Raw genomic sequence first — 57671 nt, 5'->3', positions numbered from 1 at the left:
CGGTCAGCACGCCGTAGTTCGCGTCGCCGAGGATGAAGCTCTGCGGGGTCTTCTGCTCCCAGGTGGAGCCCTGGGTGGAGCCGTCGGTGCCGAGGAACGCGACGGTGTCCATGGTGATCTTCATGCCCTCGGTGAGGTCCGCGCCGTCGCCCTCGTCGATCACGCGCGACGTGGGCACCGAGACCTCGAGCGGGGTCTTGAAGGTCACCTTCGGCTCCGCACCGGCCTTGCCCTCGACCTTCACGGTCTCGAGCGCGGCGACGTCCTCCTTCGTCGGCTCCGGAGCCTCGGTGGCCGGGGACGACGACGCGGAGGCGGACGGCGTGGCGCCGTCACCGGAGGAGTCGTCGGCGCAGGCGGTCAGGGTCAGGGCCGCGGCCAGCGCCAGCGCGGCAGCGGCGGCGGACGTGCGGAGCTTCACGGGGAGTCCTTCGGTCGGCGGGGACGAACCGGGCCACTGTAACGGCACGACCTGACCGCGCCGTCCAGGGTCCGCCGGGACCACCGCCGGGCGGACCGGCCGGCCCTCGCCGGGCGACAATGGGTGCCATGCCGTCCCGCCGACCCTCCCGCAAGCGCCCCTGGGGCGCCGAGACCCCGCCGCTCGACCTCGACCGTGCCCTCGGCGGCGTGCGGCGGGAGAGCGCGGCGGACGGCGAGTGGACGGTGCGGCGGCTGCGCGGCGGGGACAAGGCGTACCGGTGCCCCGCGTGCCGGCAGGAGATCCCGGCGGGCACCCCGCACGTCGTCGCGTGGCAGCGCGACGCGGTCGGGGGAGAGGCCGCGGGCCTCGAGGACCGCCGGCACTGGCACTCCTCCTGCTGGGAGCGGCGCGCCCGGCTGCGCTGAACGCCCCGCAGGACCGGCCTGGAACGCCCGGCCGAACTACGCTGGAGGCGATGAACGACGACGCCACCGGCCACCAGATCCGCTCCCTCACGATGCTCCCCGCCCGCCGTGAGGACGTCGAGCTGCACACCGCGGACGGGCTCACGCTCGTCGGCGAGCTCGCCCTCCCGGCCGACCGGGACCCGGTCGCGACCCTCCTCACGTTCCACCCCCTGCCCACGCACGGCGGTTACATGGACTCGCACGTGTACCGCAAGGCGGCCTGGCGGCTCCCCGCGCTCGCGGACCTCGCCGTCCTGCGCTTCAACACGCGCGGCACGTCCTCGCCGCGCGGCACGTCCGACGGCGCGTTCGACGGCGGCGAGGCGGAGCGCTACGACGTCGCCGCCGCGATCGAGCTCGCGGAGTTCCGCGAGCTGCCGCGGCCGTGGCTCGTCGGGTGGTCGTTCGGCACGGAGCTGGTGCTCAAGCACGGCACCGACCCGGCCGTCGAGGGCGCGATCCTGCTGTCGCCGCCCCTGCACCGCGCCACGGACGCCGACCTCGACCGCTGGGCCTCCTTCGGCCGCCCGCTGGTCGTGCTGGTGCCCGAGCACGACGACTACCTGCGTCCCGACGAGGCCCGCCGGCGGTTCGCGCGCGTCCCGCAGGCCGAGGTGATCGGCGTCGACGGCGCGAAGCACCTGTGGGTCGGGGAGCCGGCGGTGCGCCGGGTCCTCGACGAGATCGTCGGGCACGTGCTGCCCGGCCACGCCCCGCTGCCCACGCACTACGACGGCGAGGCGCAGCAGGCAGAGACGGTGCCGCGATGACACGGCACACCACCCGCAGCGGCCGGCTCGGCCCGCCGAGGTGAACCGCTGACGACATCCCTGACGACATCCCTGACGACATCCCTGACGACACTGCTGACGACGAGGAGTCGACGATGACCACCCCCTCCGCGCTCCTGGCGACCTACCCGCTCCACGACGGGGCGGGCACGCCGGTCCTGCTGCTGCACGGCTTCCCGCTGGACCACCGCATGTGGGCGGCCGCGGCGCAGGCCCTGCCCGAGGGGGTGCGCGCCCTCGGCGTGGACCTGCCCGGTCAGGGGCACTCCGACCTCGGCGGCATCCCGCCGCGGCTCGAGGACGTCGCCGACGCCGTGCACCGCACCATGCGGGAGCAGGGCGAGGGCAACGCGGTCGTGGTCGGTCTGTCGATGGGCGGCTACGTGGCGCTCGCCCTGGCGGAGCGCCATCCGGGGTTCGTCGTCGGGCTCGGGCTCGTCGACACCAAGTCGACCGCCGACCTCGACGCCGCGCGCGCCAACCGGCTGCGGATCGCCGACGCCGTCACCGCGGGGCAGACGCTCGACCCGGTGCTCAGCATGCCCGGCGCGCTGCTCGGGCCGACGAGCGTGGAGCGGCGGCGGAACCTCTTCCCGCTGCTGGAGTCCTGGATCCGTGCGCAGTCGCCGTCGGGCGTCGCCTGGGCGCAGCGCGCGATGGCGGCCCGTCCGGACCGCACCGACGTGCTGCGCACGTTCGACGGCCCCGTCTCCGTGGTGGTCGGGGCGGAGGACCAGGTGACCCCGCTCGTCGAGGCCGAGCACATGGTGCACGCCGCGCGGGACGGCGCGCTCACCGTCGTCCCGGCCGCCGGCCACATGAGCGCGGTCGAGGACCCGGCGACCGTCGCCGCCGCGATCGCGCTGCTGCACCGGCGCGTGGCCGAGCGCACCAACCCGCCCCGCTGGCCCTGGCAGTACCGCCCGGCCCCGACCAGCTGACGCGCCGGGCGGACGAGACGCCGCGGGCCCGCCACCGAACGGTGGCGGGCCCGCGGCGTCGGGGCGGGGTCGCTCAGGCCTTGGACGGGGCCGGAGACTCCTCCTCGACGTCGGCCTCGGCCTCGGTCGTCGCCTCGGTCTCGGTCTTCGCGGCGGTGTCGTCGCCGTCGGCGGTGTCCTGGGGCGCCGCGTCGTCCGGCTGCGCGTCGAGGGCCTCGGCGCCCTGCTCGTCCGCCTGCTCGTCCGCCTGCTCGTCGGCCTCCGGCTCGACGTCGGCGGTCTCGTCGACCGTCTTCGCCTGCGGGGCCGGGGGTGCCGGGACGGCCTTCTGCACGAGGGCGACGGGCTGGCCCGCGCCGGCCGGGGTCTCGGACTTCTCCGTGCCGAGCAGGCCGCGGAGCTCCTCGAGGTAGGAGTTGATCGAGTCGTGCCGGCGGGTGAGGTCCTCGAGCTGGCGGGTGGCCGTGGAGCGGTGGTTCTCCGCCTCGACGCGCGCGTCGTTGACCATCTGCTCGGTGAACTCCCGCGCCTCGGCGACGATCCCGTCCGCGGTGCGGCGGGCGTCCGCGACCAGGGACTTCACGTACGCGTCAGACTCCGCGCGGACCTTCTCCGCCTGCTGCAGGGCCAGGGCGACGCGCTGCTCGGCCTCCGCCGCGTGCTCCTCGGCGGCGCGGACGAGCAGGTCCGTCTCCTGGCGTGCGGTCTCGTGCCGCGCGGCGGCCTCGTGCTCCACCTGCTCGCGGCGCTGCGCGATCTCGAGCTCGGCGTCGGCCAGCGCGGCACGGGCCTGCTCGCGCAGCTGCTCGAGCTCGGTCGTCACGGCGTCGGACGCCTCGGCGGCCTGGTGCTTGGCCTCGGCGACGATGCGGGCGGCCTCGCGGCGGGTGCGCTCCAGGAGATCGCTCGACTCGCGGTCGGCCTCCTCGCGCTGCGCCGCGGCCTCGGCGGCGGCCTGGGCCCGCTGCTGCGCGGTGTCCCGCTCGGCGGCGACCCGCAGCTCGGTGGTCTCGCGCTCCGCGGTGGAACGCTGGACGCCGATCTCGCGCTCGAGGGTGGCGCGCCGCTCGCTCTCCTCCGCGGACAGGGTGCTGGTGATGAGGGCGGCCTCGCGCTCGGCGGAGCCCACGAGCTCCTCGGCGCGGCGCTGGGCGGCGAGCAGGGTGCCCTCCGCCTCGGCGGCCGTGGTGGACCGGATCTCCTCCGCCTCGCGGCGGGCGCTGCCCAGCAGCTCGGAGGCCTCGGACTCCGCGCGGGCGCGCACCTGGCCCGCGGACAGCTTGGCGCGCGCCATGATGTCGGCGGCCTGCTGGTTCGCCTGCGTGAGGACCTCGGTGGACTGCTCCTCCGCGGACCGCAGGAGCCGCTCGACGCGCGAGCCGAGCCCGGCGTACGAGGGCTTCTCGTTCTCCCGCAGCTGGCGCTGCGCGAGCGCGAGCTCCGAGGAGATCTGCATGGCGCGCGCGTCGGTGCTCTCGACGTTCCGGCGGGCCTCCTCGAGCGCCTGCTCGAGTCGGGCGATGTGACCGTCCACCTGCGGGCGGTCGTAACCGCGCATGGTGATCGGGAAGAGCGTGCGCTCGTCGGACACGTGCAGACCTCCGTACATGGTGGGTGCCCCGGCGTCGCCAGGATAGTGGCGGGGGCAGGGCGCCGATACTCGGGACATTCTGGCCCTCGCGGGACGAGTCGGACATCCTCCCACGCCGGGTCGGTGCGGCGCCACGGCGTCGCCACGGCAGTGTTCCACGGGTCGTGACGACGCGCAGGAGCCCGGGCGCGTCGGTCGTACGCGAGTCGTGAAGGGTTGGTGAACCGCACCCTGCCAGGGCGGTCACGTGGACGGAGCCCGCCGCGCCGTCCCTATGCTGGACTGTCCACGTCGAAGGGAAAGCTCGGTGCTGCAACGCATTCTGGGCGGTGTCCTGGTCCTGGTCGGACTGGCAGCCGCCGCGCTCGGTGTCGCCTCGGCCACGGTCTGGCGCGACACCGACACGGTGGTCGCCACGGCCAAGCCGACCGGTGACGGCACGCTCGTCGTCACCGACCCCGGTGTCCTCGGGCTCGTCGGTGGCGACGTCACCGTGAGCGCGTCCGTCCCCGAGGGTCAGAAGGTCACCCTCGCCGTCGGTCGCGACGTCGACGTCAAGGGGTGGGTCGGCAACGACCCGTACTCGCGCGTGACGGGTCTGAGCGACTGGGAGAACCTCTCCGTCGCGGCGGGCGAGCCGGCCGACGCCGACGCCGAGACCAACGAGGCGCCGGAGTCCGGCCCCGACCCGGCAGGGTCGGACATGTGGGTGGCCGAGGCCTCCGACGAGAACAGCGTCACGCTGCGCTGGAGCGACCGCCCCGGCAGCTGGACGCTCCTCGCCGCCGGCGTCGGCAAGGGCGCGCAGGCGCCGACCCTCGAGCTCAGCTGGCCGCGCACCGTGAGCACGCCCTACCTGTGGCCCGGCGTCGGGGTGGGCGCCGTGCTGGTGCTCGCCGGGGCCCTGCTGCTCGTGCTGGGGGGACGGCGTACCCGCGCCCGCCAGGCCGACCTCGCCGAGCAGGGCGCGGGCGACGAGACCGCCACCGACCTCCACGACGGGCCGTCGGCAGGTGGCCTCGGGGCGCCGTTCGCCCCGGTGCGCCCGTCGACCGAGGCCGCCGGCCCCTGGTCGCCGGCGACACCCGCCGGGCCGTCGGTGGACGACGTCCCGCCCGTCGAGCCCGCGCCGGACGGCGAGAGCGAGGACGACTCCCAGGAGGACGGCACCGCCCGCGACTCGGCCTCCGGCACGGCCGAGGTGCCGCTCGCCGGCCGGCTCCTGCGCCGGTCGCGACGCCGCCAGCGCGAGGAGACCGCCGACGCGGCTGTCGACGCACCGGCGTCGTCGGCCGACCCGGCGCCCGAGGCGACGCCGGTCCGCGTCGACGCGGCGGCGCCCGCGCCGTTCGGCAGCCTGCCCGCCCCGGCGGTGCCGGTGCCGGCGGAGGCGTCCGTGCACGAGCCCGTGCCGGCCGAGCCGACGACCGCCACCGGCGCCCTGCGCATGACGCGGCGGGAGCTGCGTGCCCAGGAGGAGGCCCGGCGGGCCGCGGAGCAGGGCGGGATGACCCGCATGCTGCGCGCCATCACGGGCTCGATCCCCACGGTGCGCCCGGCGCAGCCCGACCAGGCGTCCGAGCAGGGCGCACCCCGACCCGATACCTCCACGCCCGCGGGGCGCGCCGCCGCCTGGCGCGCCACCTGGGGCTTCGGCGACGCCACCCGCACCGGGCAGGCCGCCGACCCGACGACCGACGACGACGGGGAGAACCGATGAACCGCCGTACCACCCGCGGCCTGGCCGTGGCGAGCGCCCTCGTCGTGTCGACGACGCTGCTCGCCGGCTGCGCCGACGAGCTGCCCCAGCCCCAGCCCGGCGAGGCCGTCGGCGGGCCCGTGCTGACCGAGGAGCAGGACACCCAGGTGTTCACCGCGGTCGCGGACACGGTCGCGAAGGCCGACAAGGCCCTCAAGGGCAAGGATCTCAAGGCGCGCGTGACCGGCCCGGCGTACGAGGTGCGCACCAGCCAGCTCGCGGTCGCGAAGAAGCGGGACAACGCGGAGTTCGTCACGGACATCCCGAGCGAGTCCCAGCAGATGATCATCCCCACCACCGAGGGGTGGCCGCGCACGAGCTTCTCCATCACGGCCAGCACCGAGGACCTCGAGACGCCGCGCCTCGTCGCGTTCGAGCAGGGGTCCGCGCGCGCCGACTACAAGATGTGGTCGTGGGTGCAGCTCATCCCGGGGCAGAGCATGCCGTACTTCGCCGACTCGGCCGTGGGCTCGGCCGCCGTCGCGGGGGACGACGACTCCCTGGCGGCGTCCCCGGTCGACGCCCTCGCGCAGTACGCGGACCTCGTCACCCTCGGGGCCAAGAAGTCGTCCTTCGCGAAGGGCTTCGAGCTGCCCGACGGCGACCTGGTCGCGGCCGTCGCGGCCGACGCGGCGGCGTGGAAGGAGGTCGACGGCTTCGAGGAGTCCGGGACCGAGTACACGCAGAAGTACAAGGCGCGCAAGGACGAGGTCCGTGCCGTCCGCACGGCCGACGGCGGGGCGCTCGTCATGGGCGTCCTCGACGGCACGACCACGGTCAAGGCCGAGGACGAGGCCAAGGTGCCCGCCCTCTCCGAGACGCAGAAGGCGCTGCTCGGCGACGCCGCGCAGACCAACGTGCTGAAGACCGAGTACACGGACATGGTCGCGCTGTACGTCCCGGCCAAGGGCTCGGACGAGAAGATCCGGCCGCTCGGGTACTCGCACGTGGCGACGGCGGCCTCGAACTGACGCTCCGCTCGTAGGATGGCGCCCATGACCAACCCCACGCCCGACCCGACCTTCAGCACGCGTGGCGCCGTCGACCTGTCGGCGCTCAACCGCCCGCAGTCGCCGCCCCCGGGGGAGCCCGGTGGGGCGCCGTCGGCGGGCGGCTACGTGCTGGACGTCACGGACGCGAACTTCCAGCAGGTGGTGCAGGACTCGACCACGTACCCCGTGGTCATGCTGCTGTGGATCCCCACCGACAAGGCCAACGCCGACCTCGGCGAGCTGCTGGGTCGGCTCGCGGAGGAGTACGCCGGCAGGTTCCTGCTCGGCCGTCTCGACGCGCAGGCGTACCCCCAGGTGGCCGCGGCCTTCCAGGTGCAGGGCGTGCCGACCGTCGTCGCGGTGCTGCAGGGCCAGCCGCTCCCGCTGTTCCAGGGCGCGGCGCCCGAGGAGCAGGTGCGCGGCGTGCTGGACCAGGTGCTGGCCGCGGCCGAGCAGAACGGCGTCACGGGACGCGCCCCGGCCCAGGGCGCCGAGGGCGAGGAGCCCGCCGAGGCCGCCGACCAGGAGCCGGTCGAGGAGCCGCTGCCGCCGCTGCACCAGGAGGCGTACGACGCGATCGAGCGCGACGACCTCGACACCGCCGTCGCCGCGTACGAGAAGGCGATCAAGCAGGACCCGAAGGACGCCCTCGCGGTGGCCGGGCTCGCGCAGGTGCGCCTGCTGCAGCGCACGCGCGGTGTCGACCTCCAGACGGCCCGGACCGCGGCGGCCGACGCCCCGGCCGACCTCGACGCGCAGCTGGGCGTGGCCGACATGGACATGCTCGGCGGCAAGGTGGAGGACGCCTTCGCCCGGCTGCTCGAGCTGCTCCCCGGTGCCGACGCGGACGCCAAGGAGAAGCTGCGCGTGCGGCTGGTCGAGTACTTCGAGATCGTCGGCCCCACCGACCCCCGCGTGGTCAAGGCCCGTCAGCGCCTGGCGATCAGCCTCTACTGACGGCTCTGCATGACCGGCGGCTCTACCGATCGGCGGGTCGCAGCACCAGCGCGCCGAGCGGCGGCACCCGCAGCGTGACGGAGTGCCGCCGCCCCTTCCACGGCACGTCCTGGGCGTGCACGCGGCCGAGGTTGCCGACGCCGGAGCCGCCGTAGACCTCGGCGTCCGTGTTGAGGACCTCGTCCCAGGCGCCGCCGTCGGGCAGTGCGAGCCGGTAGCCCTCGTGCGGGACGCCCGCGAAGTTCACGACCACGACGACGGGGGCGCCGTCGGCGGACCGGCGCACCCACGAGAGCGTGTCGTGGTCGGCGTCGTCGGCGTCGAGCCACTCGAAGCCGGCGGCGTCGAAGTCCCGCTCCCAGAGGGCGGGCGTGGCGCGGTAGACCGCGTTGAGGTCGCGCACCAGGCGCTGCACGCCGGCGTGGCCCGGGGTCTCGAGCAGCCACCAGTCGAGGCCGGAGCCCTCGTCCCACTCGGCGTCCTGCGCGAACTCCTGCCCCATGAACAGCAGCTGCTTGCCCGGGTGGGTCCACTGGTAGGCGAGGAAGGCGCGCACCCCGGCGAGCTGCTTCCACCGGTCGCCCGGCATGCGGCGCAGCAGCGAGCCCTTGCCGTGCACCACCTCGTCGTGGCTGATCGGCAGCACGTACTGCTCCGAGAACGCGTAGACCAGCGAGAACGTCAGCTCGTGGTGGTGGTAGCGCCGGTACATCGGGTCGTGCGCGACGTACCGCAGGCCGTCGTTCATCCAGCCCATGTTCCACTTCAGCCCGAAACCGAGCCCGCCCGCGTCCGTGGGCCGGGTGACGCCGGGGAAGGCCGTGGACTCCTCGGCGATCATCATGACGCCGGGGGAGCGGCGGTAGGCGGTGGCGTTGGCCTCCTGCAGGAACGCGATGGCCTCGAGGTTCTCCCGCCCGCCGCGGACGTTCGGCTCCCACTCGCCGGGCTTGCGCGAGTAGTCGAGGTAGAGCATCGACGCCACGGCGTCCACGCGCAGGCCGTCGGCGTGGAACTCCTCGAACCAGTACGTCGCGTTGGCGACGAGGAAGTTGCGCACCTCGCGGCGGCCGAAGTCGAAGACGAGCGTGCCCCAGTCGGGCTGCTCCCCGCGGCGGGGGTCCGGGTGCTCGTACAGCGGGCCGCCGTCGAACCGCGCGAGGGCGAACTCGTCGCGGGGGAAGTGGCCGGGCACCCAGTCGAGGATGATGCCGACGCCGGCCCGGTGCAGGCGGTCCACGAGGTAGCGGAAGTCGTCGGGGTGCCCGAACCGCGCCGTCGGCGCGTAGTAGCCGGTCACCTGGTAGCCCCACGACCCGCCGAAGGGGTGCTCCGCCACGGGCAGCAGCTCGACGTGGGTGAAGCCCTGCTCGACGACGTACGAGGTCAGCTCCTCCGCGAGCTCCCGGTAGCCGAGACCCGGCCGCCACGAGCCCAGGTGCACCTCGTAGACGCTCACCGGGCCGGAGTGCGGGTCGGTCGCCGCGCGGCGTGCCATCCACTCGCCGTCCGACCACTCGTACGCCGAGTCGACGACGACCGACGCCGTGGCGGGCGGCACCTGGGTGCCCTTGGCGAGCGGGTCGGCCTTGGCCCGCCACACGCGGTCGGCGCCCAGCACCTCGAACTTGTACCGGGTGCCCTCGCCCACGCCGGGCACGAACAGCTCCCAGACCCCGCTCGCGCCGAGAGAGCGCATCGGGTGCACCGTGGTCCAGCGGTTGTGGTCGCCCACCAGCCGCACGCCCCGGGCGTTCGGCGCCCAGACGGCGAACGCCGTCCCGTCGACGTCGCCCAGCGCGCTCGGGAACCGGCGGGGGTTGGCGCCGAGCGCCCGCCACAGCTCCTCGTGCCGGCCCTCGGCGATCAGGTGCAGGTCCACCTCGCCCAGCGTGGGCAGGAAGCGGTACGGGTCGTCGACGGTCTGCACGTCGTCGTCGTACCGCGTGCGGACCCGGTAGTCCGGCGCGTGGCGCCCGCCGCCGGCGTCCACGCCCGCCGGTACCACCGACTCCCACACCCCCGCGGCCACGTGCCCGGCCGGGTGCTCGCCGTCCGTGGTCACGACGGTCACCTCGTCGGCCAGCGGCCGCAGCACGCGCACGACCGCCCAGGCCCGGTCGGCCGGCGTCCCCGGGTCGTCCAGCAGGTGCGGACCGAGCACGGTGTGCGGGTCGTGCAGGGTGCCCTGCGCGAGGGCGGTCAGCACCTCGGGGTCGACGGGCGGTGGCGACGGCGTCATGCGCCCACGATTCCACGGACGTATGTCGGGCGCGTTCCGACGCGCGGCCCGGCACGGGCGGCGGCCCGGCGAGGCATACCATCCTGCTCGGGAAGGAGAGCGGATGGCTCGGATCACGATCGCGGACATCGCCCGACGGGCCGGTGTGTCCACGGGCGCGGTGTCCTACGCCCTCAACGACCGCCCGGGCGTCTCCGACGAGACCAGGGCACGGATCCTCGGGGTCGCGGCGGAGCTCGGGTGGGTGCCGAGCCAGGCGGCCCGGGCGCTGTCCGGCGCCCGGGTGGAGACGATCGGCCTGGTGCTCGCCCGCGCTCCGGAGACCCTGGGCTTCGAGTCGTTCTACATGCAGTTCATCGCGGGCATCGAGCAGGTGCTCACGGAGCGCTCGTACGGGCTGCTGCTGCAGGTCGTGCCGGACATGGAGGCCGAGACCCAGGCGCACCGGCGCTGGCACGCCGCCCGCCGCGTCGACGGCGTGATCGTGGTCGACCCCCGCAAGGACGACCCCCGGATCGCGGCGCTGTCGGAGCGCGACGCCCTGCCCGCCGTCGTCGTGGGCGACCCCGAGTTCGCGGGGAACCTGCCCGCCGTGTACACCGACGACGCCACGGCCCTCCGCGAGTGCGTGCGCTATCTCGCCGGGCTGGGGCACCGCAGGATCGGCCGCGTGTCCGGCACGGAGGGCTTCGGGCACACGACCATCCGTGACGTGGCGTTCGAGGACGAGGCGAGGCGCGCGGACGTGGACGCCCGGGTGGCGCGGGCGGACTTCACGCCGGACTCCGGCGCGGCCGCCACCCGCTCCCTGCTGGAGGCGGACGACCCCGTGACGGCCGTGATCTACGACAACGACGTCATGGCGTTCGCCGGCCTCGGGGTCGCGCACGGGCTCGGGGCCCGTGTGCCCGAGGACGTCTCGCTGGTGGCCTGGGACGACTCGCCGCTGTGCCAGGCGGCCTACCCCCAGCTCACCGCGCTCAGCCACGACGTGACGAGCTACGGGGCGCACGTGGCCCGGCGGCTGTTCGAGCGGATGGCCGGGGCCGAGGCGCGGGCGTACCGCGACTCGACCCCGACCCTCACGGTGCGGGGAAGCACCGGCCCGCCGGCCTAGGCCGGCGCGAGGTGCAGCACGAGCGCCTGGACGGGCCACAGCGTCGGCAGCTGCAGCCCGACCTCGGCGAGCACCCGGCCGGGGAGGGTGACCGGCCCGTCGCCGAGCCAGCCCGGCGTGACCCAGCCCCAGCGCGACTCCCCGACCTCGTCCCGCAGCCGCACCGTGTACCGCCGCTCCGGGTCGAGACCGTCGATCCGCAGCCGCTCCGCGAGCGCCTCCTCGGGCGACGCGACGGTCGCGACGGTGACGACGGCCTCCGACCGGTCCTGGGCGACCACGGTGCGGACCCGGAGGGCGGGGTCGGCGGTGTCGGGGTGCCGCACGGTGCCCGTGTGGAGAAGGCCGCGGAGCTCCTTGTAGAGCGCCGCGAACGCGGTGATCCGCGCGGTCTCCTCCGGGGTGCAGCCGAGGATGTCCCACTCGAACCCGGCCGAGCCCTGCAGCGACGTGGCGATCCGGTACGACAGGTCGGTGGCCCGTCCGGAGGAGTGCGCGGGCGAGGGCCCGACGTGCGCGCCGACCAGCTCGGGGGGCAGCACCAGCTCGGTCCAGCGCTGGACGTCCTGCCGCTCCACCGGGTCGTTGGAGTCGGAGGCCCAGACCCGGTCGGTGCGGGCGAGGATGCCGAGGTCGGAGCGCGCCCCGCCGGAGGAGCAGGACTCGATCTCCAGGGCGGGGTGGTCCTGCCGGAGCCGGTCCAGGAGCCGGTACGCGGCGAGCGTCTGGGCGTGCGTGCCGGGCGCGCCGTCGTGGACCGGCTCGACCAGGTCCCGGTTGTGGTCCCACTTGACGAAGTCGACGCCGAGATCTGTCACGAGCGCGGAGATCTGCCCCCGGACGTGCTCCCACGCGTCGGGGTTCGCCAGGTCGAGCACGTACTGGGTACGGAACGACAGGCCGTCGGGGGACGGCACGGAGGCGGGGTTGGCCAGGATCCACTCGGGATGGCGGCGCGCGAGGTCCGAGTCGAGGTTGACCATCTCCGGCTCGAACCACAGGCCGAGCTGCATCCCCAGGCCGTGCACCAGCTCGGCGAGCGGCTCGAGGCCGTCGGGCCACACGCCGCGGTCGACCACCCAGTCGCCGAGACCCTTGGTGTCGTCCCGGCGCGCCGGGAACCAGCCGTCGTCGAGGACGAAGCGCTCGACCCCCACCTCCGCCGCCCGCCGGGCGAGCGCGAAGAGGCGCTCGGGGTCGTGGTCGAAGTACACCGCCTCCCAGGTGTTGAGCACGAGCGGCCGGGGCGAGCGCGGGTGCCGGGGGCGGGCGCGCAGCCAGGTGTGGAACCGTGCCGCGACGCCGTCGAGGCCCTCGTCCGACCAGGCGAAGTACGCCGTCGGCGCGCGGTACGACTCGCCGGACGCCAGGACGAGCTCGCCGGGCCGGAGGAGCTCTCCCGCGCCGAGCAGCGAGACGTGCTCGGTGACCCGGTCGACGCGGTGGCGCACGTCGGCGCTCCAGCCCAGGTGGGTGGCCCACACCCGGCCCGTCCCGGCGCGGGGCGCGCCCTCGGAGGCGATCGTCACCCACGGGGCGTCGTGGCCGCCGCGACCCCGGCGGGACTCGCGCACCGTGGTCCCGCGCGGCATCGGGGTCGTGAGCGGAGACTTCTCGCGCGTCCACCGCCCGCCGAACGTGGTGAGGTGGTCGGCCGTCTTCGGCACGGTCAGGGTCGCCTCGAGCCAGGCGACCTCGAGCCGGTCGGCGCCGTCGTTGACGAGCTCGTGGTCGAGCGTGACCAGTCCCCCCGGGCCGACCTCCACGCGGGTGCGCAGGGTGAGGTTGCCGGCCGCGTCGGTGGCCGTGACGACGGCGGTCGTCTCGTCCGGGCGGTCCACGGAGGACTCCCACCGCGGGTACACGGGGAGGCCGGCACGCGTGACGAGCAGGCCGGGGCGGCCGGACCAGCCGTCGGACTCCTGCGGCAGGAGCGGCAGACGCCAGGCGGCGTCGAGGGTGCCGGGCGGCGTCTGGCGGCTGGTGGCCCGGAGGAGGGCCTCGGCGGCGGCGTCGTCGAGCGGACCGAGGTCCGCGCCCCAGTGCACGACGGCGGGCAGGCCGCGCGCGGGCAGATGGAGGACGAGGGCGGTCCCGTCGCGGTGCAGGACGTGGTGGGCGGTGGTCACAGGGCTCCGATCGTGGCGGGCTGGTCGGGTTCGAGGTCGGTCGAGGGTCGGGGTCGGGCGCGGCCCAGGGGCAGGCCCGCGTCGGGTGCGCCGCGCAGCACGGTGAGGGCGCCGCCGACGGCGGCGACGGTGGCGACCTGCCCGGAGAGCGCGACCCGAGGCGGGCTGAGGGTGCGGCTGAGGGCGTGCTCGGACAGCGCCGCGCCGACGACGCGGCGGTACAGGGGGCCGGCCGTCGCGAACGCCGGGCCGGCGAGCAGCACGGTGTCCACGTCGAAGAGGTTGACGAGGACGGTGGCCGCCTGGCCGACCCGGCGGGCGGACCGGGTGAGCAGGTCGGTGGCGTCCGCGTCGCCGTCGCGCGCGGCACGGGCCACGCGCTCGAAGTCGGCGAGCGCGTCCTCGGCGGGTCCCCGCACGCCCCAGCGCTCGGCGACACCGCCGTGGGCCAGGGCCTGGGTGACGACGGCCGCCGGGCCCGCCTCCGCCTGCGTGCACCCCCGGTTGCCGCAGACGCAGGCGGACCGCGCGTCCGGGAGCGGGACGTGGCCGATCTCGACCGCGTTCGAGGCGCGCCCCCGGTAGGCGACGCCGTCCACGACGACGGCCCCGCCGATCCCCGAGGCCATGTAGACGAGCCCGAACGTCTCGGTGTCGAGGTCTCGCGTCCACAGTTCGCCCACGGCCGCCGCGGTCGCGTCGTTCTCCAGCAGGACGGGCAGCCCCAGCCCGGCGGCCAGCCGCGCCGTCAGCGGGAACCTCTCCCAGGCCGGCGTGGGCTGTGCGGTGAGCAGCATGCCCCGCTCCCGGTCCTGCGGACCGTGGGTCACGAGGCCGACGCCGAGCACACGGTCGCGCGGGACGCCGGCGCTGGTGAGCAGGTCGCCCACGTGGTCGACGAGCGCCCCCACGGTCCGGTCGGGCGAGCGCCGCCCGGAGCCCCGCAGCCCGGCGCTCGCGACCGTCGCGCCGGCGAAGTCGACGACCACCGCCGTCGTGGTGGTGAGGTCGACCTGGATGCCGACGGCGTACCCGGCGTCCGCCGTGACGCTCAGCAGGCGGCGCGGCTGGCCCCTGCCGCGATGCTGGACACCGGTCTCGTGCACCAGCCCGAGGTCCAGGAGCCCCCGGACCACGTGCGTGACGGTCGGGGAGGTGAGCCCGGAGAGCCGGGCCAGCTCCACGCGGCTGATCGACCCGCGGGTCCGCACGAGATCGAGCAGACGGCGCGACGAGACGACCTGCGCGACGCCGTCCAGCAGCATGTATCGCCTCCTTGCGTGAGTGACCTACGGCACTTGACCGCTTAAGTTAACCATGGCAAGAATACCCACGAGCGCCGACGACGGCGCCGCTGGAGCCGGCTCTGGTGCCGGCACGAGAAAGGACCGCAGATGTTCCTCAGGACAGGAATCCGTCGGCGTGGCGCGGTGCTCGCCGGCGTCGCGGCCCTCGGTCTCGCCCTCGCGGCGTGCTCCGGGGGCGGCTCGGACGGCAGCTCGGGCGGCTCGGGAGGTGGCGCGAGCAGCACGCTCGTCGCGTACACCGGCCAGGCCGGCGACTACCAGATCAACTTCAACCCGTTCTCGCCCTCGAAGATCGGTGGCCTCGGGACCATCTACGAGCCCCTCTTCTTCTACAACAAGGCGGAGGTACGGGACCCGGTGCCCCTGCTGGGCACCGAGCAGGCATGGAACGACGACGGCACGGAGCTGTCCGTCACGCTGCGCGAGGGTGTCACCTGGAGCGACGGCGAGCCGTTCACCGCCAAGGACGTGGAGTTCACCTTCACCCTCCTCAAGGACAACCCGTCGATCAACAGCGGCGGCTTCGACGGGACGGCGAAGGCCGTCGACGACACGCACGTGACGTTCACGTTCGAGCAGCCGGCGTTCGTCAAGGGGCCGGACGTGATGAACACGCCGATCGTGCCCCAGCACCTGTGGAAGGACATCAACCCCGTCGAGGACGTCATCGAGGAGCCCGTGGGCACCGGCGCCTACCTGCTCGACGACTTCAAGCCGCAGGCCTTCACCTACAAGGCGAACCCCGACTACTGGGGCGGCGAGCCCGAGCTGAAGAACATCCGCTTCCTGGCGCTGTCGGGCAACCAGGCGGGCGCCGACGCGATCGCGGCCGGCACGGTCGACTGGCAGACGGGACCCATCCCCGACATCCAGAACACGAACAAGAACTTCCCCAGCTACGACGCGTTCACGCAGTGGCAGAACCAGATGGTGCTGTCCACCTGCTCGAGCACCGAGATGGGTTGCGAAGGACCGCAGACGGATCCCGCCGTCCGCAAGGCGCTGTACTACGCGATGGACCGCACCCAGCTCAACAAGCTGGCCTTCATGGAGACCGCGAACGAGATGTCCCCGGTCTTCACGCTGACCCCCAGCCAGGACGCGTTCGTCTCGGACGCGGTCACCGAGAAGACCGCCCCGATGTCCGCGGAGCCCGACAAGGCGGCACAGCTGCTCGAGGACGCGGGCTGGGCGAAGGGCTCCGACGGCATCTACGCGAAGGACGGCGAGAAGCTCACGCTGACGGTCGAGGTCGTGACCGGGTGGACGGACTACATCACCGCCCTGGACACGATGGCCTCCCAGGCGAAGGCGGTCGGGATCGACCTGCAGACGGCGCAGTCGTCGTGGAACGAGTGGACGGAGAAGAAGGGGTCGGGCAAGTTCGAGCTCGCCATCGACTCCCTCTGGCAGGGGCCGGCGCCCGACCCGTTCTACCTCTACAACTACTTCTTCGACTCCGGCTCGGGGGCGAAGGTCGGAAAGTCCGCGGGGAACAACTACTCGCGGTACTCGAACCCCGAGGTCGACAAGGCGCTCGACGAGCTGGCGAAGCTCCCGCTCGACGACGCGGCCGCACGGCAGCCGTACTTCGACACGATCCAGGCGCAGATCCTTGAGGACATGCCGTACGTGCCGATCCTCACCGGCGGCACCACCAGCGTGTGGAACACCGCGAAGTTCACCGGTTGGCCCTCCGAGGACGACCTGTACGCCTTCCCGGCCGTGTGGTCCGCGATGGACGCCGCCGAGATCTTCAAGAAGATCCAGCCGGCCGGCTGACATGACCCGAGACGTCGTCCCCGAGGAAAGCACCCTGCCGTGAACTACTTCCTGCGCAAGATGGGCTTCTACGTCGTGGCGCTGTGGGCCGCGCTGACGTTGAACTTCGCGATCCCCCGGCTCCTCCCGGGCAATCCGGTCGACATCCTGCTCGCCAAGCTGCAGCAGCGTGGCGGGACGGTCACGCCCGAGACCCGCGAGGCATACGCGCTCCTCCTCGGGGGCGACGACTCCCAACCGTTGTGGAACCAGTACGTCGACTACCTGAACAACCTCGTCCACGGCGACCTGGGCGTGTCGGTCAGCTACTACCCGGCGCAGGTCACGGACGTCATCGCGCAGTCGCTGCCGTGGACGGTGGTCCTGGTGGGCATCGCCACCGTGATGGCCGCGGTCCTGGGCGTGACGCTCGGGGCGTTCGTCGGGTGGAAGCCCGGCACCTGGCTGGACTCGCTGATCCCGGCGACCACCCTCCTGGCCGCGGTGCCGTACTTCTGGCTGGCGCTGATCCTGGCGTACTTCCTGGCCCGCGTGCTCGGCTGGTTCCCGCTGCAGGGCGGCTACGACGTCGTCCTGGACCCCGGCTGGAACGCCGAGTTCATCCTCTCCGCCATCCACTACGGCGCCCTGCCGGCGCTGACCATCGTGCTCGCCTCCGTGGGCGGCTGGTTGCTCGGGATGCGCAACATGATGGTCTCCACCCTGTCCGAGGACTACGTGCTCACGGCCGAGGCCAAGGGTCTGTCGCCCCGCAAGGTGCTGCGCTCGTACGCGTCGCGCAACGCGGTGCTGCCGTCGGTCGCCGGCTTCGCGATCTCGCTCGGCTTCGTGGTCTCCGGGTCGGTGATCACCGAGCAGGTGTTCTCCTACCCGGGCATCGGCGGCCGGCTGCTGGGGGCGGTGACCAACAACGACTACGCGCTCATGCAGGGGCTGTTCCTCGTCATCACGCTCGCCGTGCTCGGCGCGAACCTCGTGGTCGACCTGCTGTACGGCCTGATCGACCCGCGCACCCGAGCCCGGTCCTGAGAGGAGGCACCGTCATGACGAACCTGAGTCCTGCGAACGAACCGTCCCTCGTGGACGAGGCCGAGGCCGAGGAGGTGGCGCGCGACCGCGCCGGCGGCGCGCCGCGCTCCGGCTGGCGCATGCTCCTGCCCACGATGACGCCCTGGCTGGCCGTCGGCCTGGTGCTGGTCGGCGTCATCACGCTCTTCGGCATCTTCGGCCCGTACCTGGTGGGCGACCCGCGGCAGATCCGCGACATCGGGCTGACGCCGCCGTCAGCCGACTTCCTGCTCGGCACCACGCAGACCGGCCAGGACGTGCTCGCCCAGCTGGCGTACGCGACCCGCGGCTCGCTGCAGATCGGCCTGCTGGTCGGCGTGCTGGCCACCGCCCTGTCCGCGTTCTTCGGCATCTACGGGGCCTACCGCGGCGGCTTCGCCGACGAGGCGTTCTCGCTGCTGTCGAACGTCTTCCTGGTCATCCCCGGGCTGCCGCTCGTGATCGTCATCTCCGGCTTCGTGCCGCGCGAGAGCCGCGGGCTGTGGACCATCGCGATCGTGCTGGCGGTGACGAGCTGGGCCGCGTCGGCGCGGGTGCTGAGAGCCCAGACCCTGTCCGTGCGCCACCGTGACTACGTGGCGGCGTCGAAGGTCTCGGGCGAGAAGCCGTGGCGCGTCATCGTCGTCGAGATCCTGCCGAACCTCCTTCCGGTGATCGCGTCGCAGTTCGTCTTCGCGGTGATCGCGGCGATCCTCGGCGAGGCCGGGCTGTCGTTCATCGGCCTGGGGGCGTCGAACTCCTCGACGCTCGGCACGATGCTCTTCTACGCGCAGAACGGCTTCGCCCTCTCGCTCGGGGCGTGGTGGTGGTTCGTGCCGCCGGGCCTGATGATCGCCCTGTTCGGCATGGGCCTGTCGCTCATCAACTTCTCGATCGACGAGATCATCAACCCCAAGCTCAAGAACCTGCGCCAGCACCGCAGGCGGGCCCGCAAGGCCGCCCGCCTCGAGCGCGAGCTGGCCCGCGCGCACCGCCGGTCGCGCCCGCAGGAGCCGGACGCGGTCCGCGAGTCGGACGGCGCGAAGGAGGTGTCCGCGCGATGACGACGACCCTGGTGAAGGACGAAGGGACCGCCGCCCGCGGCGGCCGGACGGAGCCGGTCCTCACGGTCTCGGACCTCACGGTGGTCTACGAGGTGGAGCAGCCGGTCACGGCGGTGAAGGACGCGAGCCTCACGCTGCACCGCGGGGAGATCCTCGGCCTCGCCGGCGAGTCCGGCTGCGGCAAGACGACGCTCGCCTACGCGGTCAACCGGCTGCACCGGCCCCCGGCGCGGATCGCGTCCGGGAGCATCACCTTCCACGACCGCGACGGCACGGACGTCGACGTGCTCGCCCTGGAGGACTCCGCGCTGCGCGCGTTCCGCTGGGACAAGCTGTCGATGGTGTTCCAGGGCGCGATGAACGCCCTCAACCCGGTGACGACCGTTCGGGCACAGCTGCGGGACACGCTGCTGGCCCACCGGCCGGGCACGCCGCGGGCCGAGGTGCGCCGCCGGTCGGAGGAGGTGCTGACCCGCGTCGGCGTGGACCCGCGGCGCCTCGGGTCGTACGCGCACGAGCTGTCCGGCGGGATGCGCCAGCGCGTCATGATCGCGATGGCGATGCTGCTGGAGCCCCAGATCATGATCATGGACGAGCCGACGACGGCGCTCGACGTCGTCGTGCAGCGCGACATCCTGCGCGAGATCGTGCGGCTGCGCGACGAGCTCGACTTCGCGGTCGTGTTCATCACCCACGACCTGCCCCTGCTGCTCGAGATCAGCGACCGGATCGCGGTCATGCTGGAGGGCGAGATCGTCGAGCTCGACACCGCGCAGCGCCTGTACCGCGAGGCGCGCCACCCGTACACCCGCAAGCTCCTCGGCTCGTTCCCGAGCCTGTCGGGGGAGCGGGGCGGCTTCATCCGCAGCGGCGTCGACGACTTCGCCGACGCCGGCACCCCCGTGCAGCACGGTCAGGAGGACCGAGCATGACCCGTGTCCACGTGTCCGACCTGGTCAAGGACTACGCGATCCGCTCGGGGCTGCGCCGGTCGCGGTTGCGCGCCGTCGACCACGTGAGCCTCGACCTGGTTCCCGGGCGCACGGTCGCCCTGGTGGGGGAGTCGGGCTCCGGCAAGTCCACGATCGCGAAGATCCTCACGCGCATGGAGAAGCCGACGTCGGGGACGGTCGACGTCCGCCTCGACGACGACACGCCGGTCCAGGGGTCGCTGTACCGGCGCCAGGTGCAGATGGTCTTCCAGGACCCGTTCGCCTCGCTCAACCCGTTCCACTCGATCGAGCACCACGTCGCCCGCCCGCTGCGGATCCACCAGCGCACGCGCACGGCGCAGGAGACGCACGAGCGCGTGGTCGAGATGCTCGAGCGGGTCAACCTCACGCCCGCCGAGGACATCGCCTCGCGCCGGCCCCACGAGCTGTCCGGGGGCCAGCGCCAGCGTGTCGCCATCGCCCGGGCGCTCGCCCCGGGCGCCCAGGTGCTCATCGCCGACGAGCCCGTGTCGATGCTCGACGTGTCGATCCGGCTCGGCGTCCTCAACCTGCTCGGGCGCCTGCAGCGCGAGGACCGCCTGGCCGTCCTCTACATCACGCACGACCTGGCCACCGCCCGGCACTTCTCCGACGAGATCGTCGTGCTGTACCGGGGCCGGGTCGTCGAACGTGGACCGGCGGACGCGGTGATCCTCGACCCGCACCACGACTACACCAAGCTGCTCGCGATGGCGGCGCCGGACCCCGAGCGGGTCGACCGCGTGACCCTCACCCAGGAGGGCACGGACCGCGGCGCGATCGACAACAGCGTGTGCTTCGACCACTTCGCTGGTGAGTGGCAGGAGGCCGGTGTGCCCGCGGCGCAGGCGCGCGGCGGCGCGGCCGCGCGGGGCACGTCGTGACGGCTGCGCCCCCCGGGGCCCAGACGCGCTGGCCCACGGACGGCCTGGCCTACGGCGGCGACTACAACCCCGAGCAGTGGCCGCGGGAGGTGTGGGACGAGGACGTGCGCCTCATGCGCGTGGCCGGGGTCAACCTCGTGACCCTCGGGGTCTTCGCCTGGGGGACCGTCGAGGTCGCCGACGACGTCCGGGACTGGTCGTGGCTCGACGACGCGATCGAGCTGCTGCACGCCCACGGGATCGCCGTGGACCTGGCCACCCCCACGGCGGCGCCGCCGAGCTGGCTGCTCGCCGCGCGCCCCGACATCGCGCCCGTGCTCGTCGACGGGTACCGGGAGCCGGCCGGCGGGCGCAACGCCTGGTGCCCCGAGTCGACCGTGTACCGCCGGTACGCGCTGCGGCACGTCGACGCCCTCGCCCGCCGCTACGGAGACCACCCGGCCGTGCGCCTGTGGCACGTGGGGAACGAGCTCGGCGGCGGCAACGCCCGCTGCTACTGCGACGGCTCCGCGGCAGGGTTCCGGTGGTGGCTGCGCGACAGGCACGGCAGCCTCGACGCCGTGAACGCGGCCTGGGGCACGGCGCAGTGGGGGCACCGCTACGGGACGTGGGACGAGATCATGCCGCCGCGCGGCCGCCACGGCGCCCCGAACCCCGGGCTCTTCCTCGACTACGAGCGGTACTCCTCGGACGCGCTGCTGGCGCACTACCTGGCGGAGAAGGAGGTCCTCGAGCGGCACTCGTCGGCGCCCGTCACGACCAACCTCATGGTCGGTGCCGGCGCGCAGGTCGTCGACTACGCGTCGTGGGCCCCGCACACGGCCGTCGTCTCCAACGACCACTACACGCTCGTCGGCGACCTTCCGGCCGGAGACCGCGAGCACGACCTCGCCTTCGCCGCCGACCGGATGCGCGGGATGTCCCCGGGGCGACCGTGGCTCCTGATGGAGAGCTCCACCGGTGGCCCGAGCTGGCAGCGCCGCAACCGTGCCAAGGACCCCGGGGAGATCGTGCGCCACTCCCTCGGTCACGTGGCCAGGGGGTCGGACGGCGCGATGTTCTTCCAGTGGAGGGCCTCGCGGGCCGGCGCCGAGCAGTTCCACTCGGCGATGCTCCCGCACAGCGGCACCCGGTCGCGGGTGTGGCAGGAGGTCGTGGAGCTGGGTGGCCACCTGCGCTCGCTCGCGGAGGTCGCCGGGACGGTCGTCGAACCCGCCCGCGCCGCGATGGTGGTCGACGACCCCGCCGGGTGGGCGCTCCAGCACGGCCTGATGCCGCATCGCGAGCTGTCCTACGGCCGGGAGCTCCGGGCGTGGCACCGGGCCCTGTGGGACCGGCAGGTGGTGTGCGACGTCGTTCCGCCCGGCGCTCCGCTCGACGGCTACGACCTCGTCGTCGTGCCGACCCTCCTGGTCGTCGACGACGACGCAGCGGCACGGCTCGCCTCCGTCCCCGCGCGTGGCGGCACCCTGCTGGTGACCTATCTGTCCGGCGTCTGCGACGACGACGGACAGGTCCGCACCGGCGGGTTCCCCGGCGCGTTCGCCGACGTGCTCGGCGCCTGGAGCGACGAGCTCTACCCGCTCCAGGAGGGACAGGCCGTCCGCCTGGACGACGGCGGCGAGGCGACCGAGTGGACCGAGCGCGTCCACCTCGACGGGGCGGAGGCCGTGGTCCGGTACTCCTCGAGCTCGCTCGCGGGCGGGCCGGCCGTGACCCGGCGCGAGATCGGCGCCGGCGCCGCCTGGTATGTCTCGGCGGCCCTCGGCGCCGACGGCGTGGGCCGCGTCGTCGACCGGCTCGTCGCAGACACCGGGGTGCCGCGCGTCCTCGACGCGGCGCCCGGGCTCGAGGCGGTGCGCCGCCGGGGCGACGACCGCTCCTACCTCTTTCTCCTCAACCACACGGGCGACGAGCAGAAGGTCGCCGCCGCCGGGCACGACCTGCTGACCGGGGCGGAGGTCGGGCCGCTGACCACCGTGCCCGCCGGCGGCGTGCGCGTCCTGCGCGAGCCGCGCCGTCCGGCGTCCGACTGAGCCACCTGCGACCCTGACCGGGTCGGCACCCAGCGAACTCCCTGCGAACCACGAAGGACTCCGCCATGACGCACCTCCCCACGACCTTCCGCGCCCTGCACCAGGGGTGGAGCCTGACCGCCGCCGAGCTCGCGGCCGACGCGCCCGACGGCGTGGCATCGGTGCTCGCGGGCGGGATCCCGGCAGCCGTGCCCGGCGAGGCGCACCTCGACCTGCACCGCGAAGGACTGATCGACGAGCCGTTCGACGGCGACAACGAGGCGGCGCAGCAGTGGATCGGCGACACCTCGTGGCGGTTCGCGACGACGTTCGAGTGGCAGCCGGGAGACGCGGCGCGGCACGACCTCGTCGCGCTCGGCCTCGACACCGTGGCGTCGGTGGAGCTGAACGGGGTCGAGCTCGGGCGGACCGAGAACATGTTCCGCTCCTTCCGGTGGGACGCCCGTGGCGCGCTGCGCGAGGGCGACAACTCCTTGGCCGTCACGTTCGCCGCGCCCGTGCCCGAGGCGCTGGCCCGCGCCGAGCGCGACGGGGTGCTGCCGTCGACCAACCATCACGAGTACAACCAGCTGCGGAAGATGGCCTGCTCGTTCGGATGGGACTGGGGCATCGACGTCGCCGGCGCGGGCATCTGGAAGCCGATCGGCCTCGACTCCTGGTCGGGCGTGCGCGTCGTGTCGGTCCGTCCGCTCGTCGACGTCGTGGCAGCGTCGGACGGCAGCCAGGAGGGCGTCCTGACGACGCACGTCGAGATCGAGCGCGACGGCGGGGCGGCCGCCGGCGACGTGCCCGTGCGTGTGCTGCTCACCGACCCCGAGGGCCGGTCGACGGAGGCGGACGGCGTCGTGCCGGCGGGGGAGACCACCGCCGTGGTGACCGTCCGCGTGCCGGACGTGCGTCTCTGGTGGCCGCTGGGTCACGGCGACCAGCCCCTGTACGGCGTGGAGGTGTCCGCGTCGAACGGGACCGACGTCGCGGAGTGGGCCGGGCGGGTCGGGTTCCGTACCGTCGAGCTGGACACGACGCCCGACGACTCCGGCGCGCCGTTCCTGCTCAAGGTCAACGGCGAGACGGTGCTCGTCCGCGGGGCGAACTGGATCCCCGACCACGCGTTCCTCACGAAGGTCGACCGCGGCCGGTACGCGCGCCGGGTGGACGACGCCCTCGAGGCGAACGTCAACCTGCTGCGGGTGTGGGGCGGCGGCATCTACGAGTCGGACGACCTGTACGACCTCGCCGACGAGCACGGCCTGCTCATGTGGCAGGACTTCCCGTTCGCCTGCGCGGCGTACAGCGAGGACGAGCCGATGCGCGCCGAGGTGGAGGCCGAGGCCCGCGAGAACGTCACGCGGCTCAGCCCGCACCCGTCGCTCGTGATCTGGAACGGCAACAACGAGAACACCTGGGGCTCGGTCGACTGGGGCTGGGCCGGCCGGCTGGGCGGCCGCGCGTGGGGCGACCTGTACTACCGCGAGCTGCTGCCGGGCGTGCTCGCGGAGCTGGACCCCACGCGCCCGTACTCGCCGGCGAGCCCGTACTCGTTCGGCGACTACCGGCACCCGAACGACGAGCGTTACGGCACCATGCACATCTGGGACGTGTGGAACCGGGAGGACTACTCGGTCTACGCCCGCTACCGGCCCCGGTTCCTGTCGGAGTTCGGCTTCCAGGGGCCGCCCGCCTGGTCGACGCTCACGCGCGTGGTCCACGACGAGCCGCTCGACCCGTTCGGCCACCAGATGCTCGTGCACCAGAAGGCGCACCTGGGCAACGCCAAGCTCGAGCGCGGCTGGCAGGGGCACCTGCCCGACCCGGCGACGATCGAGGACTGGCACTGGACGACGCAGCTCAACCAGGCGCACGCCGTGCGCTTCGGGATCGAGCACGTGCGGTCCCTCACACCGCACAACACCGGCGCGATCATGTGGCAGCTCAACGACAACTGGCCGGTGGTGTCGTGGGCTGCGGTCGACCACGACGAGCACCGCAAGCCGCTGTGGCACGCCCTGCGCGCCGCGTACGCGCCCCGGCTGGCCACCTTCCGGCCGCGCGCGTCCGAGGCGGCGCGGGCCGCCGCGTGGGAGGGGCTGGAGCCGGCGCCCGACACCGTCGCGCTCGTCGTCGTCAACGACACCGGCGAGCGACTGGCCGGGACCTGGACCGTCACGCGCGAGGCGCTGGACGGGTCGGTCCTGGCCAAGGCGACCGTCGAGGTCGACGCGCCCGCCCGCGGCGCGGCGACGGTGACCGTGCCCGCCGAGGTCGTCACGTTCGACGACGCGGCGGCCGAGGTGCTCGTGGCGACGGCCGACGACCCTGAGTCCGGCGTGGCGACGGCCCTGCGGCACGGGGCCGAGGTCGTGGACCAGCGGCTCGACCCGAACCCGCTGCGGATCGAGTCGTCGCCTGCCCCCGGGGGCTGCGAGCTGCGGCTGACCGCGACGTCGCTCGCCCGTGACATCTTCTGCCCGGTCGACGTGGTGGACCCGGCGGCACGCGTCGACGTCGGGCTCGTCACGCTGCGTGCGGGCCAGAGCGTGACGCTCCGGATCACCTCGCCCGGGGGCGACCCGGAGGAGTTCGCCGCCGCCGTGCGCACGGCGAACGACCTGCTGGGTGGGGTCAGCGCGGCCGGGTGAGCACGCGGTCGACGGCCGACAGGGGGATGTGCACCCAGGTCGGCCGTTGCCGCGTCTCGTACACCACCTCGTAGAGCGCCTTGTCCAGCACGAGGGCGGCGAGGACGGCGTCGGCGGTGGGCGGGTCGAGCTCCGGCGGGCGGCGGGTGGTCAGGCCGCTCACGGCCGCAGACGTGTCCGCCGACTGGCGGTAGCGGGCGAGGAAGGCGTGCACGGCCTCCGCCTCCCACCACGGGTCGGGCGCGCCGCCGACCGCGGCGGCATAGGCGAACGAGCGGACCATGCCCGCGACGTCGCGGAGCGGGAGGTCGGGGGCGGTGCGCTCGGCGGCGGGTCGCTGCGGCTCGCCCTCGAAGTCGAGGAGCTTCCACCCGGTCTCGCCGTGCAGGGCCTGGCCGAGGTGCAGGTCGCCGTGCACGGTCTGCAGGCGCAGCCGCGGCAGGCGGGCCTGCAGGTCGTCGAGGAGCGCGTCGATCGCGGGGGCCCGGACCGCCAGGCCCGGCGCCTCGGAGACGGCGAGCGCCGCCCGGTCGCGCAGGCCCCCGACGAACGTCGCCGGGTCGAGCAGCGGACCGGGCGGCATCGCCTGGCGCAGCACCGCGTGCAGCTCCGCCACGACGCGGCCCAGGTCGGCGGCGAGGTGCGCGAACGACTCGCCGCGGCCGGCGTGCTCGCAGGCCAGCTCGAACCCGTCGCGGGCGCGCGGCACCAGCTCGCCGACCACGGCGAGGGCGGTGGTCGTGCCGGGGGCGGTGGCCACCTGGAGGGCGCCGAGGAAGCGCGGCACGCCGTCCCAGCCGGCGCGGGTCAGGGCGCGGGGCACGACGACGTCGGGGTGCGGCCCGGGGGCCACGGTGCGCAGGATCTTGAGCATCCCGCCGGTGCCGTCGGGCGAGGGCACGCCCGGCAGCACGACGCTCGTGTTCGACTGCTCGCCGGCGACCACGCGCCCGCCCGCGACGAGCGCGTCGGCCGCCACGCCGTCGCCCACGCCGGCCGCCCGCAGCAGGGCGAGCCAGCAGGCGGGGTGCGCGCCGCCGTCGTGCACGGCGACGTCGCCCGCGGCGGTGCGGACGTCGGCGACGAAACCCGGGCCGCGCGCGGCCGGGTCGGTGAGCACGAGCGGCACCTGCGCGACCACCTCGCCGCCCGGCACGCCCGGGCCGCGCAGGCGCACGAGGAGGACGACGACGTCCGCCCCGTCGGGCTCGTCGAGGTCACCCGGGGTGTCGTCGTCGAACGTCACCGCGAGCCACGGCTCGACCCGCACGCCGGCGGCGCTCGCGCCGCCCGCGGGGAACCACCGTCGGCCGGGCAGCCAGGCCGCGAGGAGCTCCCCGACGCTCGGGTCGGGCACTCCCGCGGCCGGCCGCACGGCGGTCATGCCGGCTCGTCCCCGACGGTCTGCGGTGCGGGCGGGGTGAGGAGCAGCCAGTAGAAGTCGCGCGACCCCCACGTCATCGACACGGTGCCGTCCGGGCCGACGTCGGGGAAGCGGGCCCCGCCGAACAGGTCGGTGAGCGTCCAGCCGGCGCGCCCCGGCACCCGCACGAGGGACGACCGCGCCGTCGCGGACAGGTTCGCCGCCACGAGCAGCGTCTCGTCCGCCGAGGTCCGGGTGAACGCGATCACGGCGTCGTCGTCGGCCTCGAGAGGCGCGAACGCCCCGGTGCCGAACGCGGGGTGCAGCCGCCGCACCGCGAGCATGCCGTGCACCCAGTGCAGCAGCGAGGACGGCTGCGCGAGCTGCGCCTCGACGTTGACGTGCTGGTAGTGGTGCACCAGCGACTGCACGAGCGGCAGGTACAGCTTGCCCGGGTCGGCGGTGGAGAAGCCGGAGTTGCGGTCGGGCGTCCACTGCATGGGGGTGCGCACGGCGTCCCGGTCGGGCAGCCAGATGTTGTCGCCCATGCCGATCTCGTCGCCGTAGTACAGGCACGGGCTGCCCGGCAGGCTGAGCAGGAGCGCGTGCGCCAGCTCCACCTCCTTGCGCGAGTTGTCGAGCAGCGGCGCCAGGCGGCGTCGGATGCCGATGTTGGCGCGCATGCGCGGGTCCGGCGCGAACCACCCGTACATCGCCGCCCGCTCCTCGGTCGAGACCATCTCGAGGGTGAGCTCATCGTGGTTGCGCAGGAACGTGGACCACTGCCCGCCCGGCGCGGGGATGTCCGGCGTGTCGGCGAGGATGTCGAGCAGGGGCCGCGCGCGCTGGTCCCGCATGGCGTAGTACACCCGCGGCATGACGGGGAAGTGGAAGCACATGTGGCACTCGGGCTCGTCCGCCGTGCCGAAGTAGTCCACCACGTCCTGCGGCCACTGGTTCGCCTCGGCCAGCATGATGCGGCCGGGGAACTCGTCGTCGATCATGCGGCGCACCCGGCGCAGGAACGCGTGCGTCTCCGGCAGGTTCTCGCAGTTGGTGCCCTCGGCCTCGAACAGGTACGGCACCGCGTCGAGGCGGAAGCCGTCCACCCCGACCCCCAGCCAGAACCGCGCCACGTCGAGCATCGCGTCGACCACGCGGGGGTTCTCGAAGTTGAGGTCCGGCTGGTGGTGGAAGAACCGGTGCCAGAAGTACTGCCGCCGCACCGGGTCGAACGTCCAGTTCGACGTCTCCGTGTCGACGAAGATGATGCGCGCGTCCTCGTAGCGCGTGTCGTCGTCGGACCACACGTAGAAGTCGCCGTACGGGCCCTCCGGGTCCGACCGCGACGCCTGGAACCACGGGTGCTGGTCGCTGGTGTGGTTCATCACGAGGTCCACCACCACGCGGATGCCGCGCGCGTGCGCCGCCTCGATGAGCTCCGTGAAGTCCGAGATCGTGCCGTACTGGCTCGCGATCGACGTGTAGTCGGCGACGTCGTACCCGCCGTCGCGCAGCGGCGACGGGTAGAACGGCGGCAGCCACAGGCAGTCCACGCCCAACCACTGCAGGTAGTCGAGCCGCTCCGTGACGCCGCGCAGGTCGCCGGTCCCCGCCCCGCCCGTGTCCGAGAAGGCCCGGACGATGACCTCGTAGAACACGGCCGTGCGGTACCACTCCGGGTCCTCGGACAGGCCCGGCTTGTCCAGGGGCGGCGGCGCGGGCTGCGGCCGGGTGGGCAGCGCCTGCACCGGCACCTGGCGCGTGACCGGGCGCGGCACCTGGGGCGTCATCGGGGCCTGCTCATGTCGGCCCCGTCATGCCAGCCCGATCGTCAGGACGTGGGCCACCTGCTCGCGCGGGTCGAGGCGGACGTACGGGTGGGCGCCCCACGGGAAGGTGGCGCCGGACAGCTCGTCGTGGGCGACGAAGAACGGCTGGTCCTCGACGCCGTCCGGCCGCGTGAGCCCCAGCGCCTCCAGGTCGAGGAACAGCGTGGACTCCTGCGTCGTCCACGGGTCGAGGTTGAGCACGACCAGCACGACGTCGTCCTGCGTGGCGCCCGGTCGGCCCGCGGCGGGCAGGTGCTCGGCCCGCACGCGCCGCGAGAACGCGACGACCTGGTCGTTTGTCGTCGGGTGCACCGTGAGGTCGCGCAGCTGCCGCAGCGCCGGGTGGGCGCGCCGGACCTCGTTCAGCCGCCGCAGCAGCGTCGAGACGCCGACGACGTCGGCCTGCGACCAGTCCCGCGGCTTGAACTCGTACTTCTCGTTGTCGATCTGCTCCTCGACGCCCGGGCGGGGCACGTTCTCCACCAGCTCGTACCCGGAGTAGACGCCCCACGTGGGGCTGCCGAGCGCCGCCAGCACGGCGCGCACCGCGAAGCCGGCCACGCCCCCGTGCTGCAGGTACGGGGGCAGGATGTCGTGCGTCGTGGGCCAGAACGACGGGCGCAGCACGGAGCCCTGCGGCCCCGAGACCTCCTGGAGGTACTCCTCGACCTCCTCCTTGGTGTTGCGCCAGGTGAAGTACGTGTACGACTGGTGGAAGCCGATCCGCGCCAGGGTCTGCATCATCGCGGGCCGCGTGAACGCCTCCGACAGGAAGATCACCTCGGGGTGCGCCGCGTGCACCTGCGCGAGCAGCCACTCCCAGAAGTCCAGCGGCTTGGTGTGCGGGTTGTCGACGCGGAACGCGGTCACCCCGCGGTCGATCCACAGCAGCACGATCCGCAGGATCTCCTCCGACAGCCCCTGGGGATCGCGGTCGAAGTTCAGCGGATAGATGTCCTGGTACTTCTTCGGCGGGTTCTCGGCGTACGCGATGGTGCCGTCCGCGCGCACCGAGAACCACTCGGGGTGCTCCGTGACCCACGGGTGGTCGGGGGAGCACTGCAGCGCGAGGTCCAGCGCCACCTCCAGGCCCTCGGCGCGGGCGGCCGCCACGAACGCCCGGAAGTCCCGCTCCGTGCCCAGGTCGGGGTGGATCGCGTCGTGCCCGCCGTCGGGGGAGCCGATCGCGTACGGGCTGCCGGGGTCGCCCGGTTGCGGGTCCAGGGTGTTGTTGCGGCCCTTGCGGAACGTCGTGCCGATCGGGTGCACGGGCGTGAGGTAGACGACGTCGAAGCCCATCTCCGCGATCGCGGGCAGCCGCTTCGCCGCCGTGGCGAACGTGCCCGACCGCCAGGTCCCGTCCTTGCGGCGCTTCGCGCCCTCCGAGCGGGGGAACATCTCGTACCAGCTCGCCGCCAGCGCCAGGGGACGGCTCACGCGCAGCGGGTACGCGGCGCTCGCGGTCACCAGGTCGCGCAGCGGCGCGCGGCGCAGGGCGTCCTTGACCGCGGCCGTCATCGCCATCGCGAGGCGGGCCTCGGGCGGGCGCGTGGCGTCGGCCAGCTCGCGGGCCGCGGCCTCCAGGACGGCGGCGTCCGCGGCGGAGCGGGTCGCCTGCAGCCCCGGCGCGACGATCCGTTCGAACAGCAGCCGCCCCTCCGCGAGCACGAGGTCGACGTCCTGACCGGCGTCGAACTTGATCACCGCGTCGTGGGACCAGGTGCCGTACGGGTCCGACCACGCCTCGACGCGGAACGACCAGTCGCCCGTGGGGTCCGACGGAGCGTCGGGCTGGAGGAACCCGCGGAACCGGTCCAGCCCGGGCGCGACGTCGGACATCGGCGCGGTGGAGTGCACCGTGCCGTCCGGCGCGAGCAGGACGGCGGTCGCCCCGACGGCGTCGTGCCCCTCCCGGAACACCGTCGCCTCGACGGGCACCACCTCGCCGACCGCCGCCTTCGCCGGCCAGCGCCCTCCCTCGACGACGGGGGAGAGCTGCAGGACGGGGATCCGTCCGATGGGCGCGTGCGGCGTGGGCTGCGGAGACGTCACGGCCTCCACGCTAGCCAGACGGTCAGCCCGGCGCGCGCCCAGGTCGCGGCGAGGGCTCGAGGTCGATGTCCCGGACCTCGATCTCGGACGCTTTACCTCGACCTGGCGACACGCAGGGCGTGCTCGACCCTCGCGACGAGGCGGCGGACGTCCCGCAGGTCGGCGAACGTGACCCGCAGGATCGTCCACCCCGCCTCGACGAGGGCGTCGTGCCGGCGCTTCTCCGCCAGGAGCACCTGCTGCGGGTCGCCCGCCCTTCCGTCGTACTTGACCGCGCCGTCGACCTCGAGCGCGACCTTGAGGTCGGGCCAGGCGAGATCGACCCAGAACGTGCCGGCCCAGGTGTCGACCGGGGTCGCGTGGACGGGACGCGGCAGCCCCGCGGCGAGCAGGTGCCAGCGGACGAGCGACTCCAGGGGCGACTCCGACGCGCCGTCCGCCGCGGCGAGCACGCGCCGCGCACGTCGTACGCCGCGCGCGCCGCGGGACCGGTCGAGCCGTCCCGTGAGCTCGTCCGGGTCGACGCCCAGCGCGAGAGCGGAGTCGGCCACGACGATGGACGACGGCTCCGCGAGCGTGCGCGCGCAGTCGACGACCGTGCGGCCCAGCGACGTCACGGGGACGCCGTCGAGGTCGCCGCGATCGTGCTCGGGCACGGGGGAGACGTGGCGCCGGAGGACGTCGTCGGCCGGCCCGGGCGCGGGGCGGGTCAGCTGGGTCACGTGCACCTGGGGCCCGAGCTGCCAGGTCCAGCACCCCCACGCGACCGCGGCACTCGCGTGGCTGAACCAGAACGTCGTGGTCAGACGCTCGGCCACGGCCGTCATATGGGCCAGCACCTGCGCTCGACGGCGGACGGCGGTGGTGAACGACGGGTCGACGGACGGCAGGTAGACGCCGCGCCGGAGCCGCACCAGGTCGTCGTCCCGGGTCCGTTCCCGCAGCTCGGCCCTCCGCTCGGGGTCGTACCGTACGGCGGCCGGCAACAGGGGGCGGTCGGGGGTCGGTGCGCCTGGCCGGCGCGTCGCGGTCCTGGACATGGGTCGATCGTGGGGGCCGCGGCCGCCGCGCGGGGCCGTGGGTGCAGATCTGTGGACGACGGTGCCGCGAGGTCGCGGCGAGGGCTCGAGGTCGATGTCCCGGACCTCGACCTCGAGCGCTCCGCTTCGATCTCGGCGTCAGGCGTCCGCGGCGAGTGCCCGGCCGGTGGTGCGGCCGGTGTGCAGGCAGCCGCCGAGGAAGGTGCCCTCCAGCGCGCGGTGGCCGTGCACCCCGCCGCCGCCGAACCCGGCGGCCTCGCCCACGGCCCACAGGCCGTCCAGGACGGAGCCGTCGGCGCGCAGCACCCGTCCGGACGGGTCGCACCACAGGCCGCCGAGGGTCTTGCGGGTCAGCACCGACAGCCGGACGGCGAGCAGCGGGCCGTCCTTCGGCGTCGTGAGGGGCCGGGGCCTGGCGACCCGGATCAGCTTGTCGACGCGGTAGTCCCGGGCGGCCCGCGTCGCGACCACCTGCGGGTCCTTGCCGAGGCCGGACGCCACCTGCGCGTCGCGCGCGGCGACGACGGCGGCGAGCGCCCCCGGGTCCACGTGTCCCTTCGAGCCAGGCGTGGCGTCCACCAGCGCGTTCATCTTCGCGGCGAGCTCGTCGGTGGTGTCGGCCCAGAGGAACTCGGGCGACTCGTTCGCGAACCGTTCCACCGGCCCCACGGCGCGCGGCAGCACCCGCTGCGCGAGGAGCTTGACGTCCTTGCCGGTGAGGTCGGGGTTCTGCTCTGAGCCCGAGAGGGCGAACTCGGACTCCATGATCGCCTTGTTGAGCACGAACCAGGAGTGGTCGTCGCCCCGGCGGGTCACGTGCTGCAGCGCGCCGAGCGCGTCGAAGCCCGGGAACAGCGGGGCGGGCAGGCGGCCGCCGTCGGCGTCGAGCCACAGCGACGACGGCCCGGGCAGGATGCGGATGCCGTGGTTCGTCCAGACGGGCGAGTGGTTGGCGATGCCCTCCGGGTAGTGCCACATCCGGTCCTCGTGCACGAGCGCGGCGCCGGCGTCCGCCGCGATCCCGAGCATGAGGCCGTCGGTCGAGTCGGGGACGCCGGAGAGCATGCGCTCGGGCAGGGTGCCGGCCTCGGGGTCCCAGTGCGCGCGCGCCAGGTCGTGGTTGGCGCCGATGCCGCCGGTCGCGACGACGACGGCGCCCGCAGAGATCTCCTCGGTGCCCACCACGTCCCGGTTCGACGGCGCGCCCCGGCCGCCGAACGGCAGCCCGGCGAGCGGCTGGTCGGCCAGCACGTCGGCCCGGACCCCGGTCACGCGGCCGTCCGTGGTGACCAGCCCGGTGACGCGGCGGCGGAACCGCAGGTCGAGCAGGCCGGCGTCGCGGGCGGCCAGCGCGGCGGCGACGAACGGCGCGACGATGCCGGGGCCCGTGCCCCACGTGACGTGGAAGCGGGGCACGGAGTTGCCGTGCTCCACCCTCCCGTCGTCGTTCCCCACCGTGTACCCGCCGCGCTCGGCCCACTGCACGAGCGGGAACCACCGCACGCCCTTGCCGCGCAGCCAGGACCGCAGGTCGCCGGCAGCGAACTCCACGAAGCGGCGGGCCCACGCGTACCCGTGCCGGTCGGGGCCCTCGCCGCGGTCGGCGCCGGGCGCGAACTGCGCGGAGCCGAGCCAGTCGGACCACGCCAGGTCGGCCGAGTCGTGCACGCCCATCGCGCGCTGCTCCGGGGAGCCGACGAGGAACAGCCCGCCGAACGACCACCACGCCTGGCCGCCGAACGACGCCTCCGGCTCCTGGTCGAGCAGCACCACCCGGCGGCCCGCGGCGGTCAGCTCCGTGGCCGTGACGAGTCCCGACAGGCCTCCACCGATGACGACGACGTCAGCATCCATGCGCGCAGTCTGGCAGAGGAGCGGCTCGGGGAGAACGGTCCGCGGACAGCGGCTTCACCGCCCGAGGAAGACCTGCACGCTCAGCGACTCGAGCACGGCGTCCTCGGCCTCGTCGTCGGGGGCCTCGGGACGGTCCCACGCCGAGCTCCAGACCCGCTCCCACGCCCCGCCGCCGGGCGTGGCGGGAAGGGTGACGTCGACGTCGTCGAGCCCGCCGTTGAGCACGAGCAGCACGGCCGCGTCGCCGTCGTCCGGCCCGGGCCGCAGCATCTGCACGACGCGGCGCCCCGCGACAGCCCAGGCGTCGCGGTCCATGGGAGCGCCGTCGACGGCGAACCACAGCAGGTCGGTCTCGTCCTCGCCGGGGCGGGGCGAGCCGAGGAAGAACGAGTCGGCCCGCAGCGCGGGGTGCTCGGCGCGCAGCGCCAGGAGGAAGCGCGTGGTGTCCAGGAGGTCGCGGGCGGCGTCCTCGAGGTCCCAGCCGACCCACGAGATCGGGTTGTCCTGGGCGTACGCGTTGTTGTTGCCGCGCTGGGTGCGGCCGAGCTCGTCGCCGGCGGTGAGCATGGGCGTGCCCGCGGACAGCAGCAGCGTCGCGAGCAGGTTGCGCTGCGAGCGCCGCCGCAGCGGCACGACGGCGGACCAGGGCTCGGTGCCCGTGTCGCCCGCCCCCTCCCCGTCCTCGGCGCCGGGCGCGTGCCCCTCGACGCCGTGGTTCCACGACAGGTTGTGGTCCGAGCCGTCGCGGTTCTCCTCGCCGTTGGCCTCGTTGTGCTTGTGGTCGTAGGCGACCAGGTCGGCGAGGGTGAACCCGTCGTGGGCGGTCACGTAGTTGACGGACGCGACCGGCCCGCGCACCAGCGGCGGGTCGGAGTGCCCGAACAGGTCGGCCGAGCCCGCGAGGCGGGTGGTGAGCTCGCGCAGGCCGTGCATGGGCCGGCCGTGCGAGCCCTCGCGCGCGGCGTCCAGCCAGAACCCGCGCGCGGCGTCGCGGAAGCGGTCGTTCCACTCGGCCATGGGCGGCGGGAAGTTGCCGGTCTGCCAGCCTCCCGGCCCGACGTCCCACGGCTCCGCGACCAGCTTGAGGTTGTTCAGCACGGGGTCGGTCTGCAGCGCCACGAGGAACGGGTGGTCGGGGGAGAAGCCGTGCTGGCCCCGGCCCAGCGTCACCGCCAGGTCGAAGCGGAACCCGTCCACGCCCACCACCTCGGCCCAGTAGCGCAGCGAGTCCAGCGCGAGCTGCACCACCCGCGGGCGGCGGAAGTCGAGCGAGTTCCCCGTGCCGGTCACGTCGGCCAGCGCGGCCGGCGACGCGCCGTCGTGCAGGTAGTAGCCCGCGTTGTCCAGGCCGCGCCAGGCCACGTGCAGCGCGTCGTCGCCGCCCTCGCAGGTGTGGTTGTAGACGACGTCGAGCAGCACCTCGATGCCCGCGTCGTGCAGCAGGTGCACCATGCCGCGGACCTCGTCGAGCACGGCCGCCGGGCCCGCCTCGCGCGCCGCCCGCGTCGCGTACGCCGCGTGCGGGGCGAAGAACCCGAGCGTCTGGTAGCCCCAGTAGTTGGTGAGGCCGCGGGCCACGAGGTGCGGCTCGCTGGCGAACGCGTGGATCGGCAGCAGCTCGAGCGTGGTGACGCCCAGGCTCGTCAGGTGCGCGATCGTCGCCGGGTGCGCGACGCCCGCGTACGTGCCGCGCAGCTCCGGCGGCACCTCCGGGTGGGTCGCCGTGAGGCCCCTGACGTGCGCCTCGTAGACGACGGTGTCCGCCCACGGCACGCGCGGACGGCTCAGCGGCGGCGGCCCCGGGTGCGACGCCACGACGACCGAGTGCGGCACGAAGGCGAGCGAGTCGCGGTCGTCCGGGGCGCCGTACCGCTCGGCCACCCACGAGCGCCCCTCCGGGGAGTCGGGGTCGTCCGGGTCGAGCGGCGCGCTCACCGCCCCCAGCGTCTCCGGGCCGTAGGTGAGGTCGCCCGCCAGCCCCCGGGCGTACGGGTCGACGAGCAGCTTGGCCGGGTTGTGCCGGTGCCCGGCCTCCGGGTCCCACGCGCCGTGCGTCCGGAAGCCGTACCGCTGGCCGGGCCGCACGTGGGGCACGTGGGCGTGCCACACGCCGTACACCGGCCCGTCGAGCGGGACCCTCCGCTCCGCGTACCGCGCCGGGTCGTGCGCGTCGCGGTGCGGCTCGACGACGTCGATCAGGCAGAGCTCCACCGCGTCCGCGTGCGCCGCGGCGACGGCGACGTCGATCCCGCCGTCCGGTGTCGGGTGCACCCCGAGCGGGGGGACGTGGCTGCGGCGCGCCGTCGGGCGCGTCAGCGGCGTGACCTTGGGTCGCGACTCCATGGGGGACATGGTGCCCGGGGTCGCCGACAGGCGCGCGGGCGCAGGTGGGGGAGGGTGCGGATCGGGTCTCAGGGGAGGATCGAGTCGACGTAGCCGCCGTCGACGCGGACGGCGCCTCCGGTGGTGGCGGACGCGAGCGGCGAGGCGAGGTAGGCCACCAGGTTCGCGATCTCCTCGGGCTCGATGAGGCGCTGGAGCAGCGACTGCGGCCGGTACCGCACCATGAACTCGCGCTGCGCCTCGTCCCACGGCAGGTCACGGTCCACCAGCTGGTAGACGAAGTCCTCCACGCCGCCGGTGTGCGTGGGACCGGCGATGACGGAGTTCACCGTGACGCCGGTACCGGCCGCCTCCTTGGCGAAGCCGCGCGAGACCGCGAGCAGCGCCGTCTTGGACGCGCCGTAGTGGATCATCTCCGCCGGGATGACGACGGCGGAGTCGCTCGCGATGTCGAGCACCCGGCCCCAGCCGCGAGCGGTCATGCGGGGCAGGTGGTGGCGGATCAGGCGGATAGCGGCCAGCACGTTCACCTCGAAGTAGCGCCGCCACTCCGCGTCGGTGATCTCCAGCGCGGGACGGGACTCGAAGATGCCGAGGTTGTTGACCAGCACGTCCACGTCGGGCAGCGCGTCGACGGCGGCGGCGAACCCGTCGTCGGTGGCGACGTCGGCCACCACCGCCACCCCCTCGAAGCCCTCGACGTCCCGGGCGAGCTCGTCGAGCGCGCGGCCCACGGACTCCTCCGAGCGGCCGTTGATCCCGACGCGCGCCCCCGCGGACGCGAGCCCGCGCGCGATGGCGAGGCCGATGCCCTGCGTCGATCCGGTCACGAGCGCCGTCCTGCCGACGAGGTCGATCCGCATCCCCCGACCGTAGGCCGCGTCACACCCGTCCGCCCCTGGACACAGGGTCGGACCCGGGAGGGCCGCGGGTAGGCTCGGCACCGTCGGCCGCAGCGCGTGCGGCCGCCGTCACCACCGTGAGCTGGAGGTCGCGCCCGTGCGCATCGTCGTCGCCGTGAAGTACGTGCCGGACATCAACGCGGACCGACGTTTCGTGGACTGTCGCGTGGACCGCGACCCGGGCGTCGGCACCCTCAACGAGCTGGACGAGAACGCCCTCGAGGCGGCGCTGCGGATCCTCGACGCCCTGCCCGAGGACGAGCGCGCGGCCAGCGAGGTCGTCGCCCTCACGGTCGCGCCCGCCGACGGCGACGTCGCGCTGCGCAAGTCGTTCCAGATGGGCGTGGACCGCGCGGTCCACGTCACCGACGACGCCCTGGCCGGCTCGGACTACTTCGGCACCGCCGCGGCGCTCGCGGCCGGCGTGCGGAGGCTCGAGGCCGACGGCGCGCCCGTCGACCTGGTGATCACCGGGATGGCGGCGCTCGACGGCCTCGGCTCGGTGGTCCCGGCGCTCGTCGCGGCCGAGCTCGGCCGCCCGGCCCTCACGCTGGCGAAGAAGATCGCCGTCGCCGACGGCACGCTCACCGTCACGCGCGAGACCGACGAGGCCACCGAGACGCTCGCCGCGCCGCTGCCGGCGGTCCTGTCCGTCGCGGACACCGCGAACACGCCGCGCATGCCGAACTTCAAGCTGATCATGGCGGCGCGCACCAAGCAGATCGAGGCATGGTCGGCCGCCGACCTCGGCCTCGACCCCGCCGCCGTCGGCACGGCCGGGGCACGCACCGAGGCGGTCTCCGCCACCCCGCGCCCCGCCCGTCCCGAGGTCGAGCTGGTGGTCGACAAGGGCGAGGGCGGCACCGCGCTGGCCGAGTACCTCATCCGCAACGAGCTGGTCTGAGAGGACGCGACCGTGACGACATCGACCGAGCCCACCCGCAACCGCACCGTCCTCGTCCTGCTGGACCCGGCCACCGAGGTGCGCTCCGGCGCGCTCGAGCTGCTCACCATCGCGCGCGGCCTCGGTCGCGTCGAGGCCGTCACGCTCGAGGCGCCGACCGTCGAGGCGCTCGCCCAGCTCGGGGCGTACGGCGTCGAGACCGTGCACCAGGCCGAGGTGCCCACCGACGTGCTCGCCGCCGCCGGGGGCGACGGCGCCCGCCACCTGCCCTCCGTCGTCGCGGCGACGCTCGCCGCCGCCGTGCGGCGCACCGACGCGGACGTCGTCCTGGCGCCCGCCACGTTCGGCGCCAAGGAGGCGGCCGCGCTGGCCGCCCACGCGCTCGGCGCCGGGCTGGTCATCGACGCCGCCGCCGTGGGGGAGGACGCCGACGGCCGGATCGTGGCCGGCAAGCGGGTCTTCGCCGGCGCCTGGGACACCCGGTGCGTGGTGACCGCCGACGTCGCCGTGCTCACGGTGCGGGCCAACGCCGTCGTGCCGGAGCCGGCCGACGCGGCCGTGGCGACCGAGATCGACGCGCTGCCCGTGGCGCAGGCCGGCACGGCCGGGGTGGTCGTCACGTCCCGCGAGGTCAAGGAGCGTGCGCCCGGCCGCCCGACGCTCGAGGAGGCGGCCGTCGTCGTGGCCGGCGGCCGCGGCACCGGTGGCGACTTCGGCCCCGTCGAGGAGTTCGCCGACGCCGTCGGCGCCGCGATCGGCGCGTCGCGCGACGCCGTCTTCGAGGGCTGGTTCGACCGCTACATCGGCCAGACCGGCGTCACCATCGCCCCGCGCCTGTACGTGGGCGCGGGCATCTCCGGCGCCCCGCACCACCGCGGCGGGATGCAGGCGGCGCAGGTGATCGTGGCCGTCAACTCCGACCCGGAGGCACCGATCTTCGAGATCTGCGACTTCGCCGTCGTCGGCGACCTCGCGGACGTGCTGCCACAGGCCGCCGCCGCCATCCGCGCCCGCCGGGACGGCTGAGGCAGCCCGCCCTCGCCCGACCCGTCGCGCCGATGGGGAGTACTGCCCATCGGTCCGGGCAGCCTCGCGCCGGTCCGAGTCGGTATGCTCCGGCGAGGAAAGCATCGTGCTGTTCCCCATCACCGCCCCCAGATGGGTCACGCCGTGCCTCCGTCCACGTCGCCAGGTGGCGCGCGGGCTGTCGCACCTGGTCAGGGGGCCGAGGGGTAAGGCATGAGCTTCGTCTCGCGCGTCCTGGAGAACCGCCGCTCCATCGCGTCCGCAGGCGTCGTCGCCCTGTTCGGCGCGGGCCTGACCGGCTTCGCGCTCTGGTACGACGGCGAGGCGACGGTGGACGTCGACCTCAACGACTCGGGCGTGTGGGTCACGCAGACGTCCACGGGCACCCTCGGCCGGTTCAACTACCAGGCCCGGGCCCTCGACGGCACGCTCCTCGCCAACTCGGTGAGCTTCGACGTCGAGCAGGACGCGCAGCACGTGCTGCTCGAGAGCTCCGTCGACTCCTCCGCGAGCCCGGTCGACCCCGCGCAGCTCGCCCTGCGGAGCACGCTCAAGCTGCCCGCCGGGTCCGAGGTCGCGACCGGCGGCAACACCGCGGCGGTGCTCGACGGGGAGACGGGGCGGGTCTGGGTCGTGCCGTTCGACGGCGCGATGGCGTTCGACGCCGAGGAGACGGAGCCCGAGCTCGAGGACGTGGGCGCGGGCGCCCAGGTCGAGGTGAGCACCGGTGGCACGGTCGTCGTCGCGGCCCCCGGCGTGGGCACCGTCTACACCGTCGAGACGGGCCCCCGGGGCACGGCGGAGTCCACCACGGAGGAGCGGCTGTCGGTCTCGAAGGACGCCGAGGTGCAGGTGACCACGGTGGGCGACGCCGCGGTCGTGCTGGACCGGTCGACGGGCAAGGTCGTGCTGCCGGGCGGTGACGCGGTGGAGATCGACGGCGGCGCGGCCGCGCAGCTGCAGCAGCCGTCGGCCGACTCCGACGTCGTCGTCCTGGCCACGTCCCGCGGCCTGGTCTCGCAGCCGCTGGACGGCAAGGCCGCCGTGAAGCGCACCGCGAACGGCACGCCCTCCCGCCCGGTCCAGCTGGGCGAGTGCGTCTACGGCGCCTGGTCCGTCTCGGGCCAGGTGGTCCGCGACTGCCCCGGCACGGACGCCGACGAGGACACCGTGCTCGAGGGCGTCGGCACCGACACCCACCTCGTCTACCGCGTGAACCGCGACGTCATCGTGCTCAACGACGTCGTCAACGGAACGCTCTGGATGGCGGCGGACGAGTTCCAGAAGGTCGACGACTGGGACCTGACCATCCCGGAGAACGACGAGGGCGAGAAGACCGAGTCCGAGGAGACGACGCCGGAGCAGGTCGACCAGTTCGTCGCCGACCGGGACAAGAAGAACCGGCCGCCGCAGGCGAAGGACGACCGCTTCGGGGTCCGCGCCGGGGGCACCACGGTGCTCAACGTGCTGGGCAACGACGTCGACCCCGACGGCGACGTGATGACGGCGTCGGTCGACGGCGAGCCCGAGGGGGACATCGCCGTGGACCGGGTGCTGGACGGCGCCGCGCTGCAGGCCGACGTGCCCGCGGACGCGAGCGGGAGCACGACGTTCACCTACCAGGTCGACGACGGCCGGGAGGGCGGCACGGACACGGCGAAGGTCACGGTCTCGGTGGTGCCGGAGTCCGAGAACGACCCGCCGACGCAGTCGGGCGAGCCGGTGCTGCGGGTCGGCCAGGGCGGCACCGCCGACATCAAGGTGCTGCCCTACTTCAAGGACCCGGACGGCGACGACCTCTTCCTGTCCCACGCGGGGACGAACGACCCGAACGACGAGGTCCGGTTCCGTCCGGACGGGACCGTCGAGTTCCGCGACGGCGGGGCGGCCACCGGCCGCAAGATCGTCGACGTCACGGTCTCCGACTCCTACGGCGAGCCGGTCGAGGGCCGGCTGCTCGTCGACGTGCTGGCCACGAACGAGCCGCCGGTCGCGGTGCAGGACCACGTCACGGTGCTCGCCGGCCAGCCGATGACGATCGAGCCGCTGGCCAACGACTCCGACCCGAACGGGGACGAGCTGCGCCTCGTGCACGTCACGGAGCAGAAGGGCCTCAAGGTCACGAACAACCTGTCCGCCGGGGTGTTCTCCGTCCAGGGGCAGGAGCCGGGCTCCTTCGACATCACCTACCAGGTGAGCGACGGCCCCAACGTGGCCCTCGGCCTGGTCCGCGTGGACGTCGTCGCGCCGCCGGAGGACGCGGCCCCGCCGGTCGTGGTCTCCGACCAGGTGCTGCTGCCGTCGGACGGCTCCGCGCTGCTCGACGTGCTGGCGAACGACACCGACCCGGCGGGCGGCGTGCTCGTCGTGCAGTCGGTCACCGTGCCGGACGACTCGCCCGTCGACGTGGCGGTGCTCAACCACGAGATCCTCAAGGTCACGGAGAAGCGCCGCCTCAGCGAGCCGGTGACCTTCGAGTACACGGTCGCGAACGGCACCGGCTCCGCCACCGGCCAGGTGCGCGTCGTGCCGATCCCCGCGCCCGACCGGCTGCGTCCCCCGGAGGCCGGCGCGGACAAGGCGCTGGTGCACGCGGGCGACGTCGTGACGATCCCGGTGCTGAAGAACGACTCGCACCCCGACGGCCTCGAGATCGTCCTCAACGACGAGCTGCAGGAGGAGCCCGAGGCGGAGCTCGGCGAGGCGTTCGTCTCCGAGGACACGGTGCGCTTCCGGGCCGGCGCCGACGCGGGCACCGCCCACCTCGTCTACGAGGTCCGGGACAGCAACGGTCAGAAGGACTCCGCGCAGGTCACCATCACGATCAAGGACGACGAGGAGAACGCGGCGCCCCAGGTGCCCGACACCGAGACGCGGGTGCTCAGCGGCAAGACGGTGCGCATCCCGCTCGCCCTCGACGGCACCGACCCCGACGGCGACCAGGTCACCCTCAGCGCCATCGCGGACGCGCCGAGCCAGGGCACGGCGACGATCGTCGACGGCTTCGTGGACTACACGGCGGAGCAGGGCGCGGCGGGCTTCGACTCGTTCGCCTACGAGGTGATCGACACGCGCGGCGCCGTGGGCCGCGGCGTCGTCCGGGTGGGCATCGCGGTGCCCCCGGAGACCAACCAGGCGCCGCAGGTCGTCGACGACGAGAGCACCGTGCGGCCCGGGCGCACGGTGGCCGTGCGCGCGCTGGAGAACGACAACGACCCCGACGGCGACGAGATCGGCCTGGTCAAGGACGGCTTCAGCGGCATGCCCGAGGGCGTCGAGCCCGAGGTCGTGGAGGACGAGGTCGTGCTCACGGCGCCCGACAAGGACGGGGCGTACTCCTTCTACTACACGGTCCAGGACGCGTTCAAGGCGCGCGCGACCGGCGCGATCACCGTGACCGTGGACGCCGAGGCGCCGCTGCTCCGGCCGGTCGCGCACGACGACGTCGTCACGGCCGACCAGATCCGCGACACGTCCACGGTGACCGTGGACGTGCTCGCCAACGACGTCGACCCCGACGGCGTGGCGTCCGACCTCGAGGTGTCGGTGGACCAGGCGTCCGAGGGCGTCACGGTCGGCGAGGACGGCACGATCCAGGTCGCGGTGGGTGCGAGCGCGCAGGTCGTCACCTACACGGTCACCGACGTGGACGGGCTGCAGGCCAAGGCGTTCGTGCGCGTGCCGGGCGACCAGTCGCGTCCCTACCTCAAGCCGGGCTCGACCCCGCTCCAGGCCGTCAGCGGCGAGCCGCTGCCGGTCGAGCTGGGCGACCTCGTCGTGGTGCGGGAGAACCGCACCCCGCGCGTCACCGAGGAGAAGACGGTCAAGGCCACCGGCGGCGCGGCCGAGGTCCAGGACCGCGACACCATCGAGTTCACCTCCGCCGAGGACTTCGCCGGCGGCGCGTCGGTGAGCTTCGAGGTGACCGACGGCAAGGGGCCCGACGACGAGGAGGGGCTGACGGCCGTTCTCACGGTCCCGATCGACGTCGTGCCGTCCAAGAACCAGCCGCCGGAGGTGGTCGGTTCGCCGACGCTCCAGGTGGCTGCGGGCGAGGAGAACGTCGTCGACCTGTCGCGGTACGCCCAGGACCCCGACAAGGACAAGCTGACCTTCGACGTCGAGGGCGCCGAGGGCATCTCGACGTCCGTGTCGGGCGGCACCGTGACCGCGCAGGTCGAGCCGTCGGTGCCGAAGGGCACCGCCGCGGACGTCGCGTTCACCGTGTCCGACGGCAAGAACCCGCCGGTCGCCGGCACGCTGAAGGTGACCGTCGTGGGTTCCACGCGCCCGCTCGTGCAGACGACGCCGGACAAGGTGCCCGACGCCCATCAGGGGCAGCCGGTGACGATCCCGGTGCTCGAGAACGACACCAACCCGTTCCCGGGCGAGGACCTGACCGTGGTGGGTGCCGTGGGCGAGACCGGCTCCGGCGACGTCGCGTTCGACGGCTCGCTCGTCACGATCACCCCGGACGCCGACTTCCACGGCGTGCTCACCGCGCGCTACACGGTCGAGGACGTCACGCAGGACCCGGACCGCCAGGTGGACGGCACGGTGTCCGTGACGGTGCTGGGCCGGCCGGAGCCCCCGTCGGCGCCGACGGTCGAGGAGGTGCGGTCCGGCACGGTGGTGCTGAGCTGGGAGCAGCCGAACGACAACGGCGCACCCATCACCGGGTACACGCTGCACGCCTCGGACGGCAAGACCCAGGAGTGCGCCACCACGACGTGCACCTTCGACGGGCTGACCAACAACGTGGAGTACACGTTCACGGTCACCGCGACGAACGACGTGGGCGAGTCCGACCCGTCGGCGGCGTCCGAGATGGCCCGCCCCGACGAGAAGCCGGACCCGCCGGCGGCCCCGACGCTGACCTTCGGCGACCAGCAGCTCACGGTCGACTGGACGAACAAGACGTACACCGACCGGTCCCCGATCGAGTGCGTCAACCTGGAGATCAGCCCCGCCCCCACGAGCGGTGCGATCCAGCAGCAGTGCGTCACGGGCGGCACGTACGTGTGGGAGGGCCTGACCAACGGCACCCCCTACACGGTGCGCCTGCAGGCCGTGAACGCCGCGCCGGACCCGTCCGACTGGGGCGACACCTCCGCGCCGGAGACCCCGGCCGGCCCGCCGGCCGCGCCCGCCGCGCCGTCGGCGACCCGGGTCGACACCGCCCTGGGCGGCCAGACCACCGTGTCGTGGCAGCAGCCCGACACCAACGGCGCCCCGATCGAGATGTACTACCTCGACGTCTACGAGGACGGGACGAAGGTCCGGACCATCGAGGCCGGCACGGCGCTCTCCCAGACGGTGGAGGGGCTCAAGACGACCGCCTCGTACACCTTCCAGGTGCGCGCCCAGAACAAGGCGGCGATCTCCGAGGCCAGCCCCTCGTCCAACGCCGTCGTGCCCTACGGCACGCCGGGCGTGCCGGGCAACGTCTCGGCAGCGCTGGGCTCGAACACCAGCGGCCAGGCGAACGTGAGCTGGAGCGCGACGGACGCGTTCCGTGGGACCGGCGGGTACTACGTGGTGCGGGCCAGCGGGGCCGGCACGAAGAACGTCGGGGACACCACGTCGACCACCTACGGCGGCCTGTCGAACGGCACCGAGTACACGTTCCAGGTCCAGGCCTGCAACGCCTACACCTGCTCCGACTGGTCGGGGTCGTCGGGCGCGGTGACGCCCTACACGACGCCCGGTACCCCCGGCATCTCCGCCTCCAAGGTGTCCCCGACGCAGGGGCGGTTCACCGTCTCGGCGCCGAGCAACAACGGCGGTCGCGCGGTGGAGCGCATCGAGTGGCAGCGGAACTGGGGCACGGGCAGCGGGTCGTCGACGTCGTTCCCCATCACGTGGGACACCGGGTCCGCCTACTCGACCACGTACACGGTCCAGGCCCGGGCGTGCAACGCCGCGGGCTGCGGCGCGTGGGCGAGCGGGAGCCACACCACGGACGCCCCGCCGAACCCGCGTGCGGTGGTGTCGCGCGGCAGCTCGGTGAGCAACAGCGACTGCAACGACGGCACCTGCGCCAAGCTGGTGATCACCACGCACGACTTCCAGGACACGGGTAGCCAGAGCGTCGCCTGCTGGACGGACTTCGGCGGCAGCGCGCACCAGTTCTACGGGTCGTCGACCTACTCCCGGAGCATCCCGGCGAATGGCTCGCTCGAGCTGCTGTGCTTCATCGGCAGCGCCGCGCCGCAGTACGGCGGCCACAACGTATGGGTCGTCATCAACGGCAAGCACTACGAGAAGACGTGGTGGACCAAGTAGGCGCGGTGATCAGGGCCTGAACCGGCCCTGGCCCGGCGTCTGAGCCGGCGCCCCGTAGGGCGCCGGCTCAGCCCCCGGCGAAGGGCGGCAGCAGGTCGAGGCTCGCGCCGGCCGGCACGACGTCGGACGGCGCGGACCGGCGACCGTCGAGCAGCACGCTGCAGCGCTCCAGCACGGGCGCGGCCGCGGGCGTCGCGGCGGCCAGGCGGGCGACGACGTCGGCGACGGTCGCGCCCGCCGGGACGGCGAGCGTCTCCTCCGAGCGCCCGAGCGCGGCGCGCGCGGCGGCGAAGTAGCGCAGCGCCACCGTCTGCTCGAGGCCCGGCGCCGCGTCCGTCGGCCGGCCCGGCGCCGTCGTCTCCTGGGTCATGCGTGTCATCCTCCGATGGCGCTCATGGTGCGCTCGGGCTGCGTGAACCCCGAGCTGTCGAGGTCGGTGCCGGAGCCCGTGTCGCTCATGCCGTGCCCGGCCTGCTTCTCCCACATCGCGGCGCGCCACAGGTCGGCGAGCACGGCGTCGTCGGCGCCCGCGCGCAGCGGCCCGAGCAGGTCGGTCTCGGTGTGCGCGAACAGGCAGTCGCGCACGCCGCCCTCCGCGGTGAGGCGGGTGCGGCGGCAGTCGTCGCAGAACGGCTCCGTCACCGACGCGATGATGCCGACGCGCCCCAGGCGCGCGCCGTCGGCGCCGCGCACGACGAACCGCTCCGCGGGGGCGCCGTCGCGCGGCTCCTCGTCGGCCTCGAGGGCGAACCGGGTGCCGAGCTGGTCGCGCACCTCGGCCGCGGTGACCATCGCCGCGCGGTCCCAGGCGTGGTCGGCGTCCAGCGGCATCTGCTCGATGAACCGCAGCTCGAAGCCGCGCTCCAGGCACCAGGCCAGCAGCTCGGCGGCGTGGTCGAGGTTGACCCCGCGCACCAGCACCGCGTTGATCTTCACGAGGTCGAACTGCTGCGCCGCGGCGTCGATCCCCGCGAGCGTGCGCTCGAGGAACGGGCGCCGGGCGAGCGTGGCGAACGTGTCCGGGTCGAGGGTGTCGAGGGAGACGTTGACGCGGTCCAGCCCGGCCTCGCGCAGCGCGGCGGCGCGGGAGTCCAGCCCGACGGCGTTGGTCGTGAGGCTCAGCTCCGGGCGCCGGGGGAGGGCGGCGCAGTCGCGCACGATCTCCACGAGGTCGCGGCGCAGCAGCGGCTCCCCGCCGGTGAACCGCACCTGCCGCACGCCCAGGTCGCGCGTCGCGATCCCGACGAGCCGCACGATCTCCTCGCGCGTCATCACCGAGTCCTTCGGCAGGGTCGGCAGGCCCTCGGCCGGCATGCAGTACGTGCAGCGCAGGTTGCAGCGGTCGGTGAGCGAGACGCGCAGGTCGGTCGCGACCCGGCCGAACGTGTCGACGAGCCCGCCGGTGGCAGGCCGGTCCGCGGGCAGCCGCACGTCGGGCACGCCCGCGCCGGGCAGGCGCGGCATCCCGAGGGAGACGGTCGTCATCCGATCAGCTCCCCGCCCCGGTCCCGGTGACGGCCTCGGCGCCGGGGCCCGGGTCCTGCCAGGACAGCGCCGACGACGTCGCGCGGTCGAGCGCGTCGGAGGACTCCCCGCGCGCGGCGGCCAGCCCGGCCGCGTAGCCGACCGCGTACGCGGTGACGGGGGCGGCGGGCCGCGCCACCTGGTGCGCGGCGTCCCGCGCGAGGTCGAGCACCGCGCCGACGTCCACGCTGCGCGGGGGCAGCCCGAGCTCCGCCTCGAGGGCGTCCACCCACCGGTCCAGCACGCTGGAGCCCGGCTCCGAGGCGCGGGGGGCGGCGGGGGGAGTCTGGTCGGTCATCGGGGTCCTCCCGGGCGGTCGGTCGGCGGTCGGGTCGTCGCGGGTCCCGTCCCGGCGCGGGCAGCCACGACCGTGTGGCTTCCTGTGTGGAGTCCTACCGTAAGCCGTCGCAGGTCGTCCCAGGTGTCGACGTCCGCGCTCGCGCCGACGTCGTCGGGCACCTCGACGCAGGACAGCTCCGCGACCAGGCGGCGCACCGGCACCCCGGCGAGCGCGGCGGGGTTCCCCGGCCCGGCGACGGCATCGAGGGCGCGGCGCAGCGCGTCGCGCCGGTACAGGCCGACCAACCACTGCGCGCGGCCCGCGCGGACCAGGTACGCGCCGTCGGACGTGGTGCTCCCCGGCCCCGCGACGGCGGCGCGCAGCACGGGCACCGCGTCGCCCGCCCGGGGCACGTCCACGGCGAGCACCAGCACCCACGCCGGCGCGTCGTGACCAGGGCCCGGCGCCGCGTCCAGGGCCCGCAGCCCGGCGTCGAGCCCGGCGACGGGGCCGCCGAACGGCGGGTCCTCGCGCGCGACGAGCACCTCGCGGCCGGGCGGCAGCGCGGGGTCCGGGCCGACGACGACGGTGCGGTCGGCGTCGCGGGCCGCGGCCAGCGCGCGGTCGAGCAGCGTGGCGCCGTCGAGCACGACGGTCGGCTTGGGCACGCCGCCGAGGCGCGTGGCGCGTCCGCCGGCGAGGATCACGGCGTCGTACCGGAGGTCGTGCCGCGCGGGGGCGGCGCCGTCGGGGGCCACGTCAGGTCCCGGTGCCGAACGGCAGGTCGAGCGGCAGCACGTCGAGCTCGTCGCCGGCCTCGACCTTCTCGACGTCCGGCGGGACGAGGGCGAGAGCGTCGGCACCGAGCAGGGTCGACGTCGCGTGGCCGCCCGAGCGGTGGTCGGCGCCCGGCGCCGTGGCCCGCGCGACCGCGCCCGACGGCAGCGTCCGCACCGGCACGACGTGCGTGCGACCCGGCGGGCTCGGCCACGCCTCGGCGGCGGGGCGCCGCACCGGCCGCGCGGGCTCGCGGCCCGCGAGGACGGCGACCGCGGGACGGACGAACAGCGCGAACGACACGAACGCGCTCACCGGGTTGCCGGGCAGCGCCACCCACGGCACCCCCCGCCAGCGCGCGAGCGCCTGCGGCCGGCCGGGTCGCAGCGCCACGGCGGCGACGTCGACGTCCGTCAGCCGCGCGTCGTCGGCGTCGAGCACCGCCCGTACGACGTCCGACGCGCCCGCCGACACCCCGCCGGTCGTGACGACCAGGTCGACCGTGCCCGAGCCGCCGGGCGTGCTGCCCACGACGCCGTCGAGGGCGGCGCGCAGGGCGTCGGCGTCGTCGGGGACGGCGCCGACGCGCACGACGTCGGCGCCCGCGGCCCGCGCGAGCGCCGTCAGCAGCAACGAGTTGGAGTCGGGGATGCGGCCCGCGCCCGCCACGTCGCCGGCCGCGACGAGCTCGGAGCCCGTCGACAGCACCGCCACGCGCGGCCGTGGGCGCACCGGCAGCTCGGTCAGCCCGCCCGAGGCCGCGACGGCGACCAGCGCCGGGGTGACGGCGTCGCCCGCCCGGCCGAGCAGGTCGCCGGGCCGCACGTCCTCGCCCCGGTGCCGCACGTGGGCCCGGGGCTGCCGGGCGAGGGTGACCTCGCGCTCCGTCGTCGGGCCGCCCGCCACGAACCGGCCCGTCGACGTGCGCTCCACCGGCACGACGGCATCCGCCCCGCCGGGCACCGGCGCGCCGGTCATGATGCGGACCGCCCCGTGTCCCCCGAGAACGCGCCCAGGATCGGGGGGCGAGCCGGGGCGGAGGTCGCCGACGACGGGCAGGGTCACGGGGGAGCCGTCGGCGGGCAGGTCGGACAGACGCACGGCGTAACCGTCCATGGCGGCGGCGTCGAACGGCGGCACGAGCGCGACGGAGCGGACCTCCGCGCCGAGCGAGCGACCGGGCGGCTCGACGGCGAGGTCCGCCAGCCCGACGTCCTGCACGGGCAGCGGCGCGACGCGACCCAGCACGGCGGCGACGTGCTCCGCCAGGCTCCGCGGCGTGGTGGTCATGGGGCCACGCTAGGCCGGGGACGTGTCGCCTGTGCGGCGCGGACCTCACGGCAGGTCGCGTGCCGGGGTGAGGGGGCGCGGGGCGCGGGCACCGCCGTCATCCGGCGTTCGCCCGCACGCGCTTGCGCACCGGGCCGAGCGTGAACAGCAGGGTGAGCAGCGCCGTCAGCGCGAGCAGGCCGAACCCGATGCCGTAGTCGCCCTGCGCGCCGTAGACGGCGCCCATGATGAGCGGCGGGATGAAGCCGCCCAGGCCGCCCGCGGCACCGACCACGCCGGTCACGGCGCCCACCGTCCCGGGCGGTGCCATCTTCGCGACGAGGGCGAAGGTGGCGCCCGACGACCCGCCGAGCGCCGCCGCCATCGCGAGGAACGCGACCGTCGCCACGGGGATCAGGGCGGGCTGGAAGATGATCACGGCGGCACCGACCGTCACGACCGCGTAGCACACCAAGTTCACCGCGACGCCGCCCACCTTGTCCGACAGGGTGCCGCCGAGCGGCCGGCAGACCACCGCGAGCACGACGAAGCCTGCGGTGCGGAACGACGCGTCGCTGGCGCTGAGGTCGTACGCGTTCTGCAGGAACGTCGGCAGGTACACGGAGAACGCGACGAAGCCGCCGAACCCGATCGCGTACAGCCAGGACAGCTGCAGCGTGGCGGGGATCTTCAAGGTCGCCCAGGTGCGCGCCCACATGCCGCCGCCGGTGCCCGGCGACCAGGCGGGGGAGTCCTGGAGCAGTGCCCGCGAGGCGAGGGCGAAGACCGCGAGGAACACCGACACGATGATGAACGGGGCGCCGTCGCCCCACGCGTCGCGGATCGGCACCGTGGAGAACGACGCGATGGCCGTGCCGCCCATGCCGGCGCCGAAGATGCCGATCGCGGTGCCGCGGCGGGCCGGCGGGTACCAGTTGTTGACGAACGGGACGCCGATGGCGAAGGTCGTGCCGCCCAGGCCGAGGAAGAACCCGCCGATCAGCAGCCACACCAGGCTGTTCGCGACGAACCCGATGAACAGCACGGGGATGATCGTCAGCGCGCTGCACAGCGGGAACATCACCTTGGCGCCGAACCGGTCGGTGAGCGCGCCGATCGGGATGCGGCCGAGGGACCCGACGATCACGGGGATGGCCACGAGCACGGACACCTCGAAGTCGCTGAGGTCGTACAGCTCGCCGTAGCTCTTGCCCAGCGGGCTCAGCAGCGCCCACGCCCAGAAGCAGATCGCGAACCCGATCGTCGCGAGGGTGAGCTGGGTGGCGTTGCCCTGCACGGCCGGGGCGGTCGGCGCGTCGGCCGGTCCGGGGGTGGCTGCCGAGGTCATGGTTCCTCCAGTCGTGACGGACGGACGGTCGGGTCGGAACGTCGGGTCGGACCGTCGGGTCGGACGGTCGGGTCAGCGGGGCGGCGTCGTCGGGTCCCACCCGGGTCGCGGCGCCCGGGACGACACGGACGCCTCGCGGGAGCGGTAGACCACGTAGGGCCGGAACGGGTACTGCACGGGGGCGGAGAACGCGTGCACCAGCCGGGTGAAGGGCCACAGCGCGAACAGCAACATCGCCGCGACGATGTGCACCTGGAACGCGGCGGGCACGCCCTCCATGAGCGCGGGCTGCGGCTGGAGGTACCAGAGCGACCGGAACCAGGGCGAGATCGTCTCCCGGTAGTCGTACCCGTGCCCGCCCGCGAGGATCTGCGTCTGCACGGTCGCCCAGGCCCCCGACAGCAGCGACGCGGCGAGGAACACGTACATGGTCTTGTCCATGCGCGTGGTCGCGAGGAAGACGGGGCCGGTGGAGCGGCGCCGGTAGATGAGGATGAGCAGCCCGGCCACCGCGACGACGGCGGCGAGCGACCCCATCGACGTGGCGATGAAGTGGTAGAACCCCTCGCTGACCCCGACGGCCTCCGTCCAGGTGTTCGGGATCACGAGCCCGAGGAAGTGCCCCAGCACCACGAACAGCAGCCCGAAGTGGAACAGCGGCGAGCCCCAGCGCAGCAGGCGCTTCTCGTAGAGCTCGCTGGACCGGGTGGTCCAGCCGAACTTGTCGTACCGGTACCGCCAGATCGACCCCACGACCAGGACGGCGAAGGTCACGTAGGGCAGCACGACCCAGAGGATGATCTTGTCGGCCCCCGCGTCCGTCAGGCCCATGGCAGGTCCTTCCCCTCGTCCCCGTACCCCGTGTCATCGGCGCCGCTCGCCCCGTACCCGCTCAGCCCCACCAGCTCCGCGGGCGGCCCGGCGGCCACCAGGTCGGCGACGCGCTCGGCCGTGGCGGCGTCGACGGGCGGGAGCGTGAGGCTCACGGCCTCGACCGCCGCCGTCCAGGGCGAGCGCTGCGCGGCGAGCGCCGAGCGCAGCACCTCGATGCCGTCGCGGTGGGCCGCGAGCAGCGCGCCCGCGATCCGGGCGCCGTCGGGCCCGCCGCGGGCGGACAGCTCCAGGACGGTCGGGAGGTAGTCGGGCAGCTCGTCGCCGGTGGTCTCGAACCCGGCGGCGCGGTAGGCCTCGACGAACCGCACGAGGGCGGCGCCGCGCTTCCGGGTGTCGCCCGCCGCGTAGTACGACAGGTACATGGCGCAGCGGCGCTTGAGGTCGAACGTCGCGACGTACCGGGCCTGCAGCGCGGCGACGTCGTCCGGTCCGTCGGCGTCGAGGAGCGTCGTGGCGAGCCCGGCGAGGCGGTCGCGCACCGGGGCCGGCAGGGGGGCGACGGCGTCGCGCACGGTGGGCGCGGCCGCGAGGGTCGCGTCGTCGGGGTAGGCGAGCAGCACCGACGCGGCCATGTGCGCGACGGCGCGGTCGCCGTCGGGCAGCGGCACCGGCGCGAGCGGGTCGAGCCGCTTCGCGCGCACGCCGGGGCGGGGCAGGAACGCGAGCCGGCTCACGACCGGCCCTCCTCGTCGCCGGTCCCGCCGCCGCCGGGGGCGCCGTCGTCCCCGGGCGGGAACAGGCCGCTGGGCCGCCCGTTGCCGTCCCAGTTGAGCAGGTTGACGCGCCCGGGGGTGGACGGGCCGTAGGGGGAGTCCGCGGTCTGCCGGGCGGCCAGGGCGTGGAAGTTCTCCACGGCGACCGGGGTGGGCTGACCCGACGACGAGCCGAACGGGCCGGCGCCGCCCATGCCGGGGCCGCCCTCGAAGTCGAGGGAGCAGGCCATCTCCTCCAGCTCGCGCGCGACCTCGGTGTGCGCGGTGGGGATGACGTACCGCTCCTCGTACTTCGCGATGGCCAGCAGGCGGTACATCTCCTGGACCTGGTCGCCGGTCATGCCGACGGCGGCGGCGTGCTCCTCGGGGAACTCGCGCCCGAGGTTCACCTCGCGCATGCCCGACCGCATCGCGGCGAGCCGGCGCAGCACCCGCTCGACGGGCCCGGTGTCGCCGGCGGTGAACAGCCCGGCGAGGTACTCCAGCGGGATGCGCAGCTGGGAGATCGCAGCGAAGAGGGTGCGCCCGTCCTCGCCGTCGTTGCCGGAGCTGGCCACCACGTCGACCACGGGGGACAGCGGCGGGATGTACCAGACCATGGGCAGCGTCCGGTACTCGGGATGCAGGGGGAGCGCGACCTCGTAGTCGGAGATGAGCTTCCAGATCGGGGAGCGCTGGGCGGCCTCGATCCAGTCGTCCGGGATGCCCTCGCGGCTGGCCGCGGCGACCACCTCGGGGTCGTGCGGGTCCAGGAACACCGACCGCTGCGCGGCCAGGAGGTCGTGCTCGTCCTCGATGGCGGCGGCCGCGCCGACCTTGTCGGCGTCGTACAGCACCAGGCCGAGGTAGCGCAGGCGTCCGACGCACGTCTCGGAGCACACGGTGGGCAGCCCGACCTCGAGGCGCGGGTAGCACAGCGTGCACTTCTCGGCCTTGCCGGTCTTGTGGTTGAAGTAGACCTTCTTGTACGGGCAGCCGGTGACGCACATGCGCCAGCCGCGGCACTGGTCCTGGTCCACCAGGACGATGCCGTCCTCGACCCGCTTGTACATCGCGCCCGACGGGCAGGAGGCGACGCACGACGGGTTGAGGCAGTGCTCGCAGATGCGCGGCAGGTAGAACATGAACGTCTGCTCGAGCTCCTCGGCGACGTGCTCGCTCATGTGCTTGAGGATCGGGTCGTCCTGCATCGTCGCGGTGGAGCCGCCGAGGTCGTCGTCCCAGTTGGCCGACCACTGGATCGACATGTCGTCGCCGGTGAGCAGGGACTTCGGCTTGGCGACCGGCGTGTGCTCGCCCTGGGGGGCGCTCAGCAGCATGTCGTACTCGTACGTCCACGGCTCGTAGTAGTCGTGGATGGACGGGAGCTTCGGGTTGGCGAAGATCGACGCGAGCTTCTTGGCCCGCCCGCCCGCGCGGAGCTTGAGCTTGCCGCGCTTGGTGCGCACCCAGCCGCCCTGCCAGGTGTCCTGGTCCTCGTAGGTGCGGGGGTAGCCGAGGCCCGGGCGGGTCTCGACGTTGTTGAACCAGACGTACTCCGTGCCCGTGCGGTTCGTCCACGCCTGCTTGCACGTCACCGAGCAGGTGTGGCACCCGATGCACTTGTCGAGGTTCATCACCATCGACATCTGGGCCATGACCTTCACGAGTAACGCACCTCCTGCGAGCGGCGTCGGATGACGGTGACCTCGTCGCGCTGGTTGCCGGTGGGGCCGAGGTAGTTGAACGCGTAGGTGAGCTGCCCGTACCCGCCCGCGAGGTGCGTGGGTTTCAGCAGGATGCGCGTCAGGGAGTTGTGGATGCCGCCGCGGCGGCCGGAGGTCTCGGCGAGCGGCACGTCCACCGTGCGGTCCGTGGCGTGGTGCATGTACACCGTGCCCTCGGGCATGCGGTGGGAGACGACGGCGCGCGCGACGACGACGCCGTTGCGGTTGACCGCCTCGATCCACTCGTTGTCCGCCACGCCGATCTTCGCGGCGTCCGCCGGGCTCATCCAGATGTTCGGGCCGCCGCGCGACAGCGACAGCATGAACAGGTTGTCCTGGTACTCCGAGTGGATGGACCACTTGGAGTGCGGCGTCAGGTAGCGCACCGCGACGGCGGCGTGCCCGGTGCCGCTGCCGTCGGGGCCGCCGTCGTCGAAGGCGCCGGGCCGCGGCGAGTCGCCGAACAGGTGGTGCAGGTCCAGCGGCGGCCGGTACACGGGCAGCTGCTCGCCCAGCTCGATCATCCAGTCGTGGTCGAGGTAGAAGTGCTGGCGGCCGGTGAGCGTGTGCCACGGCTTGAGCCGCTCCACGTTCACCGCGAACGCCGTGTACCGGCGCCCGCCGTGCTCCGAGCCGGACCACTCCGGGGAGGTGATCACCGTCGTCGGCCGCGACTGCACGTCCGGGAACGTGACGCGCTTGGCCTGGTCGTCGGCGGCGAGGTCCGCCAGCCGCTGCCCGGTGCGCTTCTCCAGGTGCTCGAACCCCTGCACCGCGAGGCGGCCGTTGGTCGTGCCGGACAGGGCGAGGATCGTCTCGCACGCGTGGGTGTCGCGGTCCAGCCGGGGGCGCCCGGCCGCGGGGCCGGACGTCACCAGGCCGTTGACCTGCCCGAGCTTGCGCACCTCCTCGTCCGGCATGAACGCGACGCCCTTGGTGGCCATGCCCTTGGTGTCCGTGAGCGGCCCGAGCGCGGCCATGCGCGCCGCGAACGCCGGGTAGTCGCGCTGCACCACCTGCAGGCGCGGCATCGTCACGCCCGGCACCAGCTCGCGCTCCGCGGGTGGCGCGCCCGCGTCGGTGAGCGTGCCGTGCGGCACCGCGAGCTCGTCGGGGGAGTCGTGCAGCAGCGGCGTGGCGACCAGGTCCTCCCGCACGCCCAGGTGCTCCTCGGACAGCTGCGAGACCAGCCGCGCCAGCGTGTGGAACGTGTCGAAGTCGGTCTTCGTCTGCCACGGCGGGTTGATCGCCGGGTTGAACGAGTGCACGAACGGGTGCATGTCCGTGCTCGACAGGTCGTGCTTCTCGTACCAGGTGGCCGCGGGGAGCACGACGTCGGAGAACAGCGTCGTGCTCGTCATGCGGAAGTCCATCGTGACGAGCAGGTCGAGCTTGCCGCGCGGCGCCTCGTCGTGCCACGTCATCGACGCCGGACGGCGGCCCTCCGGCGCCTCGTCGGCCAGCACGGAGGCATCCGTGCCGAGCAGGTGCTTGAGGAAGTACTCGTTGCCCTTGCCGGAGGAGCCCAGGATGTTGGCCCGCCAGATCGTCAGCACCCGGGGGAAGTTCGCCGGGTCGTCGGGGTCCTCGCAGGCGAACCGCAGGTTCCCGGCCTTCAACTCGTCCACGACGTGCTGCTCCGGCTCCTTGCCCGCCGCGCGCGCCTCGTCCACGAGGTCCAGCGGGTTGCGGTCGAACGTCGGGTAGCTCGGCATCCAGCCGCGCTGCGCCGACTCCACCAGCGAGTCCGCCGTCGTGCGGCCTGCCAGGACCCCGGGCGCCAGCGGGGACGCGAGCGCGTCGGCCGGCATCCCGTCGTACCGCCACTGGTCCGTGGCGAGGTAGAACCAGCCCGTGCCGATCATCTGGCGCGGCGGACGCGCCCAGTCCAGGCCGCCCGCGTACTGCGCCCAGCCCGTGATCGGCCGGCACTTCTCCTGGCCCACGTAGTGCGCCCAGCCGCCGCCGTTGACGCCCTGACAGCCGGTGATCGTCGTGAGCGTGAGGAACGCGCGGTAGATCGTGTCCGAGTGGAACCAGTGGTTCGCGCCCGCGCCCATGATGATCATCGACCGGCCGCCGGAGTCCTCGGCGTTCTGCGCGAACTCCCGGCCGATCTGCGCGGCGTCCGCGGCGCGCACGCCGGTGATCTCCTCCTGCCAGGCGGGGGTGCCGGGCGCCGTCGCGTCGTCGTAGCCGGTGGGCCACTCGCCCGGCAGGTCGAGCTCGGCCCGCTCGACGCCGTACTGCGCCAGCAGCAGGTCGAAGACCGTCGTCACCAGGTGCCCGCCCACCCGCCGGGTCGGCACGCCACGCGTCAGCACGCCCTTGCCGCCCAGGTGCGCCTGCTCGGCGGCGTCCCCGGCACCGGCGTCGGCCTCGGGCACGACGTCGAACCGGGGCAGCAGCACGGCTGCCGTGCCCAGCTCGCCCGGCGCCGCCCCGGCGCCGTCGGCCACCGACAGCAGCGGGTCGACGTCGCCCAGGTCCAGGTTCCACCTCCCCTCGCCCGCCTCGCCGTACCGGTCGGCGAGCGTCCCGTTCGGCGCGACGACCGTGCCGTCGGCGTCCAGGAGCAGGGTGCGGAAGCTCGGGTTCGCCGTCGCCCGTGCGCCCGGCAGGACGGCGTCGTCCACGTCCGAGGCGGTGAGGAACTTGCCCGGCACGTACGCGCCGTCCTTCTCGTCCAGCCGCACCAGGAAGGGCGCGTCCGCGTACCTCTTGAGGTAGTCGACGAACGGCGCGGTGCGCTTCTCGACGAGGAACTCCCGCAGGATCACGTGCCCCATCGCCATCGCCAGGGCTCCGTCGGTGCCCGGCTGCGGCGCCAGCCACTGGTCGGCGAACTTCGTGTTGTCCGCGTAGTCCGGCGAGACCGACACGACCTTGGTGCCGCGGTAGCGCGCCTCGGCCATGAAGTGCGCGTCCGGGGTGCGGGTCACCGGGATGTTGGAGCCCCACATGATGAGGTACGACGAGTTCCACCAGTCCGCCGACTCGGGCACGTCCGTCTGGTCGCCGAACACCTGCGGGGAGGCGACCGGCAGGTCCGCGTACCAGTCGTAGAACGACAGCATCGTGCCGCCCAGCATCTGCACGAACCGTGCCCCGACGCCGTGCGAGACCATCGACATCGCGGGGATGGGGGAGAAGCCCGCCACCCGGTCCGGCCCGTGCGCCTTGATGGTGTGCACGTGCGCCGCCGCGACGATCTCCGCCGCCTCGTCCCACGTGGCCCGCACCAGGCCGCCCTTGCCGCGTGCGCTCTTGTACGCCCGCGCCGTCTCCGGGTCGGAGGTCAGCCGCTCCCACGCGAGCACCGGGTCGCCGCCGACCGCGGCCTTTGCCTCCCGGTACGCCCGCAGCAGGACGCCGCGCACGTACGGGTAGCGCACCCGCGTGGGCGAGTAGGTGTACCAGGAGAACGCGGCGCCGCGCGGGCAGCCCCGCGGCTCGTACTCGGGGGAGTCCGGCCCGACCGACGGGTAGTCCGTCTGCTGCGTCTCCCACGTGATGATGCCGTCCTTGACGTACACCTTCCACGAGCACGAGCCCGTGCAGTTCACGCCGTGCGTGGAGCGCACCACCTTGTCGTGCGACCACCGGTCCCGGTAGAAGACGTCACCCTCGCGGCCGCCCTTGAGGAACAGCTGGCGCAGGTCCTCGGACACGTCCCCCTTGCGCAGGTGCTTGCCGAGCCGCAGCAGGGCGTCGGCGGCCCCGGTCGGCGGCGCCGCCCCGAGGTCGGTCGTGACGGGCGGACGGGTGGTCGACATGCGCACTCCTGGGGCTGGGGAACCGTAGAGTCACTGCTTCGCATCATGGGCCCGGACCTGGGGCAGCGCATGTCGAACCCTCCTGCTCACAGGCCCGCCGGGCCGGCTGTGCGTTCGTGCTCACGCGCATTTCACGGCCCGGCGTCAGGCATCGAAACACCGTCTTCCTAGCGTCGGACCACCGGCCCGACGACGCGCCGGCGGCACCTACCCACCGCCCGCGTCGTCGGGCCCGCGCTCAGGAGGACACGCGATGGCTGCTCCGACCACGGCCGTTCCCACCACGGACGCCGCGCCCCCGGCCCCCGGCGCGCACACCCGCCCGGGCCGCTGGATCGACGACTGGCGCCCCGAGGACCCGGCATTCTGGGCCGGCGGAGGCCGCCGCGTCGCGCGCCGCAACCTGGTGCTCTCGGTGTTCGCCGAGTTCCTCGGGTTCTGCGTGTGGGCGCTCTGGTCGATCGTCGTGCCGCAGCTGCCCGCCGCCGGGTTCACGCTCACCACCGACCAGATGTTCTGGCTTATCGCGGTGCCCTCGCTCGTGGGCGCCACGCTCCGCATCCCCTACACCCTCGCGGTGCCGGTGTTCGGCGGACGGACGTGGACGGTCGTGTCGGCGTCGCTGCTGCTGATCCCCACGACG

At 74.1% G+C, this 57671-nt stretch carries 40 protein-coding genes (2 of these 40 cut by a window edge); 18 read left to right on the top strand and 22 right to left on the bottom strand.

The window, feature by feature from the left end:
• A protein-coding gene (locus ACFQ8Y_RS15750) for an FKBP-type peptidyl-prolyl cis-trans isomerase (RefSeq protein ID WP_430552025.1) crosses the window boundary here: on the bottom strand, positions 1-421 show its start. It extends 548 nt beyond the left edge of the window; 421 of the gene's 969 nt are visible here — the first part of the coding sequence; it begins with the start codon at positions 419-421; its stop codon lies off the left edge, out of view.
• A gap of 128 nt (positions 422-549) precedes the next feature.
• On the opposite strand from ACFQ8Y_RS15750, the gene ACFQ8Y_RS15745 reads away from it, so the two are divergent.
• The 3 genes from ACFQ8Y_RS15745 to ACFQ8Y_RS15735 all read left to right on the top strand — a co-directional run bounded on the left by ACFQ8Y_RS15745 (position 550) and on the right by ACFQ8Y_RS15735 (position 2623).
• Positions 550-849, top strand: a complete 300-nt coding sequence (locus ACFQ8Y_RS15745) for a hypothetical protein (protein ID WP_430552026.1) — start codon at positions 550-552, stop codon at positions 847-849.
• A 50-nt stretch (positions 850-899) separates the two neighbouring features.
• The gene (locus tag ACFQ8Y_RS15740) at positions 900-1661 is read left to right on the top strand and encodes an alpha/beta hydrolase (RefSeq protein WP_430552027.1); all 762 of its coding nucleotides are present in this window, start codon (positions 900-902) and stop codon (positions 1659-1661) included.
• Between the two features lie 116 nt (positions 1662-1777).
• Positions 1778-2623 (top strand): alpha/beta fold hydrolase, encoded by an 846-nt coding sequence (locus tag ACFQ8Y_RS15735; protein ID WP_430552028.1) that lies wholly within the window; start codon positions 1778-1780, stop codon positions 2621-2623.
• 73 nt (positions 2624-2696) lie between these two features.
• On the opposite strand, the gene ACFQ8Y_RS15730 is transcribed toward ACFQ8Y_RS15735, so the two are convergent.
• Positions 2697-4214 (bottom strand): hypothetical protein, encoded by a 1518-nt coding sequence (locus tag ACFQ8Y_RS15730; protein WP_430562802.1) that lies wholly within the window; start codon positions 4212-4214, stop codon positions 2697-2699.
• A gap of 307 nt (positions 4215-4521) precedes the next feature.
• Here ACFQ8Y_RS15730 and ACFQ8Y_RS15725 point away from each other — a divergent pair, with 307 nt between their 5' ends.
• The 3 genes from ACFQ8Y_RS15725 to ACFQ8Y_RS15715 are packed head-to-tail and all read left to right on the top strand — an operon-like array spanning position 4522 to position 7922.
• The gene (locus ACFQ8Y_RS15725) at positions 4522-5934 is read left to right on the top strand and encodes a hypothetical protein (protein ID WP_430586090.1); all 1413 of its coding nucleotides are present in this window, start codon (positions 4522-4524) and stop codon (positions 5932-5934) included.
• Positions 5931-6944 carry a hypothetical protein gene (locus tag ACFQ8Y_RS15720; RefSeq protein WP_430552031.1) on the top strand — a complete coding sequence of 338 codons (1014 nt, stop codon included), beginning with the start codon at positions 5931-5933 and terminating at the stop codon, positions 6942-6944. The genes ACFQ8Y_RS15725 and ACFQ8Y_RS15720 overlap by 4 nt, the downstream gene beginning before the upstream one ends.
• A gap of 24 nt (positions 6945-6968) precedes the next feature.
• Positions 6969-7922 (top strand): co-chaperone YbbN, encoded by a 954-nt coding sequence (locus tag ACFQ8Y_RS15715; protein WP_430552032.1) that lies wholly within the window; start codon positions 6969-6971, stop codon positions 7920-7922.
• A 22-nt stretch (positions 7923-7944) separates the two neighbouring features.
• On the opposite strand, the gene glgB is transcribed toward ACFQ8Y_RS15715, so the two are convergent.
• Positions 7945-10164, bottom strand: coding sequence for a 1,4-alpha-glucan branching protein GlgB (glgB, locus tag ACFQ8Y_RS15710; RefSeq protein ID WP_430586089.1), 2220 nt, complete (start codon positions 10162-10164; stop codon positions 7945-7947).
• Between the two features lie 103 nt (positions 10165-10267).
• Between glgB and ACFQ8Y_RS15705 the strand changes: the two genes are divergently transcribed.
• A complete protein-coding gene (locus ACFQ8Y_RS15705) occupies positions 10268-11281 on the top strand; it encodes a LacI family DNA-binding transcriptional regulator (protein WP_430562805.1) in 1014 nt (337 codons plus the stop codon).
• Here ACFQ8Y_RS15705 and ACFQ8Y_RS15700 read toward each other — a convergent pair.
• Together ACFQ8Y_RS15700 and ACFQ8Y_RS15695 are read right to left on the bottom strand one after the other, a co-directional pair.
• Complete coding sequence (locus ACFQ8Y_RS15700; RefSeq protein WP_430586088.1) at positions 11278-13410, bottom strand: alpha-galactosidase; 2133 nt, start codon at positions 13408-13410, stop codon at positions 11278-11280. The genes ACFQ8Y_RS15705 and ACFQ8Y_RS15700 overlap by 4 nt on opposite strands.
• Positions 13407-14675, bottom strand: a complete 1269-nt coding sequence (locus ACFQ8Y_RS15695; protein ID WP_430586087.1) for an ROK family protein — start codon at positions 14673-14675, stop codon at positions 13407-13409. The genes ACFQ8Y_RS15700 and ACFQ8Y_RS15695 overlap by 4 nt, the downstream gene beginning before the upstream one ends.
• Positions 14676-14804: 129 nt before the next feature.
• Here ACFQ8Y_RS15695 and ACFQ8Y_RS15690 point away from each other — a divergent pair, with 129 nt between their 5' ends.
• From ACFQ8Y_RS15690 to ACFQ8Y_RS15660, 7 genes are all read left to right on the top strand, one after another.
• Positions 14805-16499 (top strand): ABC transporter substrate-binding protein, encoded by a 1695-nt coding sequence (locus tag ACFQ8Y_RS15690; protein ID WP_430562808.1) that lies wholly within the window; start codon positions 14805-14807, stop codon positions 16497-16499.
• Between the two features lie 39 nt (positions 16500-16538).
• A complete protein-coding gene (locus tag ACFQ8Y_RS15685; protein WP_429735193.1) occupies positions 16539-17528 on the top strand; it encodes an ABC transporter permease in 990 nt (329 codons plus the stop codon).
• Positions 17529-17542: 14 nt separating this feature from the next.
• Positions 17543-18610, top strand: a complete 1068-nt coding sequence (locus tag ACFQ8Y_RS15680) for an ABC transporter permease (RefSeq protein ID WP_430562809.1) — start codon at positions 17543-17545, stop codon at positions 18608-18610.
• Entirely contained in the window at positions 18607-19542 is a 936-nt protein-coding gene (locus tag ACFQ8Y_RS15675; RefSeq protein WP_430586086.1) for an ABC transporter ATP-binding protein, read from the top strand. Before ACFQ8Y_RS15680 ends, ACFQ8Y_RS15675 begins: the two co-directional genes overlap by 4 nt.
• A complete protein-coding gene (locus ACFQ8Y_RS15670) occupies positions 19539-20465 on the top strand; it encodes an ABC transporter ATP-binding protein (RefSeq protein WP_430586085.1) in 927 nt (308 codons plus the stop codon). Before ACFQ8Y_RS15675 ends, ACFQ8Y_RS15670 begins: the two co-directional genes overlap by 4 nt.
• The gene (locus ACFQ8Y_RS15665) at positions 20462-22501 is read left to right on the top strand and encodes a beta-galactosidase (protein ID WP_430586084.1); all 2040 of its coding nucleotides are present in this window, start codon (positions 20462-20464) and stop codon (positions 22499-22501) included. Before ACFQ8Y_RS15670 ends, ACFQ8Y_RS15665 begins: the two co-directional genes overlap by 4 nt.
• Before the next feature lie 65 nt (positions 22502-22566).
• Entirely contained in the window at positions 22567-25140 is a 2574-nt protein-coding gene (locus ACFQ8Y_RS15660) for a glycoside hydrolase family 2 protein (protein ID WP_430586083.1), read from the top strand.
• Here ACFQ8Y_RS15660 and ACFQ8Y_RS15655 read toward each other — a convergent pair.
• The 7 genes from ACFQ8Y_RS15655 to ACFQ8Y_RS15625 form a co-directional block, all read right to left on the bottom strand.
• Positions 25124-26524, bottom strand: a complete 1401-nt coding sequence (locus ACFQ8Y_RS15655) for an aminoglycoside phosphotransferase (RefSeq protein ID WP_430586082.1) — start codon at positions 26522-26524, stop codon at positions 25124-25126. The genes ACFQ8Y_RS15660 and ACFQ8Y_RS15655 overlap by 17 nt on opposite strands.
• A complete protein-coding gene (gene treS, locus ACFQ8Y_RS15650) occupies positions 26521-28296 on the bottom strand; it encodes a maltose alpha-D-glucosyltransferase (RefSeq protein WP_430552044.1) in 1776 nt (591 codons plus the stop codon). Before treS ends, ACFQ8Y_RS15655 begins: the two co-directional genes overlap by 4 nt.
• 24 nt (positions 28297-28320) lie before the next feature.
• Positions 28321-30396 carry a maltotransferase domain-containing protein gene (locus ACFQ8Y_RS15645; protein ID WP_430562815.1) on the bottom strand — a complete coding sequence of 692 codons (2076 nt, stop codon included), beginning with the start codon at positions 30394-30396 and terminating at the stop codon, positions 28321-28323.
• 83 nt (positions 30397-30479) lie between these two features.
• Positions 30480-31427, bottom strand: a complete 948-nt coding sequence (locus ACFQ8Y_RS15640) for a hypothetical protein (protein ID WP_430562816.1) — start codon at positions 31425-31427, stop codon at positions 30480-30482.
• A 138-nt stretch (positions 31428-31565) separates the two neighbouring features.
• On the bottom strand, positions 31566-33281 hold the full coding sequence (locus tag ACFQ8Y_RS15635) for an FAD-binding dehydrogenase (protein ID WP_430586081.1): 1716 nt from the start codon (positions 33279-33281) through the stop codon (positions 31566-31568).
• 54 nt (positions 33282-33335) lie between these two features.
• Entirely contained in the window at positions 33336-35624 is a 2289-nt protein-coding gene (glgX, locus tag ACFQ8Y_RS15630; protein WP_430586080.1) for a glycogen debranching protein GlgX, read from the bottom strand.
• A gap of 68 nt (positions 35625-35692) precedes the next feature.
• Positions 35693-36487 carry an SDR family NAD(P)-dependent oxidoreductase gene (locus ACFQ8Y_RS15625; protein WP_430586079.1) on the bottom strand — a complete coding sequence of 265 codons (795 nt, stop codon included), beginning with the start codon at positions 36485-36487 and terminating at the stop codon, positions 35693-35695.
• Positions 36488-36623: 136 nt separating this feature from the next.
• Here ACFQ8Y_RS15625 and ACFQ8Y_RS15620 point away from each other — a divergent pair, with 136 nt between their 5' ends.
• The 3 genes from ACFQ8Y_RS15620 (at position 36624) to ACFQ8Y_RS15610 (ending at position 44741) form a co-directional block, all read left to right on the top strand.
• Entirely contained in the window at positions 36624-37430 is an 807-nt protein-coding gene (locus ACFQ8Y_RS15620; protein WP_430586078.1) for an electron transfer flavoprotein subunit beta/FixA family protein, read from the top strand.
• A gap of 12 nt (positions 37431-37442) precedes the next feature.
• The gene (locus ACFQ8Y_RS15615) at positions 37443-38456 is read left to right on the top strand and encodes an electron transfer flavoprotein subunit alpha/FixB family protein (RefSeq protein ID WP_430586077.1); all 1014 of its coding nucleotides are present in this window, start codon (positions 37443-37445) and stop codon (positions 38454-38456) included.
• A gap of 213 nt (positions 38457-38669) precedes the next feature.
• A complete protein-coding gene (locus ACFQ8Y_RS15610) occupies positions 38670-44741 on the top strand; it encodes an Ig-like domain-containing protein (RefSeq protein WP_430586076.1) in 6072 nt (2023 codons plus the stop codon).
• A gap of 67 nt (positions 44742-44808) precedes the next feature.
• On the opposite strand, the gene ACFQ8Y_RS15605 is transcribed toward ACFQ8Y_RS15610, so the two are convergent.
• The 10 genes from ACFQ8Y_RS15605 to ACFQ8Y_RS15560 form a co-directional block, all read right to left on the bottom strand.
• On the bottom strand, positions 44809-45111 hold the full coding sequence (locus ACFQ8Y_RS15605) for a MoaD/ThiS family protein (protein ID WP_430552053.1): 303 nt from the start codon (positions 45109-45111) through the stop codon (positions 44809-44811).
• A gap of 5 nt (positions 45112-45116) precedes the next feature.
• Positions 45117-46226: a GTP 3',8-cyclase MoaA gene (gene moaA, locus ACFQ8Y_RS15600; RefSeq protein WP_430586075.1), complete on the bottom strand. Its 1110-nt coding sequence runs from the start codon at positions 46224-46226 to the stop codon at positions 45117-45119.
• Positions 46227-46230: 4 nt separating this feature from the next.
• On the bottom strand, positions 46231-46563 hold the full coding sequence (locus ACFQ8Y_RS15595) for a DUF6457 domain-containing protein (RefSeq protein ID WP_430552055.1): 333 nt from the start codon (positions 46561-46563) through the stop codon (positions 46231-46233).
• Entirely contained in the window at positions 46560-47303 is a 744-nt protein-coding gene (locus tag ACFQ8Y_RS15590) for a molybdenum cofactor guanylyltransferase (protein WP_430562824.1), read from the bottom strand. The genes ACFQ8Y_RS15595 and ACFQ8Y_RS15590 overlap by 4 nt, the downstream gene beginning before the upstream one ends.
• Before the next feature lies 1 nt (position 47304).
• Positions 47305-48612: a gephyrin-like molybdotransferase Glp gene (gene glp, locus ACFQ8Y_RS15585; RefSeq protein ID WP_430586074.1), complete on the bottom strand. Its 1308-nt coding sequence runs from the start codon at positions 48610-48612 to the stop codon at positions 47305-47307.
• Between the two features lie 97 nt (positions 48613-48709).
• Positions 48710-49939 carry a nitrate/nitrite transporter gene (locus ACFQ8Y_RS15580; RefSeq protein ID WP_430552058.1) on the bottom strand — a complete coding sequence of 410 codons (1230 nt, stop codon included), beginning with the start codon at positions 49937-49939 and terminating at the stop codon, positions 48710-48712.
• A 72-nt stretch (positions 49940-50011) separates the two neighbouring features.
• Entirely contained in the window at positions 50012-50770 is a 759-nt protein-coding gene (gene narI / locus ACFQ8Y_RS15575; protein WP_430552059.1) for a respiratory nitrate reductase subunit gamma, read from the bottom strand.
• The gene (gene narJ / locus ACFQ8Y_RS15570) at positions 50761-51507 is read right to left on the bottom strand and encodes a nitrate reductase molybdenum cofactor assembly chaperone (protein ID WP_430586073.1); all 747 of its coding nucleotides are present in this window, start codon (positions 51505-51507) and stop codon (positions 50761-50763) included. Before narJ ends, narI begins: the two co-directional genes overlap by 10 nt.
• Positions 51504-53192: a nitrate reductase subunit beta gene (gene narH / locus ACFQ8Y_RS15565; protein WP_430586072.1), complete on the bottom strand. Its 1689-nt coding sequence runs from the start codon at positions 53190-53192 to the stop codon at positions 51504-51506. The genes narJ and narH overlap by 4 nt, the downstream gene beginning before the upstream one ends.
• Positions 53189-57028, bottom strand: coding sequence for a nitrate reductase subunit alpha (locus tag ACFQ8Y_RS15560; RefSeq protein ID WP_430586071.1), 3840 nt, complete (start codon positions 57026-57028; stop codon positions 53189-53191). Before ACFQ8Y_RS15560 ends, narH begins: the two co-directional genes overlap by 4 nt.
• A gap of 253 nt (positions 57029-57281) precedes the next feature.
• Here ACFQ8Y_RS15560 and ACFQ8Y_RS15555 point away from each other — a divergent pair, with 253 nt between their 5' ends.
• Positions 57282-57671 carry the start of an MFS transporter gene (locus ACFQ8Y_RS15555; protein ID WP_430552063.1) on the top strand. Its footprint extends 969 nt past the window's final position, so 390 of the gene's 1359 nt are visible here — the first part of the coding sequence; it begins with the start codon at positions 57282-57284; its stop codon lies off the right edge, out of view.

The sequence above is a fragment of the Isoptericola sp. NPDC056605 genome (assembly GCF_042792795.1).
Taxonomy (GTDB): domain Bacteria; phylum Actinomycetota; class Actinomycetes; order Actinomycetales; family Cellulomonadaceae; genus Isoptericola.
This window is presented reverse-complemented; position numbering and strand designations above follow the sequence as displayed.

Coding starts and splice junctions, on each gene's coding strand:
- ACFQ8Y_RS15745 (WP_430552026.1), top strand. CDS start 550: ATGCCGTCCCGCCGACCCTCCCGCAAGCGCCCCTGGGGCGCCGAGACC.
- ACFQ8Y_RS15740 (WP_430552027.1), top strand. CDS start 900: ATGAACGACGACGCCACCGGCCACCAGATCCGCTCCCTCACGATGCTC.
- ACFQ8Y_RS15735 (WP_430552028.1), top strand. CDS start 1,778: ATGACCACCCCCTCCGCGCTCCTGGCGACCTACCCGCTCCACGACGGG.
- ACFQ8Y_RS15720 (WP_430552031.1), top strand. CDS start 5,931: ATGAACCGCCGTACCACCCGCGGCCTGGCCGTGGCGAGCGCCCTCGTC.
- ACFQ8Y_RS15715 (WP_430552032.1), top strand. CDS start 6,969: ATGACCAACCCCACGCCCGACCCGACCTTCAGCACGCGTGGCGCCGTC.
- glgB (WP_430586089.1), bottom strand. CDS start 10,164: ATGACGCCGTCGCCACCGCCCGTCGACCCCGAGGTGCTGACCGCCCTC.
- ACFQ8Y_RS15705 (WP_430562805.1), top strand. CDS start 10,268: ATGGCTCGGATCACGATCGCGGACATCGCCCGACGGGCCGGTGTGTCC.
- ACFQ8Y_RS15695 (WP_430586087.1), bottom strand. CDS start 14,675: ATGCTGCTGGACGGCGTCGCGCAGGTCGTCTCGTCGCGCCGTCTGCTC.
- ACFQ8Y_RS15690 (WP_430562808.1), top strand. CDS start 14,805: ATGTTCCTCAGGACAGGAATCCGTCGGCGTGGCGCGGTGCTCGCCGGC.
- ACFQ8Y_RS15680 (WP_430562809.1), top strand. CDS start 17,543: ATGACGAACCTGAGTCCTGCGAACGAACCGTCCCTCGTGGACGAGGCC.
- ACFQ8Y_RS15675 (WP_430586086.1), top strand. CDS start 18,607: ATGACGACGACCCTGGTGAAGGACGAAGGGACCGCCGCCCGCGGCGGC.
- ACFQ8Y_RS15670 (WP_430586085.1), top strand. CDS start 19,539: ATGACCCGTGTCCACGTGTCCGACCTGGTCAAGGACTACGCGATCCGC.
- ACFQ8Y_RS15660 (WP_430586083.1), top strand. CDS start 22,567: ATGACGCACCTCCCCACGACCTTCCGCGCCCTGCACCAGGGGTGGAGC.
- ACFQ8Y_RS15655 (WP_430586082.1), bottom strand. CDS start 26,524: ATGACCGCCGTGCGGCCGGCCGCGGGAGTGCCCGACCCGAGCGTCGGG.
- treS (WP_430552044.1), bottom strand. CDS start 28,296: ATGACGCCCCAGGTGCCGCGCCCGGTCACGCGCCAGGTGCCGGTGCAG.
- ACFQ8Y_RS15640 (WP_430562816.1), bottom strand. CDS start 31,427: ATGTCCAGGACCGCGACGCGCCGGCCAGGCGCACCGACCCCCGACCGC.
- ACFQ8Y_RS15635 (WP_430586081.1), bottom strand. CDS start 33,281: ATGGATGCTGACGTCGTCGTCATCGGTGGAGGCCTGTCGGGACTCGTC.
- glgX (WP_430586080.1), bottom strand. CDS start 35,624: ATGGAGTCGCGACCCAAGGTCACGCCGCTGACGCGCCCGACGGCGCGC.
- ACFQ8Y_RS15625 (WP_430586079.1), bottom strand. CDS start 36,487: ATGCGGATCGACCTCGTCGGCAGGACGGCGCTCGTGACCGGATCGACG.
- ACFQ8Y_RS15610 (WP_430586076.1), top strand. CDS start 38,670: ATGAGCTTCGTCTCGCGCGTCCTGGAGAACCGCCGCTCCATCGCGTCC.
- ACFQ8Y_RS15605 (WP_430552053.1), bottom strand. CDS start 45,111: ATGACCCAGGAGACGACGGCGCCGGGCCGGCCGACGGACGCGGCGCCG.
- moaA (WP_430586075.1), bottom strand. CDS start 46,226: ATGACGACCGTCTCCCTCGGGATGCCGCGCCTGCCCGGCGCGGGCGTG.
- ACFQ8Y_RS15595 (WP_430552055.1), bottom strand. CDS start 46,563: ATGACCGACCAGACTCCCCCCGCCGCCCCCCGCGCCTCGGAGCCGGGC.
- glp (WP_430586074.1), bottom strand. CDS start 48,612: ATGACCACCACGCCGCGGAGCCTGGCGGAGCACGTCGCCGCCGTGCTG.
- ACFQ8Y_RS15580 (WP_430552058.1), bottom strand. CDS start 49,939: ATGACCTCGGCAGCCACCCCCGGACCGGCCGACGCGCCGACCGCCCCG.
- narI (WP_430552059.1), bottom strand. CDS start 50,770: ATGGGCCTGACGGACGCGGGGGCCGACAAGATCATCCTCTGGGTCGTG.
- ACFQ8Y_RS15560 (WP_430586071.1), bottom strand. CDS start 57,028: ATGTCGACCACCCGTCCGCCCGTCACGACCGACCTCGGGGCGGCGCCG.